The 42,848-nt window shown below is 37.2% G+C and carries 23 protein-coding genes (1 of these 23 only partly in view); 6 read left to right on the forward strand and 17 right to left on the reverse strand.

From position 1 onward, the window contains the following. Window positions 1–1,180 carry the 3' portion of an ABC transporter ATP-binding protein gene (locus tag VB796_RS19985; protein ID WP_323348359.1) on the forward strand. The gene continues 608 nt to the left of window position 1, outside the view, so only the last 1,180 of its 1,788 coding nucleotides appear in the window; the start codon falls outside the window, past its left edge; its stop codon occupies window positions 1,178–1,180. Between the two features lie 496 nt (window positions 1,181–1,676). On the opposite strand, the gene VB796_RS19990 is transcribed toward VB796_RS19985, so the two are convergent. The 8 genes from VB796_RS19990 to VB796_RS20025 all read right to left on the reverse strand — a co-directional run bounded on the left by VB796_RS19990 (window position 1,677) and on the right by VB796_RS20025 (window position 11,074). Continuing rightward, window positions 1,677–2,093, reverse strand: coding sequence for a GxxExxY protein (locus VB796_RS19990; protein WP_323348360.1), 417 nt, complete (start codon window positions 2,091–2,093; stop codon window positions 1,677–1,679). A gap of 298 nt (window positions 2,094–2,391) precedes the next feature. Beyond that, entirely contained in the window at window positions 2,392–3,705 is a 1,314-nt protein-coding gene (locus VB796_RS19995) for a TolC family protein (protein ID WP_323348361.1), read from the reverse strand. 78 nt (window positions 3,706–3,783) lie between these two features. Next, complete coding sequence (locus tag VB796_RS20000) at window positions 3,784–4,134, reverse strand: RNA-binding protein (RefSeq protein ID WP_323348362.1); 351 nt, start codon at window positions 4,132–4,134, stop codon at window positions 3,784–3,786. 256 nt (window positions 4,135–4,390) lie between these two features. After that, a complete protein-coding gene (locus VB796_RS20005) occupies window positions 4,391–5,098 on the reverse strand; it encodes a hypothetical protein (RefSeq protein ID WP_323348363.1) in 708 nt (235 codons plus the stop codon). A 176-nt stretch (window positions 5,099–5,274) separates the two neighbouring features. Beyond that, window positions 5,275–5,883, reverse strand: coding sequence for a YigZ family protein (locus VB796_RS20010; RefSeq protein ID WP_323348364.1), 609 nt, complete (start codon window positions 5,881–5,883; stop codon window positions 5,275–5,277). A gap of 288 nt (window positions 5,884–6,171) precedes the next feature. Next, window positions 6,172–7,509, reverse strand: a complete 1,338-nt coding sequence (locus tag VB796_RS20015) for a Gfo/Idh/MocA family oxidoreductase (protein WP_323348365.1) — start codon at window positions 7,507–7,509, stop codon at window positions 6,172–6,174. A gap of 51 nt (window positions 7,510–7,560) precedes the next feature. Beyond that, entirely contained in the window at window positions 7,561–9,564 is a 2,004-nt protein-coding gene (locus VB796_RS20020; protein WP_323348366.1) for a glycoside hydrolase family 3 protein, read from the reverse strand. A 130-nt stretch (window positions 9,565–9,694) separates the two neighbouring features. Then, on the reverse strand, window positions 9,695–11,074 hold the full coding sequence (locus VB796_RS20025; RefSeq protein ID WP_323348367.1) for a DUF1080 domain-containing protein: 1,380 nt from the start codon (window positions 11,072–11,074) through the stop codon (window positions 9,695–9,697). Between the two features lie 334 nt (window positions 11,075–11,408). Here VB796_RS20025 and mgrA point away from each other — a divergent pair, with 334 nt between their 5' ends. From mgrA to VB796_RS20050, 5 genes are all read left to right on the forward strand, one after another. After that, a complete protein-coding gene (mgrA, locus tag VB796_RS20030) occupies window positions 11,409–12,413 on the forward strand; it encodes an L-glyceraldehyde 3-phosphate reductase (RefSeq protein ID WP_323348368.1) in 1,005 nt (334 codons plus the stop codon). 70 nt (window positions 12,414–12,483) lie between these two features. Next, window positions 12,484–13,470 carry an aldo/keto reductase gene (locus VB796_RS20035; protein WP_323348369.1) on the forward strand — a complete coding sequence of 329 codons (987 nt, stop codon included), beginning with the start codon at window positions 12,484–12,486 and terminating at the stop codon, window positions 13,468–13,470. A 191-nt stretch (window positions 13,471–13,661) separates the two neighbouring features. Next, window positions 13,662–15,413, forward strand: a complete 1,752-nt coding sequence (locus tag VB796_RS20040) for a glycoside hydrolase family 9 protein (RefSeq protein WP_323348370.1) — start codon at window positions 13,662–13,664, stop codon at window positions 15,411–15,413. Window positions 15,414–15,442: 29 nt separating this feature from the next. Next, the gene (locus tag VB796_RS20045; RefSeq protein WP_323348371.1) at window positions 15,443–16,237 is read left to right on the forward strand and encodes a cupin domain-containing protein; all 795 of its coding nucleotides are present in this window, start codon (window positions 15,443–15,445) and stop codon (window positions 16,235–16,237) included. Window positions 16,238–16,250: 13 nt separating this feature from the next. Further along, window positions 16,251–17,108 carry a sugar phosphate isomerase/epimerase gene (locus tag VB796_RS20050; protein ID WP_323348372.1) on the forward strand — a complete coding sequence of 286 codons (858 nt, stop codon included), beginning with the start codon at window positions 16,251–16,253 and terminating at the stop codon, window positions 17,106–17,108. 127 nt (window positions 17,109–17,235) lie between these two features. On the opposite strand, the gene VB796_RS20055 is transcribed toward VB796_RS20050, so the two are convergent. The 9 genes from VB796_RS20055 to VB796_RS20095 form a co-directional block, all read right to left on the reverse strand. Then, window positions 17,236–18,087 (reverse strand): methylated-DNA--[protein]-cysteine S-methyltransferase, encoded by an 852-nt coding sequence (locus tag VB796_RS20055; protein WP_323348373.1) that lies wholly within the window; start codon window positions 18,085–18,087, stop codon window positions 17,236–17,238. A 6-nt stretch (window positions 18,088–18,093) separates the two neighbouring features. Beyond that, window positions 18,094–18,354, reverse strand: coding sequence for an Ada metal-binding domain-containing protein (locus VB796_RS20060; RefSeq protein WP_323348374.1), 261 nt, complete (start codon window positions 18,352–18,354; stop codon window positions 18,094–18,096). A 5-nt stretch (window positions 18,355–18,359) separates the two neighbouring features. Next, window positions 18,360–19,049, reverse strand: a complete 690-nt coding sequence (locus tag VB796_RS20065; protein ID WP_323348375.1) for a 2OG-Fe(II) oxygenase — start codon at window positions 19,047–19,049, stop codon at window positions 18,360–18,362. A gap of 276 nt (window positions 19,050–19,325) precedes the next feature. Next, window positions 19,326–20,255 (reverse strand): PorP/SprF family type IX secretion system membrane protein, encoded by a 930-nt coding sequence (locus VB796_RS20070; RefSeq protein WP_323348376.1) that lies wholly within the window; start codon window positions 20,253–20,255, stop codon window positions 19,326–19,328. Window positions 20,256–20,345: 90 nt separating this feature from the next. Beyond that, on the reverse strand, window positions 20,346–20,600 hold the full coding sequence (locus VB796_RS20075; RefSeq protein WP_323348377.1) for a SemiSWEET transporter: 255 nt from the start codon (window positions 20,598–20,600) through the stop codon (window positions 20,346–20,348). A gap of 270 nt (window positions 20,601–20,870) precedes the next feature. Continuing rightward, window positions 20,871–21,401 (reverse strand): PH domain-containing protein, encoded by a 531-nt coding sequence (locus VB796_RS20080; RefSeq protein ID WP_323348378.1) that lies wholly within the window; start codon window positions 21,399–21,401, stop codon window positions 20,871–20,873. A gap of 169 nt (window positions 21,402–21,570) precedes the next feature. Continuing rightward, on the reverse strand, window positions 21,571–22,308 hold the full coding sequence (locus tag VB796_RS20085) for a DUF3667 domain-containing protein (RefSeq protein WP_323348379.1): 738 nt from the start codon (window positions 22,306–22,308) through the stop codon (window positions 21,571–21,573). A gap of 305 nt (window positions 22,309–22,613) precedes the next feature. Then, window positions 22,614–24,239, reverse strand: a complete 1,626-nt coding sequence (locus VB796_RS20090; RefSeq protein WP_323348380.1) for an RNA-directed DNA polymerase — start codon at window positions 24,237–24,239, stop codon at window positions 22,614–22,616. Window positions 24,240–24,627: 388 nt separating this feature from the next. Further along, on the reverse strand, window positions 24,628–42,810 hold the full coding sequence (locus VB796_RS20095; RefSeq protein ID WP_323348381.1) for a gliding motility-associated C-terminal domain-containing protein: 18,183 nt from the start codon (window positions 42,808–42,810) through the stop codon (window positions 24,628–24,630). Between the last annotated feature and the right edge of the window lie 38 nt (window positions 42,811–42,848).

A 42,848-nucleotide genomic window follows, 5' to 3' on the forward strand; every position in this document is an offset into this window, starting at 1 on the left:
GCAAATTCAAGCTAATTTATCTAAAATCTCCACTTTTACGCAAGAAGCCTTTTCGGGAATTAGGGTTTTGAAAGCTTTTGTACAAGAAGAACCTTCAACGATTGCTTTTACAAAACAAGCCAATGTTTACCGTGAAAAGTCATTGGATTTAGTGAAAGTTGATTCGTTGTTTTCGCCTTTGGTTTCGGTTTTAGCGGGTTTAAGTTCTGTTATTGTGGTGTATGTAGGCGGTATGGAAGTGATGGCTGGACGTTTAACACCTGGAAGTATTACTGAATTTATCATGTATGTCTATATGCTCACGTGGCCGATGATTGCTTTGGGTTGGACGGCTTCGCAAATTCAACGTGCAGCGGCTTCACAACAACGTATTAATGAGTTTTTGAATGAAAAAACGAACATTATTTCAAAAGAAAATATCGTAAAAGATATTGCGGGAGATATTGACGTAAAAAATGTCAATTTTGTTTATCCAGATTCTGGAATTGTGGCTCTAAAGGATTTTTCAATGCAAGTTTCGGCGGGTGAATCGGTGGCAATTTTGGGAACAACTGGCTCTGGAAAAAGTACCGTTGCCAATTTACTTTGTAGAATGTATGATGTGACGGACGGAGAAATAAAAGTTGACAATTATCCTATCAAAAATCTGAATGTTAATCATTTACGTTCTCAAATTGGGTACGTTCCGCAAGATGTTTTCTTGTTTTCGGATTCAATCAAAAATAATGTAAAATTCGGTAGTGAAAACATGACCGAAGAGCAAATTATTCAAGCGGCAAAAGATGCTGATTTGTACAATAATGTAATTGATTTTCCAGAAGGATTTGATACGGTTTTGGGAGAACGTGGCGTTACGCTTTCGGGAGGACAAAAGCAACGACTTTCTATTGCTCGTGCCATTGCCCGTGAACCACGAATTTTGATTTTGGACGACTGTCTTTCGGCAGTAGATACCAAAACTGAAAATCAGATTTTGAATAATTTACAAGGGATTATGCAAGGACGTACTTCGGTGATTATTTCGCACCGAGTTTCATCAGCAAAATTAGCGGATAAAATCATCATGCTTGACGACGGACGTATCGTTGAACAAGGCACGCACGATGATTTGATGGAAGCAAATGGGGTTTATCGTGAATTGTATGATAAACAGATGGCTGTTGAGGATGTAAACGCATAGCTTAACCACATAGGTAGGATAGGAAACATAGTTTTAACAAAAGAAACGCAGTAAATAGAAGTTTAATTAACCCGATCGGTAGGATAAAATTGGGTTCTCAACAAAAAAATTTATTAATCCTATGTTTTCTACCCTACCTATACGGTTAAATTATAGGATAGAAAACATTGTTTTAACAAAAGAAACGCAGTAAATAGAAGTTTAATTAACCCGATCGGTAGGATAAAATTGGGCTCTCAACAAAAAAATTTATTAATCCTATGTTTTCTACCCTACCTATATGGTTAAATTATAGGATAGGAAACATTGTTTTAACAAAAGAAACGCAGTAAATAGAAGTTTAATTAACCCGATCGGTAGGATAAAATTGGGCTCTCAACAAAAAAATTTATTAATCCTATGTTTTCTACCCTACCTATATGGTTAAATTATGCGTTGATAACAGAAAGTTTTATTAAACCTATATTTTCTACCCTAACGATGTGGTTAACTTTGATCAGTCTGGCAACATTCGATAAAAATCATTAACAAAAGTTTTTTGTCCTTCCTTAAAAATGTTAGTACAATGAAAATTGACAAGTATTCCCTTAGGAATCTCCATTAACTTCATGTAACTCATCAATTGAGCTTCAAATATGGGTAACATTGTAGAAACAGCCTTTAATTCTACTAAAATCGTATCTTCTATAAGTAAATCATAACGCAAATCACAATCTACAATTACACCTTTGTAGTCCACATATATTGTCTTCTGGAAATCGACTTTAAAGCCACGACTTTGCAATTCATGAATCAGGCATTTTTCATAAACTTTTTCTAACAAACCTGAGCCTAAATGTTTGTGTACTTCAATAACGGCTCCCAAAACTTCATAGCTCAATTCATTAACTTTTCTCTTTGTAAGTGTATCCATATCAATTATTTGTAGTTTATATTATTTATTTTTTTGTAGAAATTCTTTCTTAATTTTAAAAACGTCAAAATAATCTCCAACCCTATATTTCTTATCTAACTCACCTGCGGATGCTTTGATACCCGCATTAATCTCCAACCCTATGTTTCCTATCTAACTCACCTGCGAATGCTTTGATAGCCGCATTAATCTCCAACCCTATGTTTCCTATCTAACTCACCTGCGGATGCTTTGATACCCGCATTAATCTCCAACCCTATGTTTCCTATCTAACCTATGTGGTCAAAACATGGTTGCATTATTCCACAATCTTACTACTCAATCTCAACAATTCAATTTCCGTGATTTTAGCATTAAATTCGGCTTCAATTAAACGAGTTTCGGCAGCTACGGCGTTGCGTTGCACCTCACGAAGTTCATAAGCTGCTGAGTTACCGACTTTGTATCTTTCAAAAGCAATGTCGATATTTTGACGAGCAATTTTGTAGTTTTCTGTTTCTAACTTAATCAATTCTAAAGCATTACGATAATTCAAATACGTTCTTTCCAAAGCCGTATTTAATTGATTTCGTAAATCTCCTTCTTGTAAATTCGCTATCTCCTGCCCTATTTTAGCATTTTGAATTCTTCGTTTCTGATTGTAGCCATCAAAAATATTAATTGACGATCTGAGTCCGTAACTAAACGCAAAATTTTGGAGTGATTTAGTCGCTTGTGGAGCTCCAGCACCGTTATTGGAAGCATTGTAATTATAACCTGTAATAAAATCAACTTGAGGCAATTGAGCTGATTTTTGCAATTTTAAATCCATTTCCGCCAAACGCTTATTTTGTTCTGCCAAAATCAATAATGGATTTTGCTTTAAAGTTGCTTCTCTTAATATTTCTAAAGACAAAGATTTGTCATAGGTAATGGTATCATTCGTAGAAAACTCCTCTTGCAAACTTCTAATCAACAAAGAATTAAGGCTAATTTTAGCATTTTCCAAAGCTTGTTCTTGAGCAATAAGTGCGGCCTTGTCTTCATTATAATCCACTTGTGCGGAAAGAAAATCTACTTTTGAACCTTGTCCAACTTCATAACGGTCACGGGATAATTTCAGTCGGTCATTGGAGATTCCTAAACCTTGCTTCAAGTTTTTTACTCTTCTCGACTGGCGAATAATATCATAATACGCATTACTAACCTGAGCAATTGAATTTTCTACCGAACTTTCAATTTGCGTAACATTCGTCTTTTGTAATTCACGCAGGCGGTCACGGGCGATAAACATTCCCAAGCCGTCATATAATGTCCAAATGGCATTTACGCCTGCTCCTCCTGTATTATTTGATACGCCAGAACGTTCAATTGTTGGCAAATTTGGGTCAAAAAGCCCAATTGTTACGCTACTAATATTGTAGTTTTTATTGGCAGAACCTGTCACGACTGGCAACATTCCTGCATTGCCACGAGTATTATTATTATCCGCAATTTTCTGGTTACTCTTGGCAATTTTGATGGCGTAATTATTTTCCAACGAAATTTTCACGGCTTCATCAAGCGTTAAAACTCCTTGTGCTTCAACATGAATGACGAAACAGGTTGAAATTAGCAGTAAAACGTACTTCATTAATTATTCAGTTTTCTGTTGATGAAATGGTAATTTCTTCGACGAAAACTCGTAGAAGAAATTCATGAGTTTAAAATCTTACTTTTTACCAAATTTATTTTTGCCGATACCCTTAAATGGCTTCCATTCCTTGTTTTCTGGCTTTGAAGGATACGGTTTTTTCTTCTTTTTATCTAAACTGCCCGCATTATTGGGTACAGATTTATTAACAACGATTTTTCTTTCTTCAAATTCTTTCCCGTCCAAAGCCTCAATTGCCGCTTTTGCTTCTTCGTCATTTGGCATTTCAACAAAAGCAAAACCTTTATTCTGACGAGTGATTTTATCTATCACGATTTTGGCAGAATGTACTTCTCCAAACTCTCCAAAAATCTCTACTAATTTTTCTTCCTTCCATTTGAAAGGAATACTACCTACATATATATCCATTTGATTTATTATTTTTTGTTTTGCAAAGGTACAAATTAGGGATTAGTTATTGGAGATTGGGGATTGGTTTTTATATTTAGGTGAGGTTAGGTATTGGAATTTAGGTTTCAGTAACTGGTGCAAGTCTGCGACTTGTACCTTTCACTCTATCTCACTGGTTCAAGCGTCCTCGCTTGAACTCTTATTTTTACCAGTGCCAATGCTTACGCACGAGTGGATTCAAGCGAGGACGCTTGAACAAGTGGGGTGTTCAATATTAGCTTATTTCTAATTTTGATAAATATTCTTTGGTATCATTGAAAATTTTATATAGTCTTAGACGAAGTGGCTCGTGAGTATTTACTTCATAAACATCAAGATGATACTGGTACCATTTTAAGAAATCTTCATACCTTGAATCTTTACAATATTTCATAATAAACATTCTTCGTAATATACATCTTGTATCTCCTCCAATGATTGGTATTTTAAAGAAATCTGCCATTGTTCCTGTATATCCTACTCCTTCTTTATAAGGCATATCATTTGCCAAAATTTCTTGATTGATGGTCTGCAAATCACTGTATTTTTCAAAAAAAGGAATTGCTGTTGTTTCCATATATTCTTTTATGATTTCGGATAATCCAATTACATGATTATCATTGTGTAATTCTAAATTAATTTGAATGGACAACAGTTCTCGTTTAATTGTTTTACTATTTTTTAATAAAAATTTCTTCTCCGAATCCAATTTATCAAAACAATAAATCTCATGTAAAGGATTTTCAATAAGACTGAATGAAATTGTTGGAAATATACTTTTTACTTCAACTGTCTCATATGTATTAATCAACAAGAAAATCTTGTATGTGTAAAGTTTTGTTTTCTTCACTAATGAAATGTCAGCATCTATCTTGAAACCGTTTTTAGTAAGATATTCCCTTAAATAAATATTTAAAATTTCTTTTAATTCTTTCTTATTCATATTTAAAAAACTGGTTTTGTGATAGTATTTCACTTAATACGACCAAATTCATTATTTTCCAGAAGGGTTCTAACCGTAGTTCCATCAAGAGAATATTGAGTTTTAAATACATTCTGGAACTGGTCGTAGGTTTAGCGAAGCGTTCCTACGACCTATAATTGGATAGAGCGTCTCGCTCAAACACTACGCAAAAACTCTACCTCAATTTCTTCAATCTTTTCTAATTTACCCAAAACTTGCGGAGATAATGACGTTCTAAATTCAATCTCAATTACACATTGATTATCAAATTTTTGATTGACAATTTTCAAATCAAAATCTTTTATGACTTTCATAATATCATTCATTTGAACGTATCCGTAAGTGATTTGATAAATTTCATTGACGGTTTTCTCGATGATTTCGGCATTTACCAGAGCCTCTTCTGTTGCTGATTTATAGGCATTTATTAACCCTGGAACGCCTAAAAGTGTTCCGCCCCAATATCGCACGACAACCACTAAAATATTGGTAATTTCTTTGGATAAAAGTACATTCAAAATGGGTCGCCCTGCTGACCCCGAAGGCTCGCCGTCGTCATTTACTCTGAAATTGTTTTTATCAATCCCAATACGATACGCATAGCAAAAATGCACGGCTTTGAAATGTTCCTTTCGGAGTGGCTCAATGATGGCTTTTAACTGATTTTCATCGGTAAATGGATAGGCAAAAGCTAAGAACTTACTTCCTTTATCTTTAAAAAGTCCTTCCGAAGGGGATTTAATAGTTTGGTAAATGTCGGTCATTAATAATATTTATATATATGGCTGAGAAAAGCAAATTTAAAGAATATTCTGACCTTTTGCTTATATTTCATAACCCTTCTAAAACTAAAAATGCCTCAAATCTTTCGACAGAGGCATTTTCAAGTAGGGGTTGGGATTTAGGAATTAGGATTTAGCATTACCACAATCCTGATTATCAATGGCTTATGAAACTTCAAAATTAAGCTATGGTTGATTATCAGATAACAATCTGATTAACAACAACTTACAATACCAAACCCTAAATCTTAATCCCTACTTATGTATGAATTAATACTTAAACACTTTTCCGCCTGTCATAACTTCTTGTGTTTTCTCATCGAAAGTTACTCTTTGACCTGTACGGTATGCTGCATTTGCCATAATAGTGGCAATTGAGTGCTGATAACCTGCTTCAATTGGAGCGTTTGGCGTTTTACGTGAACGAATACAATCCATCCAGTTTTTGATGTGAGCCGTTGTCAATTGGTCATAACCAGTATTGGCGTTTGTCTCAATTTTTGTCACTTCGCTCAACTTAATTTTTTCCAAAAGGTTCGCTTTCATGCCCATTGCTTTGGCTTCACGTTCACCTAAACCACCCGTCGGAGAGATTTCGTTAGTATCTAAGTTAATCATACCTCCATTTGAATAGTACAATTCTTTTGTTTCGCCTGCACTGTTCGAGAAACGACTTGTAAATTGTACTTGGAAGCCTTTTGTCATATCATCTAATGGGCCATAATCAAAAACTACGGTCATGGTATCTGCATTGGCACGACCATCTTGCCATTGATAAATACCTCCATTGGCAACGGCACTACGTGGATGAGGTAATCCAGAAAACCAGTGAACTGTATCAATTTGGTGAGACATCCATTGTCCAGGAATCCCTGAAGAATATGGCCAGAAAAGTCTGTATTCCAAATATTTACGTGGGTCAAATGTATCATTCGGACGGTTGATTAAGAAGCGTTTCCAGTCAATATCCGATTCTTTCAAATCTTGTGTAAGAGCTGGTCTTCTCCAACGTCCAGGTTGATTTACGTTCCAAACTAATTCAACCATTACAATTGGTCCAAATTTGCCAGATTTAATAAAATTTTCAGCCGCAAAATAGTTTTCACCACTACGACGTTGAGAACCAATTTGTACAATTTTACCCGATTTTTTAACGGCATTTAAAACTGCACGATTATCGTCCATTGTTTCAGCCAATGGTTTTTCTGTATAACAGTCACAACCTGCTTGAACAGCCTCAATGGTATGAATTGCGTGTTGAAAATCAGCCGTTGAAAGCATTACAGCATCTACCGATTTAGAAGCATATAATTCATCATTATTACGGTATAATTTAACATCTGAACCTAACGCCTTGTCGATAAATGCTTTACCTTCATCTCTACGGCGATTCCAAATATCTGATAAACCTACCATTTCAAAATTCATTTCTTTCTGAAATTGTTTGAATGGAGGAATATGTGAAGACTTGAAACGGTCAGAAAAACCAACGCAAGCAACACGTACACGGTCGTTTGAGCCAATGATTTTTCCATAAGATTTAGCAGAAAAACCCGTAGCCAGTCCTGCTAAAACCGTACTTTTTACAAAATCTCTTCTTGTTGTCATTTTTCTATTTTTTGCTGATTTTAATAAAGTTAAATATTGTGTTTTGATATTCTAATACCCCAATCCATCACCTGCTTTAAACAAAGCATAACCTTTGGGTTTCATAAAACCTGGTACATCTGACTGGTTTTCCATCACGACTTTTCTTGATGTTGGCGTGCTAAATGGCATTTTTCCAGTTGGATTATACGCTCCTGTTACCACATCTAAAATCGCATCAGTTGTTGTTCCGAAGGTTGCCAAGACCGTTTTCACATTCGGATTATCCACTTCATCAATCACCCACGGACTTGTATAATTGACAATCATTACCGTTGGTTTGTGATAAGTTGTTTCGTTTACGTGTCCGATGTCAATTTTGTTTTTTGATAATTGCAATTCAATCGGGCTTCCATTTGAACTAAACAAACTTCCACCGTTTGGAGTCAACCAAAGAATTACCATATCGGCTTCTTCCTTCGTAGAAACAAACTCTAAATTCCATTTATTGACCTCTGGTTTGAAAGTTTTTGCGGGCGTTTTTGTCTTACCATCGTCAAAATAAGTCTCAAAATACACTTTTGTCTTTGGAGCAATTGGTAATACTTTAGCGTCATTTCTCAATAATACAATTGATTTACGCATCGCCAAATTTCCTTTTTCTTGAAAATCTGCATTTCCAACCATTTTCACGGCTGCATCAACATCCACATAAGGGTTTTCAAACAAACCTAAATCAAATTTTTCTTTCAATAAACGAGCAATTGATTCATTAATTCTTGCTTCTGTAACCAATCCTTTTTTTACGGTTTCAAGTAGCATGGTTGGGTCGGCACCGCCAGAAAAAATATCTACCCCTGCCTCCAATGCTTTTTGATAACGTTGTAAAATTGTCAAATTTTCAACGCCCCAAGGCATCATGTCAATAGGCCCCGTATCAGAATTTACAATTCCTTTGAAGCCCAATTGTTTTCTCAATAAATCTTGAATAATGGCTTTGTTATAAGAAAAACCAACTTCTTCCATGTTCTTATCTTTCGGAGCTGAATAATAAGGCATGATTGAAGACGTTCCTGCATTGATTGCCGCAATAAATGGTTTCACGTGATAGTCAAACATTCCACCTGGGTAATGAGCATTTTTTCCCCAATCAAAATGCGAATCTTGTCCGCCTACTTGTGGCCCTCCGCCTGGAAAATGCTTGGTAGTCATTGCTACCGAATTTTTCCCTAATTTATCTCCTTGAAAACCCAATACAATTTCACGAATCATGTTTGAAGTCCAATCGGCATCTTCGCCAAAAGTACCTTCAATTCTTGCCCAACGTGGTTCTGTCGATAAATCCGCCATGTACATATAGCCTTTTCGTAATCCTACGGCAGACCATTCTTTGGCGGCAATTTCGGCAAATTCACGAGTGAGTTTTAAATCTCTCATGGCTGATAAACCTAATTCACCTGGCCATTTTGAGAAAACTGTTGTACCTACACTCAAACCAATCGAAGCATCAGCCGTAATGTGATTTCGTGGATTTGATGCTACTATCGCTGGTATTCCCAATCGAGAAGTTTCACACAAGGCTTGCAAATTATTCGACCATTCTGCCAAAACTTTAGCACTGGTATTGGCTCTCAGAATAAAATGGCGAAGATTATACGTCATAACCCCTTTGGTAGTTCCTGCCGCACCCATATTTGGCACTGCCAAAGGTTTGCGGGTAAACATATTGATGGGTTGCATCAAATCTTCTTCATTGAATCCACTCGTAATTTCAGTTTTAGGAGCATTTTGCTGAAACGAAAAATCGCCTGCCAAACGGCTCGTACTGATAAGCATAAACCCAATTTTTTCCTCAATAGTCATTTGAGCAATCAGGTCTTGAATTCTTGTTTCTTGTGGTAAACGCCAATCTTCGTATTTATCCAGTTTACCGTTTTTATTTAAGTCTTTAAATTCTAATCCACTCTTTTTCAATATTTTAGCAGAACGAGAACCTAATTGTGGCTGTGCTAATTTCTGAGCATTCAGCTCAAATGTCAGCAAGCTAATGAGCAATAATATATTTTTTGCTTTCATTTTGTTAGTGGTTTTTACGTGTTGAAAAGTATTGTAGGACAGGTTTCTAACCTGTTTTAATAAATGCTGACAAATTAAAATCTGTTCTACAATTTCCTAAACTAAGACAGGTTGGAAACCTGTCCTACGCTTACTTCAACTCTCTAATTTTCAGGTTCTTGAACGAAACATTATTTCCATGGTCTTGCAAAAGGATATTTCCTTTATCGCCAGCCCCAAAACCTTGATATTTTTCGTATTTTGAACGTGCCACTAAAGCATTGAAAATGTTACTTTTACGCTCATACTCAATTACTTTGAAGCCATTTAACCAATGCTGAACGGTATTATTTGGAAGCACCACAATACGTCCTTGATTCCAGTCACCAATTTTTCTAACAAAACGTCTGTCCATTTTCAAATCTTTGTCGATTTTATAAGAAGGAATCAAATCATAAAGACTTGCCAAAGTACGGTTACCAACTGCTCCCATTTTGGCATCTGGGTGTTTTTCATCGTCTAAAACTTGGAATTCTAAACCAATACCTGATTTACCATTTGAATCAAAAGCTTCATTTACGAAATATTTTACGCCTGAATTTGCCCCGTCTGTCAGTTTAAATTCAAATGTCATTTCAAATGCTCCGTATTGTTGGTCTGTCACAATATCGTTACCAGTTTCAGAACCATCAGATGGACTTACATTAATCATTCCGTCAATTACTGACCAATGTTGTTTTGGCATTTCTGTACCATGAACGGCACGCCAACCTGTAAAATCTTTGCCGTTAAAAAGCATTTTGAAACCTTGTGCTTTTTCTTGTTCTGAAAGGTTATTCAACACTAAATTCACCACAGGGCAATTATCAAGCGGACTTGGCTTCAAGTTTTCAGTTTGGATTTTAATATTTTTCCAACGGATTTTCATGCCTTCTTTCATCGGGCCATAAATAGAATGAACTTGTAAAGCGATGAAACCTTTGGCTGTCATATCATCAATTAAATGAGCCGTTGGTACGCCATTTATCCATGTGCGAATGGTACTTCCGATGGCTTCAATGCGATATTTATTCCATTGTCCTACGGGCTTGAAAGCCTTTTTTCCTTCTGGGTTGATATTTGGAATGTATAACCAATCACGTCTTCCTTCGTCATAAATTGCTCCTGACCAAGCTCTTTCAGATGGGTCAACTTCCATTTGGTAGCCATGCACACGTCCGTTCTGATAATCAGGTTTTGATAAACTACGAAACTGAACGCCTCCATTCATGGTGTCGTCAAGTTTCAAATCTAATTCAAGGATAAAATCGCCGTATTCTTGTTCTGTTGTTAAGAATGAATTGGGTGTTTCTTTTACCGTTGTTCCTACGATTTCCCCATTTTGGACTTCGTAAAGGGCTTTTCCGCCTAATTGTTTCCAACCTTTTAGGGTTTTTCCGTCAAAAAGGCTCGTCCATTTTTCTTTTTGGGCAAAAGTTGAAGCAGATAAAGCACAGATTAACAGAAGCGTTTTAAAAAAATATTGTTTCATATTTAACTATAGTTTTTGATTTATCAGAAAAAGTCAACAACTACATTTTTATACTTTGAATATATTAAATATTAATTTTATAAGTCAAATTTTCATAGAATTGAAGATAATATAGTACCGTACTGTATGCTTTACCCTCAATTCCACTGGTAAAAATCACATAAAAAACTCAGTATTAACCCTTAAAATTATCCTTCTTATTTACAGGACAGAGTTTAATATCCTTTTACGTAATTTTAAAATGTTATTATTTCATTTCTAAATTTGTCCAAACGAGAACCGTTATTTTTATCGGAAAAACTCATTTCAATATTTAAAAAACTAATCAAAAACAATGACTTATTTAGCAAATCCTGCTCGCTACGACTCAATGGAATACCGCCGTTGTGGCAATAGTGGCTTAAAACTTCCTGCCATTTCGTTGGGACTTTGGCACAACTTCGGGGGTGTTGATGTATTTGAAAACTACCGTGACATTCTTCGTACTGCTTTCGATAAAGGAATTACACATTTCGATTTAGCCAATAATTATGGCCCTCCTGCGGGTTCGGCTGAGGAAAATTTTGGGGTTATTTTCAAGAAAGATTTCACTCAATACCGTGACGAATTGATTATTTCGTCAAAAGCAGGTTACTTAATGTGGCCAGGCCCTTATGGAGAATGGGGTTCGAGAAAATATTTAATTTCAAGTTGCGACCAAAGTTTAAAACGCATGGGCTTGGATTATGTAGATATTTTCTACTCGCACCGTCCCGACCCAAACACGCCTTTGGAAGAAACTATGGGAGCATTAGACAGTATCGTTCGTCAAGGAAAAGCCCTTTATGTTGGAGTTTCCAATTATTCGGCGGAAGATACCGTAAAAGCTATCGAAATTTTGAAAGGCTTAGGCACACCATGTTTGATTCACCAACCAAAATATTCAATGTTGGAACGTTGGGTTGAAGGGTCAACGCCTGTGGGCAGTTTAATGGATGTTTTGGGCGATAAAGGCGTTGGTTGTATTCCATTTTCTCCTTTGGCTCAAGGACTTTTGACGAACAAATATTTAAAAGGAATTCCAGAAGGCTCACGGGCAGCACTTGCTCATGGCTTTTTGCAGGAAGGACACATTACGCCACAAGTTATTGCTAAAATTCAAAATTTGAATGACCTTGCCATTGAGCGTGGACAAACTTTAGCACAAATGGCTTTGGCGTGGTTGCTGAAAGACCAACGTGTAACTTCAGTTTTGATTGGAGCAAGCCGTACTGCACAACTTTTAGATTCTTTGGAATGCTTAAATAACAAAGATTTCTCGCAAGAAGAATTGGTAAAAATTGAAGAAATATTGAAATAGCTTTCGGCTATCAGCAATTATACATCGGCTTTGATGCCGAAAGCTGACAGCCGAAAACCGAAAGCAAATTATGAAATACAGAAAATTAGGAAAAACAGGATTTGATATATCAGAAATCAGCCTTGGAACTTGGCAAGTAGGCGGAAAATGGGGCGATGACTTCAACCATGAAACTGCCGAAGGAATTTTAAATGCAGCCGTTGATTCGGGCATTAATTTTATTGATACTGCCGATGTTTACGGCGATGGCGAAAGTGAAAAAGCGGTCGGAAAATTTGTCAAAAGTCGTTCGGAACGAATTTTTGTGGCTACCAAATGTGGTCGTCAGCTCAATCCGCACGTAAATGAGGCATATCAACCCGCAGTTTTGAGAAAATTCGTGGAAAATAGTCTCAAAAATATGGGACTTGAAACGCTTGATTTGATTCAATTACACTGCCCTCCTACCGAAGTTTATTATCGTCCTGAAATCTTTGAATTATTCGATAGATTGAAAGATGAAGGCAAAATTTTGAACTTAGGAATCAGCGTGGAGAAAGTGGAAGAAGCTCTGAAAGGCATTGAATACGACAATGTTACGTCGGTTCAAATTATTTTCAACGTCTTCCGTCAGCGTCCAGCCGAATTATTTTTTGAGCAAGCCCAAAAGAAAAATGTCGGAATCATTGTCCGTGTGCCTTTGGCAAGTGGTTTATTAACGGGAAAATTCTCGAAACAATCAACTTTCACGGCGGGCGACCATCGCAATTTTAATCGTAATGGAGAAATGTTCGACAAAGGCGAAACCTTTTCGGGTATTGATTACGAAACTGGATTAAATGCCGTTGAAGACTTAAAAGCTTTATTCCCGAATCAGGAAAATTTAGCTCCAGTGGCTTTACAGTGGATTTTGCAACACGAAGCCGTGAGCACCATTATTCCAGGAGCATCTCGTCCAGAACAAGTTTCTGCCAATTTAGATGCGTTAAATTTTCCTGCATTAACACAACAACAAATTGCCTATATTAATGCAGTTTACGAAAAACATATTAAAAAATCAGTGCATCAATTGTGGTAAATCATTTAGTGAATTAGTGATTGAGCGATTCATTCTTAAAATAATCACTCAATCACTAATCATTTAATCACTCAATAATAAAATATGAAAAATATCAATCGAAACAAACCAAACTATCAATGCCCTAAACAATACCTTGTGTCTTTGTGCATTCATGGCAAATCTACCTCCCTCAACCATACTAATCACTAATGAAAATATTTACCGCTCCTATCCTTTTTACGCTCCTTTTTACAACGTTTGTGCATTTTGCATTTGCTCAAAACACTAACATACGGCTCAATCAAGTAGGTTTTTATCCTTCTGCTCAGAAAATTGCAGTTTGGGTGGGCGATAAACAAGAATCATTTTTCATTATTTCTAAAAACACCAAAGATACCGTTTTCAAAGGCACACTTTCGCCTCAAAGAATCAACGCTATTTCTCAAAAAACAACGCAAATCGCTGATTTTTCAGCTTTTCAAAAACTTGGGAAATATGTCGTTTCTATTCCAAATATTGGTAATTCTTACCCTTTTCAAATCAAACCAAATGTACACCGTGAGACTGCAATTGCTTCGTTAAAAGGCTTTTATTATCAACGAGCGTCAACTGCTTTACCAGAAAAATATGCGGGTAAATGGCACCGTGAAGCAGGTCATCACGACGATAAAATATTGATTCATCCATCGGCTGCAACGGCTCAACGCCCAGAAGGAACGGTGATTTCTTCGCCAAGAGGCTGGTATGATGCTGGCGATTACAATAAGTACATCGTAAACTCAGGCATTACGATGGGAACGTTGCTTTCTTTGTACGAAGACCATCCTGATTTTTTCAAAAATTTTGAAGCGAATATTCCAGAAAGTGGCAACAAAATTCCCGATTTATTGGACGAAACACTTTGGAATTTACGTTGGATGCTGACCATGCAAGACCCAAATGATGGTGGTGTTTATCACAAATTGACAAATCCTGCTTTTGATAAAATGGTGATGCCCAATCAAGCAAAGAATCCTCGATATGTCATTCAGAAAAATGTTATTGCGAGTTTAGATTTTGCGGCGGTAATGGCACAGGCGAGCAGGATTTTGAGAAATCACGAAAAAGTATTACCCAAATTGGCGGATTCATGCTTAAATGCGTCAGTAAAAGCATGGAATTGGGCGAAACAAAACCCAACAATTGTTTATCGTCAAAACGATATGAACAAGGCTTTTGACCCCGACATTACCACAGGTGGCTACGAAGACCGCAACGATGCAGACGAATGGATTTGGGCTTTGGCAGAACTTTATATCACTACCAAAGACGATTCTTACTACAAAGCAGTTAATCTTTATCACGAAGCTACTTTGCAATTACCCACTTGGAATCAGGTCAGAATGTTGGCATATTATTCACTCATCAGAAACGAAAATTCATTGACAGTTTTAGGTAAAAATGATTTACCTAATCTGAGAAAGACTATTATTAATTTCGCCGACAATCTTTTATTAAATACTGAAAATCAAGCATTTAATACCGTCATGGGAAAATCTGCGAAAGATTATATGTGGGGAAGTAGCTCTCACGCTGCCAATCAAGGAATTGCTTTGTTGCAAGCCTTTCAAATTAGTAAAGATAAAAAATATCTGACTGGAGCATTAGGAAATTTAGATTATTTATTGGGTAGAAATGCCACAGGTTATTCATTTTTGACAGGTTTTGGTAGCAAACAAGTGATGTTTCCGCACCACCGACCATCAGAAGCAGATGGCATTATTGAGCCAGTTCCAGGTTTGTTATCGGGAGGTCCAAATCCTGGGCAACAAGATAAATGCGAAGGCTATACAACTAAAATTGCTGATGAATCATTTTTAGATGTCACCTGTTCATATTCAACCAATGAAATTGCCATTAATTGGAATGCTCCTATGGTTTATTTAGCGGCTGCATTGGAAGCTTTACAAGGAAAATTTTAAGGAATAATCTCACATAAATCTGATTCAAAATGAAAATTCATCCGTCTCTTTTTGTATTGCTTTTCTTGTTTAAAATAAGCCTATTCGCTCAAAATCAAGCACTTGAATCTAAGGTTTATGTTTGGAATGATTTGCCCGTAAAGCAAAACCCAAAAGCAGAGCAGCGACAGATTTTTTCGGGAACAACCCCTTCTTTTAAGTCCTTTAAAATGCACGCCACCACTTTGTATCCGCACAGTTCGCTCAAGCCAATTCATAAGCAGGACAACGAAGAAATGGTCATTATTAAAGAAGGAGAATTGAGTGTTACGATTGAAGGGCAAACTAAAAAAATAAAGGCAGGTGGCGTAATTTTAATGCTTCCAAATGAAGACCGAGGCTTTGAAAACACGAGCGATGCCAGCGTAACTTATTACGTTTTGCAATACGAAGCCAATGAGCCTGCGGATATTGAAAGAGGGAAAAAAGCAGGCGGTTCGTTGATGATAAATTGGGACGAAATTCCTTTTAAAGCTCACGACAAAGGTGGCAGAAAAGACTTTTTCAACCGCCCAACGGCAATGACAAAACGTTTTGAAATGCACACTACAACCTTAAAAGAGGGTTTAATGAGTCATCCTGCCCATACGCACAATGCGGCAGAAATCATTTTCTTGATAAATAGTCAAGGCGATGAAGCCAATAGTCAAGCACAAGAAACCATCAATGGTACTTGGTACGATGCCAAAGTGGGCGATATTATTTTCTTACAATCCAATGATTTACACGGCATTCGGAATACAGGAAAAGGCACTTGTACGTATTTCGCTTTTCAAATTGAATAAACAAACTAAAACCATGAAAAAAAACCTAATTACCCTCAGTATTTGCTTGTTATGTGTGGCAACATTTCAAGAAATTTTTGCTCAAAAAAGTAAAAAACTTTTCAACTATCCCTTTGGCGTTCAAGCATATACATTTCGTAAGCACTTTCCAAATAGTGTGAAAGGTACGCTTGATAAAATCCAGAAAATGGGCATTACCGAAATTGAAACGAGTGGGGCAAAAGGCGTGAGTGACGAAGATTATAAAAAACTTTGTGATACACGTGGCATTGCTATTCCATCAATTGGAGCGGGTTATGAGCAATTGGAACAAACTTCTCAAGACATTGTAATGAAGGCAAAAACCTTTGGTGCTAAGTACGTTATGTGTGCGTGGATTCCCCACAAAGGCGACGAATTTACGCTTGAAGATGCTAAAAAAGCAGTGGAAGTTTTCAATAAGGCAGGTAAATTTTTGAAAGAAAACGGCTTGACGTTTTGTTATCACCCACACGGTTATGAATTTCGCCCTTATGAAGATGGAACGCTTTTAGACTACATTTTCAAAAATACCAATCCAGAATATGTGTCTTTTGAAATGGACGTTTTGTGGGTACTTCATGGTGGTGGAAGTCCAGTAAAATTGCTCGAAAAATATGGCAACCGTTGGAAATTAATGCACGTAAAAGACTTGAAAAAAGGCGTTATGGGCGATTTTTCGGGACATACTCCTGCTGAAAATGACGTAGTTTTAGGAACGGGTCAGGCTGATTGGAAAAACATTTTCAAACTCTCAAAAAAATTGGGAATTAAACATTATTTCATCGAAGACGAAAGCGAACACGAAATGGAAAATGTGCCATTAAGTATTGATTATTTGAAGAAATTGTAGAGGTTATTGGGGTTATGAGTTAAAGAGTTATGGAGGAATGAGTTATGAGGGAATGGAATCCATAAACCCTTAACTCCCTAACTCATAAGCCCTTAACTCATAAACTCTTAACCCATTTTCCCATAACTCATAACTCCATAACCTCCTCCCTCGCTCCTTCCCAACCTAAAATCGCCTTTTTGCGGTATTCTCCCCAACGATAATTACCTGTTGTTCCTACTCTTTGAATTACACGATGACAAGGAATTAAATATGCAATATGGTTTGCACCAATGGCAGTTCCAACGGCTCTTTGGGCGGTAGGTTTATCAATTAATTGGGCAATATCTTCGTAGCAAGCCAATCTTCCCGAAGGGATTTTCAGTAAAGCTTCCCACACTTTTATCTGAAAATTTGTGCCTCTCAATAATAAATTGAGTGATTTTGAAGCTAAATTTTCAACAAAAATCTGATTTATAAAAACAGCCGTTTCTTCTTGATTTTCTATTAATTCCGATTTAGGAAATTCATTTTTTAGACGAATTAACTCATCAATTGATTGATTTTCGGGCAAAAACGTTAATTCTAAAATTCCACGTGACGTAGTAGCAATAAATGCAAATCCAAATGGCGTTTCGTGCGTTCCGTAAGATATTTTCAAGCCTTCGCCTTTTCGTTTGTATTCAGCAGGAGTCATGGCTTCGTAAGTGACAAAAAGGTCGTGCAAACGAGACGAACTTGAAAGCCCCATCAAAACGGTGGTATCTAACAAATCTTTGGTTTCGGTCAACACATTTTTGGCGTATTCTTTCGTCAAAAAACGCATAAAACGTTGTGGTGAAGTCCCCGCCCATTTGGTGAACATTCTATCAAAATGAAATTCCGAAAGATTAACATTTTCCGCAATTTCTTTTAAAGATGGCTGACGTTGAAAGTTTTGTTCAATGAATCGAATCGCTTGTTCAATTCTTTGATAATCAATATGTTGTTGCGTATTCATGTCTTTTTAGTTTGAAGATTTCCAAATCAAATACTTTTCTCGCATACAATGTCCACAAGGACGAAAACCTGCTAAAATCGCTTCTGATTCATCTTTAAAAAATACCCTATTTTCAGCTTTCATTCGCTTGCCCGATGAACAATTTAAGGTACCATAAATTTTGAGTTTGGCGTTCCCTCCTATCGAAACCTCTTTGGCATTTATGAGTTGCATTAAAACCTTTAGACGACCAAATTTTGTGTTAGACAGTGTTAAATGTTTAATCATGAGGACTACTTTGCATCGTGAAAAATGATACCCAACGTATATCGAACTCCCGAACGAACTTTTGAAACACCATGTCGCATATTGGTTCGATAATAGCCTTTTGTGCCTTTGACGGATCGAAAATTAGTCGTAAAAATTAGCATATCACCTTGATTTGGCGTTAAAACAATTGGAACGGATTGCATTCTTGGTCGTTGTTCTACCAATACAAATTCGCCTCCTGTATAGTCTTTTTGGGTTTGATTTAAAAAAATAACCATTTGAAAAGGAAACCAAATATCTCCGTATAAATCTTGGTGAAGCGTGTTGTAGCCACCTTCAGTGTACTTTAATATTAATGGCGTTGGTCTTAATTGTTCATTTTCATGACAAATTGCCAATAAGTCGACGTGTTTTTCTGGAAATAAAGTACCGATATTCAAGACATTCATCCATTGATTTGCCACTTTTGCTAAATACGGATAAACATTATTACGAAGGTTTTGGACAAGATTCGGAAGGGGATAATTGAAATATTTGTACTCACCCATTCCAAATTGATAACGAGCCATGTTGATGGTAGAACGATAAATTGGTTTATCGTATAGGGCAATCAGTTCTTCACATTGTGACTGGCTCAAGATTGATTTTAAGGATACAAAACCTTTTTCTGATAATTCTTCTGAGGCATTTTGCCAATTGATGTTTTCGAGCATTTGTGAGTCTATTTTATATCACAAAGGTATATTCAAGCCCAAGAAGTTCTAATCTGAATTTTGCGGAATATGGTAGCTTTAGAATTTAGTGGTTTCGTAAACTATTGTTAAAAAAACCTCAAACTGTATGAACTATGATTTTTAGGATTAGTCCGATTTTCAAGATTAAAATCCTAAAATTCATAGTTCTGACGAATACACGTTTAGACGGAGTAGCCAAGACAATATATTGTTTCCTAAACACTATTTTACAACTACTTTCGAGGATAATCGATACTAAAAATACCTAAAAACGGCTGATTTACCATTTCCTGATTCCATTTCATAACGAAGCATTATTTGGTGAAAACCTTCATTTCCGACCAATGCCGTACTATTGGATTTTGCAAAATCATACGCATAACCGATTTGAAACTTTTTAAGTTGAACTTGAAATGACCCCAAAAAGGCATTTGTAGAAAGCTCTGAACCTGTATTTTGATACCAAACGCCAATTCCAAATTTATCATTTATCCAACCTGTAGCGTTTAAATCAATACTGGTTTTTCCCCCAATATTACTGGATTGCTTTCTTACCAATGCCCCTGTTTTAATTTTGAAATCATCATCAATCGTGAAAACATAACCTGCCGTCACAAAAAGCGGACGATTATAACTGTCTGTGGCATTGAAGTTTAACATTGAAATACCCAAGTAAGCATCGTCATTGTTATAATAAATTCCTCCACCAAGACTTGAGTTAAAATTGGTACTGCCAACGCCTCCGCCTGAGGTGCTAATAAAAGCAGGAACTTGCGTTACGCCCACTTGTACCCCAATGGCAAGTTTACCGTCGTTTGGCAGCGTAAAACGGTAGGCAAAATCTCCGTAAAGCCCTAAATTTCCCAAAACTCCCCCCGTTGTGCCATTCCCCAACGCTTGTTCGGCATTGTATGCTTGAAAACCAATCGCCATTTTGTCATTGGCAATGGGCATATCAAAATTGAAATATTGTTGTGTGGTACTGGCAACGCCCAAAGCCACAAATAATGGTCTTTTACGATAAAGTCCCGCTACACTTATCACTTCCCGACTTCCTGCATAGGCAGGATTGACATTGAGTGGCATAAATGGATAAGTAATATATATTTGGTCTTGTTGAGAAAACGTTTGAAAAGTCTGGAGAAAAAAGAATAATACAGATAGGTATTTAAAATATTGCGTCATTGTCTTACATTTTGTTTTCAGACCTCAATTTACGAAAAAGCCTTGTTCCGATAAACAGAACAAGGCTTTTAATTTGCTATAACTCAGATTTTAAACCGTTTTTCTATACTTAAATTTGAAGAACAAAATCACTAACGACAATAATAACGTAAGAGCATTTGCTGCAATTACTGGCACTGCATTTGATTTAATTCCGTAAACTAACCACATCACAACGCCCGCCGTGAAGAGTAAAAACATTGCCAAAGAAACGTCTTTCGCTGATTTGGTTTTATAGATTTGAATGACTTGGGGTACAAACGCTATTGTCGTTAAAATTCCCGCAACGTATCCTAAAGTTTCCATAATTGATTGTGTTTAATGAGCTTTCCGCTTTGTAGCTCGTGATTATTATATTCTTTTATCTGACGCAAAAATAACGGAAAAGTTATATAAAACCTACACTATATGGAAAAATTCTTTAAATAATACAATAAGTCATTTGTAAAATAAAAGGATTTGGATTTTTACATCTGGTCGCCTTCGATATATGCTACTCTAAAAAACAAAAAACGTCTTGCCTTTAGGATTACCTTTAAGGTAAGACGTTTTTATTTGTAATCTGTAATCGTATTTTTAACTTTTCTGCTGACTCAATAAAGCCTCAATTCTCAATAAACTGTCTCTTATTTCAGCAAAAACATTAGATTCTTCCTTACCTGAGTGTTTTTGTTTGAGCAAATTCCGTTGTTCCATCACTTTCTGGCGAAATTCGTTCGCTCCAATAATACCAACTAAACTCATTTCATTCATTTGATTCGTTGCACTTCCACCTGCGGTTTCTACCCGCAACATAGCAAGATTAAAAGAACGCAAAATAGGACCTTCAATAAAGGAAATGTCTTGTATATTTTCCAACGGAATTGTTTTTTCGACTTGTACCAAAATCCCTTTTTTGAATCGCAAGTTTGTATCGGTTAATACACATTCAAGTTTATCAAAATAATGTCGAGAATACCATTGCCCGATACCCAAAAGCCAAAGAATAGCGAGTGGAATTCCGATTACCGAAATGACAAGCACGAAAGCTCCGTACAATAAAATGTATATTTTCAATGCAGGATTAAACGCTACTTTTTGAATGATTTTGCCTTCGCTATTTTCCATGTTATACAAAGTTGATAATCAGAGTCTTAATATTAATTTGATAACTATTCCGAAAGTTGATAAATAAATTCCTCAATTTCAGTTTGTCGAGCATTGGCAAATTTATTTGAAGGTTTAGAGACTCGGGATGTAAAAATGTAAGCCTGAGACTTTGGTTCTTAACCCCAATTTATCTCATCATTAATTCATACACAACACCAACTATCGCAGCAACAAAAATAAAAGTCATAAAACCGATTAAATACGCAAAAAAGGCTTTTACGTAGTTACTAAATGTATTGCCAAAAAATTGTCCAATTGCCCAAGCAGTATACAAAAAAATCAATAGCGTCAATAAATTTTCTACAATTGGACTGTGCAAATATTTAGTATTTATGGGTATAAAAATGTAAAAAAGCATGGCTTCGCCCATTACAAAAAATAGAAGAACGGCAATTTCATAAGTGTTGTAATGGTGTTTTTTAAAAAATAATTTCATCCAATATATAATAAATACCGTCGAAAGGACATTTGCGTATCCATAATTATCTTGAATCCATTGCATGGCACTCGAACCATGTGGATTTTGAAGTTTGTTTGCGAATTCTTCTTGTAAAATAGTTTCTACTCGAAAATAATGGGCTACAAAAGTATAAATGGCAGAGGTCGCTAATATAAAAGCGAGTGGTTTGGTGTACTTATACCTGTTTTTAGTAAGGTAGTTATGGGTCGTTTGTGCAGGTCTTAATAATAATTCTTTGATGGTATATAGAAAGCCCTTTTCAAACCCAAACAGGTTGATACCTTCCTGTAAAGCATAATTTCTATCAATTCTTTCAAATTTGGTAGGAAGTCCACAGTTTGGGCAAAAATTCTCTTTGATAGGATAATTACAATTTTGACAAGTTGCTTCTATTTCAGTCTGCATGGGTATAATAATGGTTGTTTATTTAGGAAGCCAAAAATCTGGTAGGTATTGAAGAAATAACTAAAAGTAACCGCCGACGGGGTTTTCAACCGCCATCGGGGTTTATTCATCACCCTGACGGCGGTTGAAAACCCCGTCGGCGGTTATGTACCAAATAGTTTATTCTCGCTATTCGACATTGAAATGTCGAATATAAGATAAAATCGGATTTTAATCCGCTATTTTTTTTTTGGATTGGAAATCCTTTTTATCAAAAATTCGAGATTGTCCTTCGGAACATCTCGAACAGCAGGGAAAAAACGTATTTAAGCAATTGCGACCATTCCATCTATAAATGCTTCATTGTGTTCTGCTTTTATTACTTTAAAATAAGCTCTCAATTCTCCTGCTTCACAATACTTCCTTAGAATAGAAATTATTTGCCTTTTTTCCCAATTACTTCTACTTGAATATGAATCTTGTATCTCTTTTGCTTCATTTCTGTCAATAATACTATATAAATTATCTAAAAGCACTCTATGAATATATACCCCCTTATTTGCTGGTAAAGTACGATACAAATTAATTAATACTTTTTTATTCCTAAAATGAGTGTTTGCGAAAAATCTTATCAGTGGTTCTAAAATGTACTCAGGTAATTTATCAAAATTTTTAATCCAATCATTTTCAAAATTATTTTTAATTTTATTAATATCCTCTTTTTTGATTTTATCAGCATTTACAATTAAGAAGTCTATTGTATAAGGAATAAATTGTGGAAACTTTTCAAGCAAGATTGGAAGATGGATTGCTAATTCGAATTTGTTCTTTACTGAAATTGTCTCACAAAAATCAATAAAATTTTCAGGCTCAATAATTAATTGAGATTTCAATGTATTTAATAAGTTAATTTCATTTTGATTTCTTATCTCTTTTTTCTTTTCCTCAGAAATAGCTAAGAATTTGAGAGGAACTTCTCCACCGTACTCACCACCTACATATACTTCTGATCCATTTTCTAAAAATTTATCTATTTTATTACTTTCATTTTTGACTTTGGACTTGTCATTATTTTTGGTGTCAAAATTATTTTCAAAAATCTCTGTTTTACTTTGATTTACCATTAATCCTTCTTTAGAAAGTCTTTCTATAAGTATTGAAAACCAGTAATGTGCTGTTTTAGCATCTTCTGCAAATAGTATAAAATCATCTACAAAACGGATGAATTTAACATTATGCGAAATCAAAAATTTGTCCACATCAATAAGACTTGCTTCTGCAAGAATTCGACTTGCATTATTTCCTACTGGTAAACCATATGAGTTTCTTTCTGCCCAAAATAAAAGAATCTCGTTAATAACTTTAACTAACTTTTTTTCAACGGGTAGATTATAAAGGACTGCTTCTAATTTGTGAAGGTTCAACCTATCATAAAAATTAGCAATATCACACTTTACAATAACTTTATTCTTCGGATTTAATATTTCCTCTTTATACTTTTTACTAAATTCACCATAATGATAATTAGGATCAAATAGTTTTTTATCGTTAACAGAAACTCTATACGAATAAACAATATTTTCAGATACAGGAATTCTATGTTTCTCAATCTCTTCGGCTAACATTAGAACTATTGTTAAATATTTAATCTGGTCGATAGGCTCTATAATTGCACATTTTCTATAATCATAAAGTATCTTTTTAGGAAGTAATGTATGATGAATCCGTAGCATTTTTAATTTACTAAAACATTCAACATTAATACTATCCTTATCAAGTGAAGTGCAGGTTTTAATCTCATTAATGCAATTTCTGACTTCTTCTTCAATTTTAGCTCTAAATTCTGGGATTTTAAGGTTTTCTAACTCTTTTGGTTTCTGTAAAATGGTGTCAGTTAAACCAAACTCTTCAATATGGTCAATCGCAATTTTTAATGCTTTATTAAGGTTCATGATAGATTATTTAAATATTAAATCACATTTTCATTTCAGAAATAGCCTTGAAATGAATCAGGGTATTCTAAGTTTGCATTCTAAAATTTAATATCCGAATATTTTATCATATATTTTGGAAGTTAAAAATTACACTATTTATCGCCGTTGTTGGTCGAAAAGACCAACAACGCTTGCCTAAGCATACACGCCAAACAGTTTTCTACACCTTGCTTTATACGTATGTTTGATGCGTTGCTTACGCCGTTGTTGGTGGTGGAAAACACCAACAACGGCGGAAAAAATAAAGAATAATCTATAATATCCACTAAACCAACACAAAAAAGGGCAAAAAGAAGGCTTATTGCCCCTTTTTGCCCTTTTACGATTTTGGAAAATCGTGGTACAATTATCTCATCAAAGTCATACTACGGATAAATTCTTTTCCGTTTGATAGCTTAACCATGTAGAAATACGTTCCGTCTGGCAAGCCTGTTTTACCTGTCAGATTCGCTCCTTGGTTGGCGGTTCCGTCCCAATTGTTTTGGTAGTCTTCTTGGGCGTAAACCAATCCTCCCCAACGGTTATAAATTTGTAGGTTTATCGTTAAAGTCTTGTCGTTCAAGTCTATCACAAATAAATCATTGATACCGTCTCCGTTTGGCGAGAAACCTTCTGGAATGAATATTTCCTTCGGTTCGTCCACTGGTTTTTGTATGCTCAACACTCTAATTGGCGTTGGTTTCGAGTCGTCCGTTGGGTCGTTGTTACCGTCTGGATTTACGTCAAAACCATTGTTTGATAAGTCTTGTACAACTACTTTACCTGCTTTGGCTACGGCATTGGCGGAGTTGTAGAAAGTATCTACTTTGGCATTGGTAAAATCAACACTTACTGTAAATTGAAGGCTTTTCACTTTGCCTGTCAACAAACGGCTTTGCGTTTCTACTAAAAGTCGATTGTTCGTTTGTCCATCATAATTTGGATTTACCACCAATCCAGAATCAGCTTTCAATCCATTGACTGCCAAAATCTTAGCTCCATTATTAGTAAATACATCCTCTAAATTATCTAATACTTGAATTTGCTCAAAGTCGGCATTTCCTACGTTCACTAATCTGAAATCATAGGTAATATTGTAGGTTTTGCCTTCTACTAAAACTGGAATTCTTGCTTCTTTGCACAATGCTAACATTGGTTTTGACACCACTTTAAGACTATCTTTTCCACAATCTGTTACGATAAAATACGCTGCCGTCGAAGGTTCTGATTTGCACATATTCAATTCACAAACTGCCGTAAATTGGTAAGCTGTTTTGGTTGGTTTTACCAAAATGGCTTTACCAATTTGACCATCTGACCACGTTACTTTTCCGCCTTCGCAGCCGTGTGCCGTCAATACTTCTGACTCCCCAACGCACAAACGCTCACGTCCACACGTAACCACTGGCGTTGAAATACCAACTTTTACCGTAAATTCATTTGACCTGAAACTTTTACAATTTCCTGACTGACAAATGGCAGAGTATGCGGTGGTTATTGTTGGTTGTTCCGTTATCGAATTGCCTGTTTTTCCGTTGCTCCAAACTACCGTTCCATTGCAAGTTAATGCCGAAAGCGTTACACTATCTCCTCCACAAATTTGTTGTTTATTGGAAACAATCAAAGGAGAATCTGGCGTTGTCACTGTAATTTTCACCGCTTTCGACGCATCACTTACGCAGGTACTTGAAAGTACACAAATGGCGGTATAACTAACATCCGTTTTTGGCGAAATCTTAATGCTTTGTCCTTTTTGTCCATCCGACCAATTGACTGTTCCAACGCAACCCAAAGCCGTCAAAATTGTGGTGTCGGTACAACTAATCATGGTTTCGCTCGCAATAATGGTTGGTGCGGTTTTGTCGCATGGTAATTTTGCACGCACTACGCAACTGGCTTCGTCGTCTTCTGTTCCGTCAAATTTGCCATTATTTGGCGTTGAATCTGGGTCTGGTTGGTCAGATTTTGTTACCTGTGCTTTATTAATTAAGTTTCCTTCTTTCGTTACTAAAACTTTGTAACCGAATACCGCAAAACCTTTTTTCTCAATGCTTGGCACTTTGAAGGTAATTACGTTTCCGTTCAGCGTTCCGTTATTCGATTCTAATAATTGTAAACCGTCTGGTAAAATATCAGAAATCTCTACGTTTGTCGCTTCTGAAGGCCCTGCGTTATCCACCTGAACCATATAAAGAAGTGTATCGCCAATAGTTACATCAGTATGATTTACGATTTTATTCAAACTCAAATCTGCCTGATGACCTATCAAAGTAACAACGCCCACATCGTCCTGACCGTCTTCTGTGCCTGTATTTGGTTGAGAATCTGGGTCATATTGACGAGTATCGAAAATTTCGGCTTTGTTCGTTATCAATCCGCCTTTCAATACTTTTGCTTTGAATGTTAAATCAACGTAAGTATTTGGTTGAATCATGGGAATAGTTTTACTCAAAACTCCTTCACTCGGATTGTAAAAATCTATCTTTTCACTCAATGCCAATTCCGCAGGTAAGTAGTCTTTCACAATGGTATTTCTTGCTACACCCGGCCCTGCGTTGTGTACACGTAGCGTAAAGGTTACTTCTCCGCCTACATTTGGTTCGGCAGGCGTTCCTGTATCATTTGAAACAAATTTCTCTAAACTCAAATCCGAACCTTTATCGTTAATAACCACATAATCAGTATCGTCTTCTCCATCATCTGTTCCTGAGTTCGGACAAGAATCTGGGTCGAATTGGTCAGATTTTATAATTTCAACTTTGTTGGCTATCGGCTTTTGGCTATCAACTTTCGGTAAGATTTTCGCTATGAAAGTCAATTTCTCTTTTTTATCTACTTCTACCGAATCCAATTTTCCAATTAATGCTCTTGATGTTTCATTGTATTCAAAATCATTTGAAGAAATGAATTTCAAACCTTCTGGCAAAATATCTCTTACGTGAACATTCGTAGCCGTATTTGTTCCCGAATTGCTCACCGTAATGGTATAAGTTACGTTTTGTCCTACATTTGCATTCCAAGGTTTTACGTCTTTTCTGATGCTCAAATCTGATGTTCCTGCATTGATGGTTACACTTGCTTCGTCGTCTTCATCGTTATCCGTTCCGTTATCAGGTGTTGAATCTGGGTCGAACTGGTCAACTTCGATGATTTGGGCGTGGTTGGTAACGGATTTAGAAATCCGTTGTACATCAACTATAAATGTCCAAGTGGCTGAACTTCCTGCTTTAATACTATCCGCCGAAAGCGTCAATTTGCCTTTGTTATTGACAATATCATCATTTGACGAAACGAATTTTAAGCCTATTGGTAAAATATCTTGAACCTTCACATTGGTTGCCGTGAGTGGGCCTGCATTTTTCACGATAATGGTATAATTGACCGTTTCACCTGCTTTTACATCATATTTATCTACTTTTTTCTTCAAACTCAAATCAGCCGATTGAATACAAACGCTCACAGAATCCATATCATCTTCGATTTTGGCAATGCCATTTCCAACCTTAGAATCTGGGTCAAATTCGGCAGCTTTCCAAATTTCAGCTTTGTTCGTCAATGTACAAGATTGGGCAAAACGAGTCACTACGCCCACAAAAGTCAATTGGACAGAATCATCTGGGGCAATTACTGGTATCGGCAATAAATTACGTAATACGCCTTTTTGCTTAACAAAATCAAAACTTTCCTTAAATTCAAGACCTGCTGGTAAATAATCTTGTACCTGTACGTTGGTGGCTTCGTCTGGGCCTGCATTGCGTACCGTGAGCGTGTAAACCAACTCGTCACCCAAATTTGGTTCGGCAGGCGTTCCTGTCAGATTATCAACCGTTTTACGCAAGCTCAAATCTGCTTGTTTTCCGTTAATCATTACGCTTGCTTCATCGTCTTCACCTTTATCCGTTCCGTTTCCGTGTGGCGAATCTGGGTCGAATTGGTCGGCTTTTGAGATTTCTGCTTTGTTGATGATACTCTCGGATTTGGAAATTCGAGCTACGAATTCTACCGTTTGCGAAGTTCCTGCGGCGATTGCAGGGATTTTCGCTAAATAGGTCGTGCCATTTAACAGAGTGAAATCTGTGCTACTCACAAAAGTTAATCCTGCTGGCAATACGTCTTTTACCTCCACATTGGTTGCCATAGCAGAACCTGCATTATAAACTGTAAGTGTATAAGTTACGGTTTGTCCTTTCAATGGCGAACGATTCGAGACGTTTTTCTTCAAACTCAAATCAGCAATTTGTGGCATGATAGCAAAATACCCAGCATCATCCTGACCGTCTGCTATACCTGTATTCGGTTGAGAATCAGGGTCGAATTGGTCGGATTTCGTAATTTCAGCACGGTTAATGATTGTGTTTGCAACTTCATCACCTCCTACGCTCATGATTTTTACTTTGAATTTCAATTTTACTGAGCTTCCAACTTTGATTGAATCAATTGTTTTTGAGACAAGAGTATTTCCAGACAGGCTGAAGTCTGCGGCAGGCGTTCCTGTGCTACTAATAAACTGAATTCCTTTTGGTAAAATATCACTTACTTGTACGTGCGTAGCAATTCCTGGCCCTGCGTTGCGAACTTCCAACACGTAGGTAATGGTATCGCCTACATTTGGCGTGGTGGCGTATCCGTCCACTCCTTTGATGAGACTTAAATCTGCTTGGTCGCCGTTGAGCATCGCACAGGCTTCATCATCTTCACCGTTATCTGTGCCATTTCCTACTTGTGAATCTGGGTCGAATTGGTCGGCTTTGAAGATTTCAGCACAGTTCATAATCATGCCTTTGTCTTTTACTTTGGCAATAAAAATCAAGGTATCCGCTTTGTTTGGAGCAATTTTCAAGATTTTACGAGAAATCAAAGCCGAACCTGTCATCGTGAAATCGGTACTGGCTACAAATCCTAAACTTGCTGGCAACACATCACGAACTACTACATTGGTGGCGGTGTCTGCTCCCGCATTTTTCACAATCAATTTGTAGGTTACTTGTTCACCTAAATTAGCATTTGGTTTATTGACTAATTTAATCAAGCTCAAATCTGCCGATTGTCCACCGATACTTACTGAATCTTTGTTGTTTTTAAGATTCGGGTCAAATTGGTCGCTCTTCGTAATCTCGACATGATTAGTTACTGGTGACTGGTTATTAGTTATTAGTTTCACTATATAGCTAAATGACAACACTTTACCCGTTCTAATTGAGTCAATTTTTCCTGTGATGGTTGATGGAATAAACTGAATTCCTTTATCTCCCGAAACAAAATTTAATCCTGCTGGCAATACGTCTTTAAACTCAACATTCGTAGCTGTGTTTGACCCATTATTTTTCACCGTAATGGTGTATGTGACATTCTCTCCTACGTTTGGTTTACGATTAGAAACCGTTTTCTTGATTTCCAAATCTGCGGACTCTCCTCCTATCGTTGCCGATGCTTCGTCATCTTCGCCTTTTCCTGTACCATTTCCGTGTTCAGAATCTGGGTCGAATTGGTCGGTTTTGGTGATTTCAGCTTTGTTTATCATACTTCCACCTGCTAAAATTTTGGCGGTGTATGTGTAAATCTTACTATCTCCTGCATTCAATCTACCTATTTTCAAAGTCAAAGTATCACTCGTTTTTGAGATGGTAAAATCATTTAATTTCACAATCGTCAAACCTTTTGGTAAATAATCTTTTACCTCAACATTGGTCGCATTGTCGTTGCCGTCGTTGGTTACGGTTATCGTATAAGTTACTTCCGAACCAATCGTTGCCGTGGCATTTGAAACAGTTTTTTTCAAACTCAAATCTGATGTCGGAACAGTAATCGTTGCTCTACTTTGGTCGTCTTGACTGTCTTCTGTTCCTGTATTTGGTTGAGAATCAGGGTCAAACTGGTCTGATTTTGAAATTTCAGCACGGTTAACTAATTGTGAATTCGTGAGTTGTGAATTGTAGAAATCTTTTGTCACCATCGCTACCATCGTCAAGCTAACCGTTTGATTTACTGCTATTTGAGCAATATTTCTACTTACATATACCGAATCTGTAACTTTCAAGAAATCAGGGCTGGCAGGCGTTCCTGTTGAAACGAATACCAAACCTTTCGGTAAATAATCTTTCACCTGTACATTCGTAGCAACACTTGGCCCTGCATTATTGATTTTGATGGTAAATGTGGTTGTTTTACCAACGTTGACAAATTGGTCTGCTACTGTTTTCACCAAACTCAAATCTGCTTGCTCACCGCCAACGCTTACTCTTGCGTTATCGTCTTCGCCGTCCTCTGTTCCAGAATTTGGTTTAGAATTCGGGTCATAAACATCCGATTTTACAATCTCCGCTTTATTCAAAATAATACCTTCTTTCACTACACGTGCCACAAAAGATAAGGTATCAGTAGTATTAGGTGCTACTGTGATGGCTTTGCTCGTTAAGACAATATCATTAGACATTATAAAGTGTTTGCTACTCACAAATTCTAATCCTGTCGGTAAAACGTCCTTCACGACCACGTGCGTTGCGGAGTCTGGCCCTGCGTTTTTCACTACTAATTTGAAAGTTACACTTGTTCCAATATTAGTAGTTTTGCGGTCGGCTAATTTTTGTAAACTCAAATCTGCCACACGAGGTTTCACGGTGACAGCACCAGTATCATCCTGTCCATCCTTTATACCTGTATTGGGTTGAGAATCAGGGTCATATTGGTCAGACTTTGAAATTTCTGCACGGTTTGTAAAAGCCACAGCTCCCGTTACCAAACCTTTGAAAGTCAATATTTTTGTTGAATCTGCTCCAATTTTATTGATTGTGCCAAATAATGTACTACCCAAATTATCAAAATCATCACTTTGGATAAATTCAATTTCTTTCGGCAATTTATCTTTTACCTCCACATTGGTGGCGGCATCTGGCCCAGCATTATGTACTGATATTGAATAAGTTATGGTATCTCCTACATTGGGACGAGCATTTGAAACCGTTTTAAGCAAACTCAAATCTGCTTGTTCGCCATTCACCAAAACACCCGCTTCGTCGTCTTCGCCTTTTGTTGTTCCGTTTCCGTGTTCAGAGTCTGGGTCAAATTGGTCTGCTTTAGAAATTTCTGCTTTATTTAAAATAGCATCTGAAACCAAAACTTTCACGGTAAAACTCACAGAACGACTCATTCCTGCATTGACTAAAGGAATGATATTTCGGAGGGTATCTCCTATTTTAACCCAATTATTACCAGATAAATACAACAGACCTTTTGGCAAAATATCCTGTACTTGTACATTTGTGGCATCACTTACGCCGTCATTAGTAACGGTAATGGTATAATCTATTTCTTCGCCTACTTTGGGCTTACGATTTGAGGATGTTTTTGTCAGGCTCAAATCAGCATATTGAATTTTAATTTCGCCATCATCTGTATCATCTTGACCATCACCATAACCTGTATTTGGTTGTGAGTCAGGGTCGTACTGGTCAGATTTAATTATTTCCGCAAAGTTTTTCACCGAAGACCCACGAGCCATTGCTAAAGCCGTTACTTTATTTTTCACGGTTAATGTTATGGTGGTATTTGGTAAAATTTGAGGAATAATTTTACTAACAAGTGTACTGTCGTTAGTCATCGTCCAGTCCCCAACTGATGCTGTCATAAATTGTAAACCTCTCGGTAAATAATCCTGTACTTGTACATTGGTAGCAGCAGATAGTCCTGTATTTTTAACTTTGATGGTGTAAGTAATTACGTCACCTACATTTGGCGTTGGATTATCCACGTCTTTGGTCAAACTTAAATCTGCCGATTGTCCACCCACAATTACCGATGCTTCATCGTCTTCTCCATTTTGCAAGCCATTATTTGGCTCAGAATCAGGGTCTAATTGGTCAGACTTTGAAATTTCTGCACGGTTTGTTATTTGTAAACTACTGAGTGGTGTGTTAGTGATTTTTGTAATGAATTTTAAAGTATCAGCTTTCCCATTATCAATTTTAACTATGTTTTTACTTAAAAGAACACCGTTATTATTGGTAAAATCGTTGCTCGAAATAAACTCTAAACCTGTTGGCAAAATATCTCTGACTTGTACGTTAGTGGCAAAATCAGGGCCTTCATTTTTCACAACCAATTTATATTCAAATAGTTGCCCTATTTGTGGCGTTGGATTTGACACTAATTTACGTAAGCTCAAATCTGCAACACGTACCCGAATATCTGCATGGTCGGTATCGTCTTCTTCATTGCCCGTTCCGTTATTGGGCTGAGAATCAGGGTCTGGTGTATCGGAATCCGTAATTTCAGCTCTATTGACAAAATATACAGGCAATAAACTGTTTGAAGCTACATTTTCTAAAACAGTCTTTTTAACTCTTGCCGTAACTGTCAACTTCACGGTTGAATCTTTTTTAACATTAAATACGGTGGCGGATAATGTACCTGCCGAATTGGTGAAATATTTACTCGAAACGAATTCAACTCCTGTTGGCAAATAATCTTTCACGGTAAATTCTCCGACGGCATCAGGCCCAGCATTTCTCACCAAAATACTATAAGTTACTGTTTGTAAAGAAGTTACTACCGAATCAGAAACTGTTTTGGTCAAACTTAAATCTGCCGAACGCCCAAATGTGCTAACTTCCGAACGGTCATCTTCTGTATTATTAGTTCCATTACCTACTTTAGAATCTGGGTCAAATTGGTCAGATTTACTAATTTCAGCCACATTCAATACATTGCCTGCTTGCGTAATACGAGCTACAAATGAAAGCGTGCGTGAAGTGCCACCCAATAATGATGGAATTGTAGCGGTCAATGTACCGTTGGTATTGGTAAAATCTGCGGGATTAACCAATTCTAAACCTTGTGGCAATACGTCTTTTACTTCTACATTGGTAGCCGTAGAAGGCCCTGCATTACTAACCGTTAAACGATACGTTACCAGCGAACCTTTCGTTACTGAAACTGCTCCATCAATTGTTTTGCGTAAACTCAAATCCGCTTGTTGAATATTGACAACGGCATCATCGGTATCATCTTGACCGTCTGACGTTCCGCTATTTGGCTGAGAATCAGGGTCATATTGGTCAGATTTAGTAATTTGGACTTTGTTTTGTATTGATGTTGAATTAGTTGGAGCTAAAACTTTCGCACTAAAAATTAGGGTTTTCATTTCATTCACCCCAATTGTTGGAAAAGTTGAAGTCAGTATATTTCCTGCATTTTGGAAATCTCCTACTGATATTATTTCTAAACCAGATGGTAAAATATCTTGTACTTCAACATTTGTTGCAATGCTGGGACCTCCATTTGTCACACGGATGGTATAAGTCACTACATCACCCACATTCGGATAAATATTATCAACATCTTTACGGATACTCAAATCTGCTTGTTGCCCATTCAGCACTACGCCTCCTGTATCATCTTGCCCGTCGGACGTACCTGTATTGGGCTGTGAATCAGGGTCGTATGTTTCAGATTTAAAAATCTCTGCTTTGTTGATTATTTGTAAATTAGTAACTTTTGCTACAAAATTGAGTGCAAGACTATCTCCATTTGCAAGCGTTGGAATTGTTTTACTTAATAAATTTCCATCGTTGGACAGTGTAAAGTCTGCGGTAGGTGTTCCTGTGCTACTGATAAACTCTAAACCTGTTGGCATAAAATCTTTTACCTGCACATTTTGAGCAGTGTCTGGCCCTGAGTTTTTCACATAAATCGTGAATGTAACATTACTTCCAATTGATGGAGTATGATTTGACACCAATTTACGCAAAGATAAATCTGCGGCTTTTTGAGTATTTATCGATACCGAATCACGGTTATTTTTGGTGTCGGGGTCAGTTTGGTCAGCTTTTATGATGATACCCGTATTTTGGATATTTCCTGATTTAATAATCTTTGCAACTACCGTTAATGTCTGACTTGTGCCTACTGCCAAACTACCGATTCCTGCCGTAATTTTTCCTTCCAGATTCAAGAAATCAACTCCTGATACAAAAGCCAAACTATTTGGTAATGAATCTATTACCACAATATTTGTCGCTAAACTTGGACCATTATTTTTTACAACAATCGTATAACTAATATTATCTCCTACATGATAAGGCCCTGCTGAAACGCTTTTTTTGATTGACAAATCTGCTGCCTGTGTCGTGAAACTTATACCGTCAGTATCGTCTTCTCCGTTGCTTGTTCCATTATTTGGCGAAGAATCTGGGTCGAATTGGTCGGCTTTTGAAATTTCAGCGTTATTTGTAAGTTGTGAATTACTGATTGAAAAATTGTTCTTCGCTTGAAATGTTAAAGAAACCGTTTGTCCAACTTTTACGGTATCAATATTTCCTGTTAAAATATTGCCTGACAGGCTGAAACCCCCAACGGATGTTGCTGTGCTACTCACAAATTGTAAACCTACTGGCAGTACATCTTTGACCTCAATATTGGTCGCATTGTTAGGGCCTGCATTGCTTACTTTGATGGTGTAAGTAACAATGTCGCCTAAATTCGGTGAGGTATTTGAGATTTGTTTTTGCAAACTCAAATCAGCTTGTTGTCCATTCAGCATGGCTCTACCAATATCATCCTGACCGTCGTCAGTCCCTGTATTTGGTTGAGAATCAGGGTCAAATTGGTCAGAAGAAATAATTTCAGCCTTGTTTATAATGGCACCTGCTTTTGTAACACGAGCTACAAAACTCAATTTGGCCGTTCCATTAGGTACAATTACTGGTATGTTTTTAGAAATCAATGCTCCGCTATTATCGACAAAATCAATAGGTGAAACCAATTCTAAACCCGATGGCAAAATATCTTTTACCCGTACATTGGTTGCAGTATCAGAACCAATATTGGTAACGGTCAAAGTAAACGTTACAGCATCGCCTACACTTGCCAGTGGATTACTCACAATTTTTGATAGGCTCAAATCTGCTACTTGCAAACTAATCGTTACACGGTCTTGGTCGTCTTCGCCATTTTCGGTACCATTATTTGGTTTAGAATCCGTGTCAAATTGGTCAGCTTTGGTAATTTCAGCTTTGTTTGTAATTGGCTGACGAGTATCTGCGGTTGATAAAACCTTTGCAATAAAAGTAAATAATTTCGTTTCGTTGGCTTTAATGGTATCCGTTTTTGCCGTCAGGATTGTTCCTTGTTGGATAAAATCAGTGCCGGCAGGCGTTCCTGTACTTACAAATGATAACCCTGTTGGTAAATAATCTTTTACCTCCACATTAGTTGCCACCGATGCCCCTGCATTCTTTACTGAAATGGTATAAGTAATGTGTTCGCCTACATTTGGTTTGAGTTTAGACACTGTTTTTTTCAAACTCAAATCAATTTGATTTACTACCACTCCTACATTATCCGTATCGTCTTCTGTATTTTCAGTGCCATTATTAGGCTTAGAATCTGAGTCAAATTGGTCTGATTTGGTGATTTGTGCTTTATTGATTTTCTCACCTGCTTCAGTCAGTTTTGCAATAAATGATATTGTTTGAGAACCGCCCACCGCAATTGTTGGAATTTTCCATAAAAGCGTATCGGCATTCAATTTAAAGTCTTCGACAGGTGTTCCTTTTGAAGACACAAAAATAATTCCCGAAGGCAACACATCTTTTACTTGTACATTCGTTGCCAAATCTGGGCCTGCGTTGGACACAGTGATGCTATATATCACATTGTCGCCCAAATTTACCACTGATTTATCAACCGTTTTGCGTAAACTCAAATCAGCAGTTTGTGGTATGATGGTAATTTTATCGGTATCATCTTGACCGTCTTGCGTTCCAGAATTTGGTTTAGAATCTGGGTCAAATTGGTCAGATTTCGTGATTTGAGCCTTATTTATGATTGACGCAGGTTGAGAAACCTGTGCTACAAATGTCAAATCTTTAATTTGATTTACCGAAACGCTGTCAATATTTGCAATTAAAGTATCGCCTGTTTTTACAAAATCAGTTGATGAAATGAACGTTAAACCACTTGGTAAAATATCCTTCACCTGTACGTTGGTTGCTTTGCTTGGCCCTGCATTAAAAACACGTAAAGTATAGGTAATGGCATCACCCACGTTTGGACGAATATTTGATACCAATTTATCTAAACTTAAATCCGCTTGCTGACCGCTGATTGTGACTGAACCAACATCATCCTGACCGTCTTCTGTACCTGTATTTGGTTGTGAATCAGCATCATAAGTGTCAGATTTTATAATCTCAGCTTTGTTGGTAATTTTTCCAGCTTGCGTAATTCTTGCCTTGAATGTCAATACTTCTGGCGTGCCTTTTATGACAATTGGAAGGGTTTTGCTTAATAAAATATTCCCAGCGAACAGACTAAAGTCTGTGCTACTCACAAACTCTAAACCAATCGGCAAAATATCTTTTACCTGTACATTGGTCGCTATATCTCCACCGTCATTCTTTACGGTCAAAGTGAAGGTTACAACATCGTTGATATTGGGGTCGGCAGGCGTTCCTGCGGCAGGCGTTCCTGTTGGATTGCTCACGGTCTTGGTCAAACTCAAATCTGCCTGACGAATTCTTACCGTTGCTGAATCTTTATCGTTTGTCGTAACTAAGTCTGGAATTTGTGGATTAATGAGTTGTACCACATTTTTCAGCGTGTTACTGAATGCACTAATTTTCGCATTGTAAGTAAGCGTTTTGGTTTCTCCAACTAACAAATTCTGAACTTGGCTCGTTAACGTATTTCCTTGATTTACAAAGTCTGAGCTGCCAGGCGTTCCTGTGCTTACAAATGTTAAACCCGTTGGCAAAATATCTTTCACCGTTACATTAGTCTGTGTATCCGTTCCGTTGTTTTTTACTTTGATTGAATATGTAATTACGTCGCCTACATTGAAAACTGAATCGGAAGCAATTTTTTGAATTGACAAATCGGCAGAACGTCCGTAAACGCTTGTACTGTCGGTATCATCTTCGCCATTTTGTGTGCCATTGTTTGGACTTGAATCCAAATCAAATTGGTCACTTTTTGTAATTTCTGCTTTGTTCGTTGTGTTCACAGATTGGGAAATCTGTGCTATATAAACCAATTCTCTTGTTGAACCAACTGGTAAATTTTGAACAGTTCCTGTTAAAATTCCTGCATTATTTACTACGTCATTTGATGAAATAAATGTCAATCCTGCTGGTAAAATGTCTTTAACGTCAACATTAGTTGCCGTTGATGGCCCTGCATTGGTAACTTTTAAACGATACGTTAAAATATCGCCTACGTTAAATACCGCAATGCCATTCGCATTAATCACCGAAGCATTATCCACTGATTTTTTCAAACTCAAATCGGCAATTTGTGGTTTTATGACGGCATCATCTGTATCATCTTGACCGTCATTTACGCCTGTATTTGGTTGAGAATCAGGGTCAAATTGGTCAACTTTACTAATTTCTGCTTTGTTAATAATGGTTACAGGTTGGGAAACCTGTGCTACAAAAGTCAATACTCTTGGCGTTCCAACTTGTATGGTTAAAGGTGTTAAATTTGTTAGAGTATCTCCAGACAGACTAAAGTCTGAGGTACTTACCAAACTCAAACCTGCTGGCAAAATATCTTTCACCTGTACGCCCGTAGCCACATCTGGCCCTGCATTGCGAACCGTGATGGTATAAGTTACCGTTTCACCTACATTTGGTTCGGCAAGCGTTCCTGCGGCATTTGAAACCGATTTCTCTAAACTCAAATCAGCTTGTTGTCCACTAATAATTACACCACCTGTATCATCCTGACCGTCTTCTGTACCTGTATTTGGTTGAGAATCAGGGTCGAATGTATCAGATTTTGAGATTTCTGCTTTGTTTACCACCGACATAGGTTGGGAAACCTGTGCTACGAAAGTCAATTTAACACTATCATTCGGAGCAATTTTTGGGATATTATTGCTTGTTAAAGTTGTTAATGACAGGGTAAAGTCTGCGGCAGGCGTTCCTGTGGTACTGATGAACAATAATCCCGATGGTAACACGTCTTTTACCTGCACATTTCTGGCGGTATCTGGCCCTGCATTTTTAACGGTAATGGTATAAGTAATTTGCTCGTTTACATTTGGCAAACGATTACTTACGACTTTCGTCAAACTTAAATCGGCGGCAGGTTGCGTACTAATCACCTCATTATCAGTATCATCTTCGCCATTGGCGGTACCGTTATTTGGACTCGAATCTGGGTCAAATTGGTCAGCTTTGGTAATTTGTGCTTTGTTATTAATTGTGCCAGATTGCGTAATTTTTGCTTGATAATTTAAGATTACGCTGGTACCAATTGCCAAACCTGTAATGTTCGCTTTGAGCGTTCCTGCGGTATTGATGAACGATGTACTTCCTACAAAACTTAAACCCGTTGGCAAAATATCCGTTACCTCAATATTTGTCGCTAAATCCGTTCCTGCATTATTTACCGTGATGCTGTACGTTACAATATCACCCACATTGTAAGTCCCTGCTGAAACCGTTTTTTGCAGACTCAAATCCGCCTGTTGCGTCTGAATGGTTACGCCATTTTGGTCGTCTTGTCCGTCTTTTGTTCCTGTATTCGGCTGTGAGTCAGCATCATACTGGTCAGACTTTAAAACTTCCGCACGGTTTTCAATTGCTCCTGCTTGAACCACTTTCGCTTGGAAAGTCCAAATACTTGAATTTCCAACGGCAATTGAATCAACGTTTTTAGACGTTAAAGAATCGTTTGAATTTGTAAAATCGGCAGATGCAACAAAGTCTAAACCTGTCGGCAAAATATCTTTCACCTGTACATTTGTTGCTTTATTTGGCCCTGCATTAAATACTTTTACGGTGTAAGTAATCACTTCGCCAACGTTTGGTTTTAAGTTAGAAACTAATTTTTCCAAACTCAAATCAGCTTGTTGAGCATTGATTAATACACCATCAGTATCATTTTCGTTATTCTCCGTTCCATTATTTGGCGTTGAATTCGGGTCTGCTTGGTCAGATTTCGTAATTTCTGCTTTGTTCAAAATCGTACCCGCCTTCATAACCTTCGCTTGGAAAGTCAATGATATTTCTTGCCCAACCGCAATTGAAGCTATATTATTGGAAGTCAGAATATTAGTCGATGACAGACTGAAGTCTGTGGTACTGATAAACGTCAATCCATCTGGTAAAATATCCTTCGCCTGAACGTTGGTCGCATTATCTAAACCATTATTTTTAATTTTAATCGTGTAAGTAATCACATCACTAACTTGTGGATTGGTATTGCTTACAGATTTCTTCAAACTCAAATCAGCCGAGCGAGATTTTACGCTTACTGAATCCGTATCATCTTCACCATCGCTTGTTCCAGAATTTGGATTTGAATCTGGGTCAAATTGGTCGGCTTTACTGATTTCAGCCCGATTAATTATTTGTGAGTTGGTGAGTGGTAAGTTGGTGGTTTTTGCTACGAATGTTACCGATTTTTTCTCGCCATTGGCAATATTTGGAATTTGAGCGGTGAGGATATTTCCTTGTTGGATAAAGTCCGAACTACTTACAAATTGTAAACTCGTTGGCAAAATATCTTTTACCTCAATATTCGTTGCCGTTGATGGGCCCGAATTGGTAACTTCAATGGTATAAGTTACGTTTTCACCCACATTTGGTGAGACATTCGAGACTAATTTCTTCAAACTTAAATCCGCTTGTTGTCCGCCAATGGTTACGCCACCATTATCATCTTGACCGTCTTCTGTGCCTGTATTTGGTTGAGAATCAGGGTCAAATTGGTCAGATTTAGTAATTTCTGCTTTGTTTAAAATTGCTCCTGCTTGGGTAACTTTTGCATCAAATGTTATCGTTCTATTTGTCCCAGAAGCTAAATTGGCAATCGTGGTTTTGAGGATTCCCGAAGGACTTTCTACGAAATTCAATGAGCTAACAAATTGCAAACCTGTTGGTAAAACATCCGTAATTTCAACGTTTGTTGCCGCACTTGAACCTTCATTAGTGACTGTAATTGAATACGTTACGGTTGAACCCACAATCGGACTTGGATTTGAAACTGTTTTCAATAATTTCAAATCAGCCATTTGAATCGTCAAAATAGCATCATCCGTATCGTCTTGACCGTCAGTTGTTCCAGTATTTACTTGTGAATCAGGGTCTTGCTGGTCAGCTTTTGAAATTTCTGCGGCGTTGATTATTGTTGTTTGATTGTTGATTGGAGCTAAAACTTTTGCTTTGAAAGTAACCACTCTTGGTGTGCCAATTTGGATTGTTCCAATTTGTGCTTTTAGTGTATCACCGTTAGCAATAAAGTCTGCGGCAGGCGTTCCTGTGCTACTTACAAATTGTAAACCTGCTGGCAAAATATCTTTTACTTCAACACCTGTGGCAATTGAAGGCCCTGCGTTATTTACCGTGATTGAATACGTGACAACATCACCTACGTTCGGATTAACTTTGTCAATATCTTTCTTCAACGATAAATCCGCTTGCTGACCGCCAATGGTTACGCCATCGGTATCGTCTTCGTTATTATCGGTTCCGTTATTTGGCTGAGAGTCAGAATCAAACTGGTCAGATTTAATAATTTGAGCCTTATTGGTAATACTCAAAGGTTGGGAAACCCGTGCCACAAATGTCAGAACGGCTTGCCCATTTACAGCAATCGAAAGGATATTTTTCGAGGTTAAAATATTACTTCCAGACAATGTAAAATCTGCGTTAGGCGTTCCCACTGAACTCACGAAAGTTAAGCCCGTAGGTAAAATATCACGTACTTGTACATTCGTGGCAGGGTCAGTTCCTGCATTTTTCACGGTGATGGTATAAGTGATTTCGTCACCCACATTTGGCTGTTGATTCGAGGCGGTTTTTGTCAAACTTAAATCTGCCACTTGTGGTTTTACCACGGTTGAATCTGTATCATTTTGACCGTCTTCTGTTCCTGTATTGGGTTGAGAATTAGGGTCAAATTGGTCAGCTTTTGAAATTTCAGCTTTATTGACAATCTTCTGATAACCAATGACTTTCGCCACGAATTTCAAGACTTTCGTTGAGCCATTTATCAGCGTTGAAATCTCCGTCAATAAAATCGAACCTTGCGAGGTAAAATCAGAACTACTTACAAATTGTAAACCCGCAGGCAATACGTCACGCACCTCAACATGGGTAGCATCACTTGGCCCATGATTGCTCACAGAAATGGTGTAAGTAACATTATCACCTACATTTGGACGGGGATTATCTACGGTTTTTGTCAAACTCAAATCCGCTTGTTGTCCGCCAATGATTACGCCACCTGTATCATCTTGACCGTCTTCTGTACCTGTATTTGGTTGAGAATCAGGGTCAAATTGGTCAGATTTTGAAACTTCTGCTTTGTTTAAAATTGCTCCTGATTGGGTAACTTTCGCCACAAAAGTTACACTACGAGTTACGCCCACAGGAATGTTAATAATTGTTCCTGTCAAGGTTCCGTTATTATTGGTCAGCGTTGAACCGCCAGGCGTTCCTGTTGAAACGAATTCTAAACCTGTTGGCAATACGTCTTTCACTTCAACATTGGTAGCTGCATTTGGTCCTTCATTGGTTACCAAAATCGTATAAGTGACTGATTCTCCAACAGTTGGATTTATTTTTGAAACTGTTTTTTGCAATCTCAAATCTGCTCGTTGAATCGTCAGAATCGCATTATCCGTATCATCCTGACCATCTTCTGTACCTGTATTTGGTTGCGAATCACTGTCAACTTGGTCAGCTTTTGTAATTTCAGCTTTGTTAATTATCGTGTAATTTGCACCTATTGGCGTTAAAACTTTTGCTTTAAAAGTCAAAACTCTTGGTGTTCCAATGCCTAATGTCAGCGGGGCTGAGGTAATTAAGGTATCATTACGATTGATAAAATCTGTGCTACTAACAAACTGTAAACCTGCGGGTAAAATATCTTTCACCTCAACGCCAGTCCCAACACTTGGTCCTGCATTAAGCACCGTGATTGAATACGTTACAATATCCCCCACATTGGGTGTGGCAGGCATTCCTGTTAGAGTATCAACGTCTTTTTGTAGTGATAAATCCGCTTGCTGACCACCAATGGTTATGCCACCTGTATCATCTTGACCGTCTTCTGTGCCTGTATTCGGTTGTGAATCAATGTCATAAACATCGGATTTACTAACTTCTGCTTTATTTAAAATTGCTCCACTTTGTGTTACTTTCGCTTGGAAAGTTAAAGTCGCTTCGCCACCTGAGGTGATACTTGCAATGTTGTTTGATAGCAATATATTTGACGACAGACTAAAGTCTGTGCTACTTACAAACTGTAAACCAACTGGCAAAACATCTTTTATCTGTACATTGGTCGCATTGTCAGGGCCTGCATTTTTTACTTTTATTGTGTAAGTTATCGTTTCGCCTACGTTGGGATTCGTTTTAGAAACTAATTTCTCTACACTTAAATCGGCTATTTTGGGCGTTAAAATCGCATCATCGGTATCATCCTGACCATCTTCTGTACCTGTATTTATCTGTGAATCTGGGTCGAATTGGTCGCTTTTACTGATTTCTGCTTTGTTGGTAATACTTTGACTACCAATTACTTTTGCTACAAAACTCAATGATTTTGTCCCAACTGACAAACTCGTAATTTGACTCG

Origin of the sequence: Arcicella sp. LKC2W (assembly GCF_034931005.1) — a bacterium.
Taxonomy (GTDB): domain Bacteria; phylum Bacteroidota; class Bacteroidia; order Cytophagales; family Spirosomataceae; genus Arcicella.

Bases quoted from the DNA above. Each gene is read 5' to 3' on its own strand.
- VB796_RS19990 (WP_323348360.1), bottom strand. From the start codon at position 2,093: ATGGATACACTTACAAAGAGAAAAGTTAATGAATTGAGCTATGAAGTT.
- VB796_RS19995 (WP_323348361.1), bottom strand. From the start codon at position 3,705: ATGAAGTACGTTTTACTGCTAATTTCAACCTGTTTCGTCATTCATGTT.
- VB796_RS20000 (WP_323348362.1), bottom strand. From the start codon at position 4,134: ATGGATATATATGTAGGTAGTATTCCTTTCAAATGGAAGGAAGAAAAA.
- VB796_RS20005 (WP_323348363.1), bottom strand. From the start codon at position 5,098: ATGAATAAGAAAGAATTAAAAGAAATTTTAAATATTTATTTAAGGGAA.
- VB796_RS20010 (WP_323348364.1), bottom strand. From the start codon at position 5,883: ATGACCGACATTTACCAAACTATTAAATCCCCTTCGGAAGGACTTTTT.
- VB796_RS20015 (WP_323348365.1), bottom strand. From the start codon at position 7,509: ATGACAACAAGAAGAGATTTTGTAAAAAGTACGGTTTTAGCAGGACTG.
- VB796_RS20020 (WP_323348366.1), bottom strand. From the start codon at position 9,564: ATGAAAGCAAAAAATATATTATTGCTCATTAGCTTGCTGACATTTGAG.
- VB796_RS20025 (WP_323348367.1), bottom strand. From the start codon at position 11,074: ATGAAACAATATTTTTTTAAAACGCTTCTGTTAATCTGTGCTTTATCT.
- mgrA (WP_323348368.1), top strand. From the start codon at position 11,409: ATGACTTATTTAGCAAATCCTGCTCGCTACGACTCAATGGAATACCGC.
- VB796_RS20035 (WP_323348369.1), top strand. From the start codon at position 12,484: ATGAAATACAGAAAATTAGGAAAAACAGGATTTGATATATCAGAAATC.
- VB796_RS20040 (WP_323348370.1), top strand. From the start codon at position 13,662: ATGAAAATATTTACCGCTCCTATCCTTTTTACGCTCCTTTTTACAACG.
- VB796_RS20045 (WP_323348371.1), top strand. From the start codon at position 15,443: ATGAAAATTCATCCGTCTCTTTTTGTATTGCTTTTCTTGTTTAAAATA.
- VB796_RS20050 (WP_323348372.1), top strand. From the start codon at position 16,251: ATGAAAAAAAACCTAATTACCCTCAGTATTTGCTTGTTATGTGTGGCA.
- VB796_RS20055 (WP_323348373.1), bottom strand. From the start codon at position 18,087: ATGAATACGCAACAACATATTGATTATCAAAGAATTGAACAAGCGATT.
- VB796_RS20060 (WP_323348374.1), bottom strand. From the start codon at position 18,354: ATGATTAAACATTTAACACTGTCTAACACAAAATTTGGTCGTCTAAAG.
- VB796_RS20065 (WP_323348375.1), bottom strand. From the start codon at position 19,049: ATGCTCGAAAACATCAATTGGCAAAATGCCTCAGAAGAATTATCAGAA.
- VB796_RS20070 (WP_323348376.1), bottom strand. From the start codon at position 20,255: ATGACGCAATATTTTAAATACCTATCTGTATTATTCTTTTTTCTCCAG.
- VB796_RS20075 (WP_323348377.1), bottom strand. From the start codon at position 20,600: ATGGAAACTTTAGGATACGTTGCGGGAATTTTAACGACAATAGCGTTT.
- VB796_RS20080 (WP_323348378.1), bottom strand. From the start codon at position 21,401: ATGGAAAATAGCGAAGGCAAAATCATTCAAAAAGTAGCGTTTAATCCT.
- VB796_RS20085 (WP_323348379.1), bottom strand. From the start codon at position 22,308: ATGCAGACTGAAATAGAAGCAACTTGTCAAAATTGTAATTATCCTATC.
- VB796_RS20090 (WP_323348380.1), bottom strand. From the start codon at position 24,239: ATGAACCTTAATAAAGCATTAAAAATTGCGATTGACCATATTGAAGAG.